At 46.6% G+C, this 57671-nt stretch carries 46 protein-coding genes and 1 tRNA gene (2 of these 47 running past the window's edge); 26 read left to right on the top strand and 21 right to left on the bottom strand.

Going from position 1 to position 57671, the window contains the following annotated elements:
* From ACO08K_RS03785 to ACO08K_RS03765, 5 genes are all read right to left on the bottom strand, one after another.
* On the bottom strand, positions 1-893 hold the 5' portion of the coding sequence (locus ACO08K_RS03785; RefSeq protein WP_421795067.1) for a GTP-binding protein. 163 nt of this gene lie to the left of the window's left edge; 893 of the gene's 1056 nt are visible here — the first part of the coding sequence; it begins with the start codon at positions 891-893; its stop codon lies beyond the left edge, outside the window.
* A gap of 197 nt (positions 894-1090) precedes the next feature.
* Positions 1091-1273, bottom strand: a complete 183-nt coding sequence (locus tag ACO08K_RS03780; protein WP_421795066.1) for a hypothetical protein — start codon at positions 1271-1273, stop codon at positions 1091-1093.
* A 4-nt stretch (positions 1274-1277) separates the two neighbouring features.
* Positions 1278-1604, bottom strand: coding sequence for a hypothetical protein (locus tag ACO08K_RS03775; RefSeq protein WP_421795065.1), 327 nt, complete (start codon positions 1602-1604; stop codon positions 1278-1280).
* Positions 1604-4231: a GH116 family glycosyl hydrolase gene (locus ACO08K_RS03770; protein ID WP_421795064.1), complete on the bottom strand. Its 2628-nt coding sequence runs from the start codon at positions 4229-4231 to the stop codon at positions 1604-1606. Before ACO08K_RS03770 ends, ACO08K_RS03775 begins: the two co-directional genes overlap by 1 nt.
* Before the next feature lie 220 nt (positions 4232-4451).
* Positions 4452-5630 (bottom strand): acetyl-CoA C-acyltransferase, encoded by a 1179-nt coding sequence (locus tag ACO08K_RS03765; protein WP_421795063.1) that lies wholly within the window; start codon positions 5628-5630, stop codon positions 4452-4454.
* A gap of 288 nt (positions 5631-5918) precedes the next feature.
* On the opposite strand from ACO08K_RS03765, the gene ACO08K_RS03760 reads away from it, so the two are divergent.
* Positions 5919-5991, top strand: a tRNA-Met gene (locus tag ACO08K_RS03760).
* Positions 5992-6039: 48 nt separating this feature from the next.
* On the opposite strand, the gene ACO08K_RS03755 is transcribed toward ACO08K_RS03760, so the two are convergent.
* Entirely contained in the window at positions 6040-8997 is a 2958-nt protein-coding gene (locus ACO08K_RS03755) for a WG repeat-containing protein (RefSeq protein ID WP_421795062.1), read from the bottom strand.
* Here ACO08K_RS03755 and ACO08K_RS03750 point away from each other — a divergent pair.
* From ACO08K_RS03750 to ACO08K_RS03740, 3 genes are all read left to right on the top strand, one after another.
* Complete coding sequence (locus tag ACO08K_RS03750; RefSeq protein WP_421795061.1) at positions 8990-9481, top strand: MOSC domain-containing protein; 492 nt, start codon at positions 8990-8992, stop codon at positions 9479-9481. The two genes, ACO08K_RS03755 and ACO08K_RS03750, sit on opposite strands and share 8 nt — an antisense overlap.
* 97 nt (positions 9482-9578) lie before the next feature.
* The gene (locus ACO08K_RS03745; RefSeq protein ID WP_421795060.1) at positions 9579-9908 is read left to right on the top strand and encodes a 2Fe-2S iron-sulfur cluster-binding protein; all 330 of its coding nucleotides are present in this window, start codon (positions 9579-9581) and stop codon (positions 9906-9908) included.
* Positions 9909-9913: 5 nt separating this feature from the next.
* Complete coding sequence (locus ACO08K_RS03740) at positions 9914-10234, top strand: ArsR/SmtB family transcription factor (RefSeq protein WP_421795059.1); 321 nt, start codon at positions 9914-9916, stop codon at positions 10232-10234.
* Positions 10235-10338: 104 nt separating this feature from the next.
* On the opposite strand, the gene ACO08K_RS03735 is transcribed toward ACO08K_RS03740, so the two are convergent.
* The 6 genes from ACO08K_RS03735 to ACO08K_RS03710 form a co-directional block, all read right to left on the bottom strand.
* Complete coding sequence (locus tag ACO08K_RS03735) at positions 10339-12093, bottom strand: M14 family metallopeptidase (protein WP_421795058.1); 1755 nt, start codon at positions 12091-12093, stop codon at positions 10339-10341.
* A 24-nt stretch (positions 12094-12117) separates the two neighbouring features.
* Positions 12118-13746 carry a M14 family metallopeptidase gene (locus tag ACO08K_RS03730; RefSeq protein WP_421795057.1) on the bottom strand — a complete coding sequence of 543 codons (1629 nt, stop codon included), beginning with the start codon at positions 13744-13746 and terminating at the stop codon, positions 12118-12120.
* Between the two features lie 226 nt (positions 13747-13972).
* Complete coding sequence (locus ACO08K_RS03725; RefSeq protein ID WP_421795055.1) at positions 13973-16081, bottom strand: glycan-binding surface protein; 2109 nt, start codon at positions 16079-16081, stop codon at positions 13973-13975.
* 18 nt (positions 16082-16099) lie between these two features.
* The gene (locus ACO08K_RS03720) at positions 16100-17290 is read right to left on the bottom strand and encodes a glycan-binding surface protein (RefSeq protein ID WP_421795054.1); all 1191 of its coding nucleotides are present in this window, start codon (positions 17288-17290) and stop codon (positions 16100-16102) included.
* A 27-nt stretch (positions 17291-17317) separates the two neighbouring features.
* Positions 17318-18976, bottom strand: coding sequence for a RagB/SusD family nutrient uptake outer membrane protein (locus tag ACO08K_RS03715; protein WP_421795053.1), 1659 nt, complete (start codon positions 18974-18976; stop codon positions 17318-17320).
* Between the two features lie 91 nt (positions 18977-19067).
* Positions 19068-22271: a SusC/RagA family TonB-linked outer membrane protein gene (locus ACO08K_RS03710; protein ID WP_421795052.1), complete on the bottom strand. Its 3204-nt coding sequence runs from the start codon at positions 22269-22271 to the stop codon at positions 19068-19070.
* Between the two features lie 236 nt (positions 22272-22507).
* On the opposite strand from ACO08K_RS03710, the gene ACO08K_RS03705 reads away from it, so the two are divergent.
* The 3 genes from ACO08K_RS03705 to ACO08K_RS03695 all read left to right on the top strand — a co-directional run bounded on the left by ACO08K_RS03705 (position 22508) and on the right by ACO08K_RS03695 (position 24639).
* Positions 22508-23059: a hypothetical protein gene (locus ACO08K_RS03705; protein ID WP_421795051.1), complete on the top strand. Its 552-nt coding sequence runs from the start codon at positions 22508-22510 to the stop codon at positions 23057-23059.
* Positions 23060-23323: 264 nt separating this feature from the next.
* A complete protein-coding gene (locus tag ACO08K_RS03700) occupies positions 23324-23800 on the top strand; it encodes a hypothetical protein (RefSeq protein WP_421795050.1) in 477 nt (158 codons plus the stop codon).
* Positions 23801-23811: 11 nt separating this feature from the next.
* Positions 23812-24639: a DUF6544 family protein gene (locus ACO08K_RS03695; protein ID WP_421795049.1), complete on the top strand. Its 828-nt coding sequence runs from the start codon at positions 23812-23814 to the stop codon at positions 24637-24639.
* An 89-nt stretch (positions 24640-24728) separates the two neighbouring features.
* Here the strand turns inward: ACO08K_RS03695 and ACO08K_RS03690 are convergent, their stop codons facing one another.
* The 5 genes from ACO08K_RS03690 to ACO08K_RS03670 form a co-directional block, all read right to left on the bottom strand.
* Complete coding sequence (locus ACO08K_RS03690; protein ID WP_421795048.1) at positions 24729-25283, bottom strand: hypothetical protein; 555 nt, start codon at positions 25281-25283, stop codon at positions 24729-24731.
* Positions 25284-25665: 382 nt separating this feature from the next.
* On the bottom strand, positions 25666-27012 hold the full coding sequence (locus tag ACO08K_RS03685; RefSeq protein ID WP_421795047.1) for an ammonium transporter: 1347 nt from the start codon (positions 27010-27012) through the stop codon (positions 25666-25668).
* Between the two features lie 231 nt (positions 27013-27243).
* On the bottom strand, positions 27244-29589 hold the full coding sequence (locus tag ACO08K_RS03680) for a mechanosensitive ion channel family protein (RefSeq protein WP_421795046.1): 2346 nt from the start codon (positions 29587-29589) through the stop codon (positions 27244-27246).
* 97 nt (positions 29590-29686) lie between these two features.
* A complete protein-coding gene (locus ACO08K_RS03675) occupies positions 29687-30322 on the bottom strand; it encodes a response regulator (protein ID WP_421795045.1) in 636 nt (211 codons plus the stop codon).
* Between the two features lie 52 nt (positions 30323-30374).
* On the bottom strand, positions 30375-32357 hold the full coding sequence (locus tag ACO08K_RS03670; protein WP_421795044.1) for a tetratricopeptide repeat-containing sensor histidine kinase: 1983 nt from the start codon (positions 32355-32357) through the stop codon (positions 30375-30377).
* A 166-nt stretch (positions 32358-32523) separates the two neighbouring features.
* Here ACO08K_RS03670 and ACO08K_RS03665 point away from each other — a divergent pair, with 166 nt between their 5' ends.
* The 9 genes from ACO08K_RS03665 (at position 32524) to ACO08K_RS03625 (ending at position 45529) form a co-directional block, all read left to right on the top strand.
* Positions 32524-33114: a hypothetical protein gene (locus ACO08K_RS03665; protein WP_421795043.1), complete on the top strand. Its 591-nt coding sequence runs from the start codon at positions 32524-32526 to the stop codon at positions 33112-33114.
* Positions 33115-33228: 114 nt separating this feature from the next.
* Complete coding sequence (locus tag ACO08K_RS03660) at positions 33229-34026, top strand: hypothetical protein (protein WP_421795042.1); 798 nt, start codon at positions 33229-33231, stop codon at positions 34024-34026.
* A gap of 350 nt (positions 34027-34376) precedes the next feature.
* Entirely contained in the window at positions 34377-38603 is a 4227-nt protein-coding gene (locus ACO08K_RS03655) for a hypothetical protein (protein ID WP_421795041.1), read from the top strand.
* Positions 38604-38754: 151 nt separating this feature from the next.
* Positions 38755-40050 carry an ABC transporter permease gene (locus ACO08K_RS03650; RefSeq protein ID WP_421795040.1) on the top strand — a complete coding sequence of 432 codons (1296 nt, stop codon included), beginning with the start codon at positions 38755-38757 and terminating at the stop codon, positions 40048-40050.
* Positions 40051-40090: 40 nt separating this feature from the next.
* Positions 40091-40717 carry a hypothetical protein gene (locus ACO08K_RS03645; protein ID WP_421795039.1) on the top strand — a complete coding sequence of 209 codons (627 nt, stop codon included), beginning with the start codon at positions 40091-40093 and terminating at the stop codon, positions 40715-40717.
* Between the two features lie 100 nt (positions 40718-40817).
* Positions 40818-41765 carry a magnesium transporter CorA family protein gene (locus ACO08K_RS03640; protein ID WP_421795038.1) on the top strand — a complete coding sequence of 316 codons (948 nt, stop codon included), beginning with the start codon at positions 40818-40820 and terminating at the stop codon, positions 41763-41765.
* A 446-nt stretch (positions 41766-42211) separates the two neighbouring features.
* Complete coding sequence (locus ACO08K_RS03635; protein WP_421795037.1) at positions 42212-44026, top strand: DUF6089 family protein; 1815 nt, start codon at positions 42212-42214, stop codon at positions 44024-44026.
* A gap of 30 nt (positions 44027-44056) precedes the next feature.
* Positions 44057-44776, top strand: coding sequence for a DUF6089 family protein (locus ACO08K_RS03630; protein WP_421795036.1), 720 nt, complete (start codon positions 44057-44059; stop codon positions 44774-44776).
* Positions 44777-44809: 33 nt separating this feature from the next.
* On the top strand, positions 44810-45529 hold the full coding sequence (locus ACO08K_RS03625; RefSeq protein WP_421795035.1) for a porin family protein: 720 nt from the start codon (positions 44810-44812) through the stop codon (positions 45527-45529).
* A 5-nt stretch (positions 45530-45534) separates the two neighbouring features.
* On the opposite strand, the gene ACO08K_RS03620 is transcribed toward ACO08K_RS03625, so the two are convergent.
* A complete protein-coding gene (locus ACO08K_RS03620; RefSeq protein ID WP_421795034.1) occupies positions 45535-47403 on the bottom strand; it encodes an SUMF1/EgtB/PvdO family nonheme iron enzyme in 1869 nt (622 codons plus the stop codon).
* A gap of 150 nt (positions 47404-47553) precedes the next feature.
* Here ACO08K_RS03620 and ACO08K_RS03615 point away from each other — a divergent pair, with 150 nt between their 5' ends.
* The 10 genes from ACO08K_RS03615 (at position 47554) to ACO08K_RS03570 (ending at position 54423) form a co-directional block, all read left to right on the top strand.
* Positions 47554-48123 (top strand): Crp/Fnr family transcriptional regulator, encoded by a 570-nt coding sequence (locus tag ACO08K_RS03615; RefSeq protein ID WP_421795033.1) that lies wholly within the window; start codon positions 47554-47556, stop codon positions 48121-48123.
* Between the two features lie 151 nt (positions 48124-48274).
* Positions 48275-48691, top strand: coding sequence for a hypothetical protein (locus ACO08K_RS03610; RefSeq protein WP_421795032.1), 417 nt, complete (start codon positions 48275-48277; stop codon positions 48689-48691).
* Positions 48692-48795: 104 nt separating this feature from the next.
* Positions 48796-49341: a Crp/Fnr family transcriptional regulator gene (locus tag ACO08K_RS03605; protein WP_421795031.1), complete on the top strand. Its 546-nt coding sequence runs from the start codon at positions 48796-48798 to the stop codon at positions 49339-49341.
* 76 nt (positions 49342-49417) lie between these two features.
* Positions 49418-50224 (top strand): SDR family NAD(P)-dependent oxidoreductase, encoded by an 807-nt coding sequence (locus ACO08K_RS03600; protein ID WP_421795030.1) that lies wholly within the window; start codon positions 49418-49420, stop codon positions 50222-50224.
* Between the two features lie 88 nt (positions 50225-50312).
* The gene (locus ACO08K_RS03595; RefSeq protein ID WP_421795029.1) at positions 50313-51182 is read left to right on the top strand and encodes an NmrA family NAD(P)-binding protein; all 870 of its coding nucleotides are present in this window, start codon (positions 50313-50315) and stop codon (positions 51180-51182) included.
* A 3-nt stretch (positions 51183-51185) separates the two neighbouring features.
* Positions 51186-52070: an AraC family transcriptional regulator gene (locus ACO08K_RS03590; protein ID WP_421795028.1), complete on the top strand. Its 885-nt coding sequence runs from the start codon at positions 51186-51188 to the stop codon at positions 52068-52070.
* 82 nt (positions 52071-52152) lie between these two features.
* Positions 52153-52506: a SnoaL-like domain-containing protein gene (locus ACO08K_RS03585; protein ID WP_421795027.1), complete on the top strand. Its 354-nt coding sequence runs from the start codon at positions 52153-52155 to the stop codon at positions 52504-52506.
* 11 nt (positions 52507-52517) lie between these two features.
* Complete coding sequence (locus ACO08K_RS03580) at positions 52518-53348, top strand: oxidoreductase (protein ID WP_421795026.1); 831 nt, start codon at positions 52518-52520, stop codon at positions 53346-53348.
* Between the two features lie 13 nt (positions 53349-53361).
* Positions 53362-53895: a TetR/AcrR family transcriptional regulator gene (locus ACO08K_RS03575; RefSeq protein ID WP_421795025.1), complete on the top strand. Its 534-nt coding sequence runs from the start codon at positions 53362-53364 to the stop codon at positions 53893-53895.
* Positions 53896-53991: 96 nt separating this feature from the next.
* Positions 53992-54423, top strand: a complete 432-nt coding sequence (locus ACO08K_RS03570) for a hypothetical protein (protein ID WP_421795024.1) — start codon at positions 53992-53994, stop codon at positions 54421-54423.
* Between the two features lie 27 nt (positions 54424-54450).
* On the opposite strand, the gene ACO08K_RS03565 is transcribed toward ACO08K_RS03570, so the two are convergent.
* The 3 genes from ACO08K_RS03565 to ACO08K_RS03555 form a co-directional block, all read right to left on the bottom strand.
* A complete protein-coding gene (locus ACO08K_RS03565; protein WP_421795023.1) occupies positions 54451-54627 on the bottom strand; it encodes a hypothetical protein in 177 nt (58 codons plus the stop codon).
* A 60-nt stretch (positions 54628-54687) separates the two neighbouring features.
* Entirely contained in the window at positions 54688-55653 is a 966-nt protein-coding gene (locus ACO08K_RS03560) for a sodium-dependent bicarbonate transport family permease (protein ID WP_421795022.1), read from the bottom strand.
* Between the two features lie 236 nt (positions 55654-55889).
* Positions 55890-57671: the 3' portion of a T9SS type A sorting domain-containing protein gene (locus ACO08K_RS03555; protein WP_421795021.1), read on the bottom strand. 459 nt of this gene lie beyond the right edge of the window; only the last 1782 of its 2241 coding nucleotides appear in the window; its start codon lies beyond the right edge, outside the window; it ends in the stop codon at positions 55890-55892.

The raw sequence follows: 57671 nt of genomic DNA, 5'->3' as shown, positions 1-57671 counted from the left end.
TTGACGGAGGATTTGGGGAAAATATTGAGTTGGGCCGCAGCTTGAAAGTTATTGGTAAAACTGACCTTGGTTTCGCCGTCAATTAAAAACTTGAGGTGCCCGATGTTGTAGCCCTGAGCCACGGTTTTGTGGTAAATTTCATTGATCAGGTATTCAGTGCCTTGCAGCGCATTTTCGCCAGATACTTCCATAGATTGATCCAGCCAGGCCAACCTGGCCTCACCTTGAGCGTAGGTGTCGTAGTCAATTTGCAGGGATTTAAGCTGGGAGGTCTGGGTGTTGGCATCAATGGTGTCCAACCAGGTTTTCAGACTATCTTGGTCAAAAGTATTTTGGTACAACAAGATTTTTTCGCCAAACTTTTCCTGCATCAATTCCTGGATTTCATCCAAAGCTTCAGCAGAAATCAGGTCGATTTTGGTCACCACAATTATCCCCGCTTCTTCGAGTTGCTTTTTAAAAATGTACAAAATCGATTCATCAAAACTGGAGGCATTCTCCCCAAGGATCAATTGGAGCAGGCGAACGTCAGCAAAGGTGGAAAGACTTACTTGTGCAATGGGCCGATATTGGAGTAGGGGTTTTAATACCGTGGCAACGATGTCGGTACAAGAACCCACCGATTCTGCAAAAATCACTTCCACCTGGTGCTCTTCCAGCAAAGCCTGAATGTTGTCGTCCAGATCCTGGTAATTGCAGCAAAAACAGCCATTGATCACTTGTTTGCTGGGAATGTTTTGGTTTTTAAACAGTCCATGATCCACCAGAATCATCCCCTGGTCGTTGGTGATGACGCCAATTTTTTGACCAGCCTGGATCAATTGGACGGCGGCCTGATGGATGGCGGTGGTTTTTCCACTGCCCAAAAAACCGCTTAAAAGGTGAATTTTCATGGTTTTTTATTTTGAACAAACGCTTGATGCAGGCTCCTGGACATTTTGCTCGGAGGACATCAATTGCCACGTGCTTTAGCGCGTGGATCTGGCTTCCCCTTTTGACCGGGCTTTAGCCCAATGCTTAATTTTCAAACCAGGGCTAAAGCCCAAATCCGAGGGTATTCCTCTAACCCCAGGCTAAAGCCAGGGGCTATTCAATCATTATTCAGGCTAAAGCCTGGAGGTTTTCGATTATCTTTCAGGCTGATGAAGTTTTTAAAAGAAAGCGTTCCTAAATGAGTCAGAAATTGAGAAAAGCGGGCAGTTACAAAAGATCGTTTATTTCCAAAAATTTCATCAGCCTGGGGTAATTGATGTCCTCCGAGCAGAATTTCCAATAATTTATACCTCATAACAATCACAATCCTCCTCACATTTCGGCGGCACCTGCAAAGGATACCCCAGCATAATTTCCGCCTCGGTAGCCTCACGCACCGCATCGATGATGACTTCAAAAACAAAGTCTTCATGTGCGGAGAGGGTTAAAGATACGCGAGGTTTATCGCCAACTTTGAACCCATTCAGTTGCTTTTGCAAATCGGGGTGAATGGCCGCTGAGCCTTGTAAAAACCCGATTGGGTCACGACTCAGCGTATCTTCCAGGATATCTCCGGCCTGATTTTTCATCAAATAGCGGATAAAAACCACCCGATTATTCTCGATTTGCATCAGCTGGTTTTTGCTTTAACTACGGTTTTTTGAACGTCGATTTTGCCATAAACCGCCTGTACCGTTACCTTTCCTGCTTTCAAGCTAACTGTGCCAAATCCAGTTTCCGTTGACAGGAAGGAAGTGAAATCCCCAATTTTGGAATCGACATACAAGGTTTTGTCCACTGCATCGTAACGTACTCCGGTAAGCGCCTGCAAGTAGCCATAACTGGACAAAGCCCGGCCGTACCAGTGGCCACATTCGTATTCGTTAAAGGGGTTGCGGATACGCCCATCGTAACGGTTGCGGCTGACTTGCAGGATTTCTAGACCCTCAGCTACATTGCCGACCAACATCAAGTGGGATGCAACCTGGTGTTCAATGCCCGTCCATACTTCATCGCTGTATACAAATGGTAGAGAGAGCTTGCCGCCCTTGGGCCAGGAACAAAGTAACAAACCGCCGTCGTCACCAAACGCAAAGGAGGGGCGTTGGGGATTGGCATGTTCGCTCAGGTTTTGTTTCAAGTTGTATTTGTGCACGGCTTTGAGGTGGCTTTTGATTTTGACTTGATCCACCACATCGTTCAAGCCGCACATCAGCGCGATCCAGGAACCCAGTACACCATCGGAAAGACAACCTTTGCCGTATTGGTATTTTGGGCCTTCTTTTACCAATAACTCCTTGGCCTCTTTGGAGTATTCACCACCAAAACTCTGGGCTTTGGTTGGGTCTTCGGCGGCCAAACCTTTAAACTGAATGTCCTGGATGAAAAACTCTCCATCGTAGAGGCGGGTTTCCATTTCTTTTTTGCCTTTTTCCAGAATGGACTTGTAGCGGGCCATGTCCTTTTTGAGGTAGCTACCCATGGCAATGAGTGCATTCAAGGCCCCGAGATAAAAGCTGCTGTGCATGCCATCCGCGCCCCAAAATTCAATGTCGTAGGTATTGTGGTGGGGTTCTTCGAGTACTCCTTTTTCTTTCGGATCCCAGGTACTGATGCAATAATCCAGGCTCTTTTTCACCATGGGGTAAATCTTTTTGAGCCAGGTATCGTCGCCACTGATGCGCCACTCGCGGTGCACTTTCATGATGCCACCCAATTGGCCATCGGCAGCAGCATGGAATTCGTGGGTGTTGGGCGTAATCGGCAAACGGGTGCGGAAGTTTTGGTGCCCCTTGTCGTCCTGGCTTTCACAAAATTCCGTATTGCGTAAGCTGCGTTCCAGAGCCGGGAATAAGTGGGCCATGGCTTGAGCGTAGTTCCACACGTGGGTACATGAGCCGTGACAACAACCCCAGGAATCCCCACAACCTTCAAAATTCCACAAACGGCCATCGTATTGCCGCATCACGGTGGGGGATTTGAGGATGGTCAGGTTGGCTGCTACTGCTTCGATGACTTCGAGCGGCAGGGTGCTTTTGTAAAACGCATCAGTAAAAAGCAAGGTGTTTTTGCGCAGCTCGGGGTATTGATTTTGCCAAAAAGCAGCTACTTCTTCAATGTTTTTGAACTGACTGCTGTACCAGGGTTTGAAATATTGTCCAGCAAAATCCTGGTCGTATTTGTCCAAACCAATATCACCAGGAGAGTTGCAACAGCCGGATTCAGGATCGCAGTTTTCCTTGCGAATGCCCAATGCGCCGTGGGTTTGTTTGGAGTCGGGTGTATACCAGGCCACGAACACCTTGATGGTTTTTTCCTGACCTTTTGCCAAGCTGAAGGGTACGTAAAGTGAAGCACCTGGTGCGGCTTTTTCTACGGGAGCCACTGCCTTGGTTTCCGCATTTTTGACTGTATTCCAGGCCATCGTGAGGGGATCCCACCAGCCGCCGCGAAACCAGCAATGGTCAACGATGGTGTTGTCTTCTTCGGTGAAAAAGGCAAAATCACTGCGCAAGGGATCCTCTTTAGTGCCTTCTTCGCTTAGGATAAATCCATTTTTCAGCGGGCGGATCAGGTTGTTTCCTCCATTGACTTTTAAAAAATTGGGGGAATTGATGGAAAAAATGGCCTCAAGGGTTTTTTCACCCAGATTTTTAAAACTGTATTCCAGTGCACCAATGGGCAGGCTGGAGTTGTTTTCGTCGGTGGGAATAAAGGGGCTCCAACCGGTGAGGCGTACTTTCAGCGGTAGGTCTTTGTCGGCGAGGTCAATGTGTGAAAAGGGAAAGCGAATGCTGCAAGTGGCCTGGCGAAAATGGGGCAAACCCGTAGTCGCTCCGGTCGCGCCATTGCCAGCATCGCGTTGCCCAAATTTTTTCCAATTGGGTGGAGGGCCTTCGAGCACTTTGGCGCCATTGGGCAATCCTTTGACGGAAATAGCTGCAAAAATATTGGGTACGCTAAAAATATCGGGTTTGTTTTTGATCGACATGTGGGAAATCGCCCCGGTTCCTTCCAAACAAAACATACCGGCCCCGATGCCCCCAATTGGAAAGGCGACTTGATTCAAGTATTCACCAGTGTAAGGGGAATTGTAGGGGCGGAGGCGTTTGGATGGTTGTTCAACCTCAACGTTGGTTTGTTCATTTTCTCGCAACCTGATTTCCTCCGCTTTGCTTACGTTGAGTGGGAGGGTAGCACCCAGGGTGCCGATACCAATGTTGCGGATGAATGCGCGGCGATCTGATGTTTTTTTCATTGGCAAAAGTTAAAGGTGTTGTGGTTTACTGCCAATGAAAAGTAATAAGAATCAATGAATTTTGAGGTTTTTTATCCCTGAAAAAGCATAAAACGGCTGAGGTAATATCTTAGATGCGCTTAGGTGTCTAAGGTGGTAAGAAAAATAGCCTCTTCACGCTTGCGCGCAAGAGTTTTTATTGAAACACCTTAGACACCTAAGCGCACCTTGGGAAGTAACCTTAGACCCGTTCAATAACCATGGCCGAAGCACCACCACCACCATTACAGATGGCCGCCAAACCAATTTTGGCTTCTTTTTGGTTCAATACATTGGTCAGCGTTGTAACGATACGGGCACCAGAGGCTCCGAGTGGATGCCCCAAAGCACAAGCACCACCAAATATATTGACCTTCGCCTCCTCGATGCCCAAAACCTGATTGAAGGCCATCGGCACCACGGCGAACGCCTCGTTGACCTCAAAAAAATCGACATCGCTGGTGCTGATGCCAGCCCGTTTCATTGCCAAAGGAGCAGCAATGGTTGGGGTAGTGGTGAACCATTGTGGCTCCTGCTCAGCGTCGGCAAAAGCAAGGATTTTGGCAATGGGCGTAAGTCCCAGTTTTTCCACCATTTCTTTGCTGGCCAAAATCAGTGCAGCTGCGCCATCATTCAGGGTACTAGCGTTGGCTGCGGTGACGGTTCCGGTTTTGCTGAAGGCCGGGCGGAGGGTGGGTATTTTGCTGAAATCTACTTTTTTGTATTCTTCGTCTTCTACCAGGTCGATGGCGTCGCCCATGCGTTGAGGGATGCTCACTGGCACTATTTCGTTTTTGAACCAACCGTTTTGGGTTGCTTCTGCGGCCAGGGTATAGGAGCGGATGGCAAATTCGTCTTGAGCTTCCCGAGAAATGTTGAACTTGGCTGCAGTAGCGTCACCACAAGTGCCCATGGCCTGGTGGTCGTAGGCATCGGTGAGGCCGTCTTTGGCAAGTCCGTCTACGAGTTCCATGTTGCCGTATTTACTGCCCCAACGTGCGGAAGGCACGTAGTAGGGGATGTTGCTCATGCTTTCCATTCCGCCCGCTACCACCAGGTCGGTGTAACCCAGCATGATGGATTGGGCCCCGTACATGATGGATTTCATGCCGGAAGCGCATACTTTATTGATGGTGGTACAAGGTACATTGTCGGGGATGCCGGCACCTCTGGACGCCTGGCGGGCAGGGGCTTGGCCCAGATTGGCGGAGCAGACGTTGCCCATCAGCACTTCTTGGACTTGACCGGGGGCAACTCCGGCTTTGGCGAGTGCACCTTTGATGGCGATGCTACCCAATTGGGTGGCGCTAAAACCAGCGAGTACGCCGCCAAAACTACCCATTGGGGTACGAACGGCCGAAACGATGAATACTTCTTTCATATTAATGGTTTGGAAAGGACTAATCTGGTTGAGAAGCTTGAGGAAGTTGAGAAGGTTGAGACCGTCTAAACTTGCACACAAAATTAAACCTGTTTTCCAGTCCAGTATTCAACAGCAGGGGAATTATTCCGGTTGACTTAAAGCCTGAAAGTTTTTTTCAAAAACCAAAGCCCTGTTGTTCAGCTTTTTGAAGCAAAAAATAGCAGGTAGACGCAAAGAAAATAGTTTTTATTTGCAAAAAGGGTTGTTTAATCCAAAAGCCTGCTTTATATTTGCAGTCCTAAACAGCGCGGCGTGGAGCAGTTGGTAGCTCGTCGGGCTCATAACCCGAAGGTCGTAGGTTCAAGTCCTGCCGCCGCTACGAAGTAAAGCCGGATGATGTAATGTCGTCCGGCTTTTTTATTTTACCTCACTTCGTTGCTATCTTTTTCCCTTCTCGATTGATGTAGTAGCGTTCGGTGCCTTTTTGGACGAGGGCTTTGTTTTCGAAGTCGAAGGGTTCCATCGAATCATAGATTAATGGAATCATTACCTGGCCGCTTTTATCTACACATCCCCATTTTCCTTCTTTTTTGACCAATACCCATTTGTCTTTAAATTGTCGGATTTCTTCAAAATCGCAATTGAGCAGACTCCCTTCTTTAGTAAAATACATACCTCTTCTACCTTTGAGTATAGTCAGGATATTGTTTTCACCACTCCAATTGACTATGTCATAAACCAGAGGCAGAACCAGCTTCCCATCAAGCTTAATACAACCTGATTTCCCATTTTTTTGAACAATGGCAATGCCATTTGAAAATCCAAAGTCTTTTTCAAATTGAGGCTCAATAATTATCGAACCTTTTTGATGAATGGCACCCCATTTTCCATTCAGGAGGACACTCGAAATACTGTCGCTGAACCTCATGCGCCGATCAAATTGAGGAGGGATGGTGAATTCTCCATTTTTGTTGATGCGACCCCACTTACCGTCCTTTTTGACATTGGCTTCGGTTTGGGTGTACGTAAACATGTCAACTTCTTCAAATTGAGGAGGGATAATGAATTCCTCTTTTTTATTAATGAAACCCCATTTCCCGTCTTTTTGCGCTGCTGCTATTCCCAATACAAAGTCGCTAACTTTTTCAAACTTAGATTCATCCAGAAATTTGCCACTTTGGTCAACTTTGATCCATTTACCATCTTTTTTAGCCCGGGTAATCCCTGAAAAGTCAAATGGTTCAACCTCTTCAAACTGAGGCGGGAATAGGTATTCTCCAGATTCTTTTAGATAGCCCCATTTTCCGTTTAGTTTAACCTCAGTAATTCCAGTGAGAAAAAAGGATTTTGCTTCTTCAAATTGAGGAGGCGTTATTATTTTTCCGGTTTTGTGGATAAAACCAAATTTCCCGCTGGCTTTTACAAGAATTAATTTCTCGTAAAGATTGCCCATTTCGTCGAATTGAGGCGCAATAAGGAATTTTCCATAGGTGTCAAGCAAGCCCCATTTTCCGTTTTGTTTTATTTTAGCAACTCCCTCTTCGAAGTTTTTAACATCCTCAAAAATTGGGTTGATTAAAAATTCGCCTTGTTGGTTGATTAGCCCCCATTTACTGGCTTTGCGTACCAAAGCTGAACCTGATTCAAAATTATAGACGGATTCGAATTGAGGTTGGATTCTCACCTGGCCTTCAAGGTCAAGAAATCCTACTTTGCCATTTTGTCTGAAATCGATCATTCCTTCGGAGAAGTGGCCGACTGCATCAAATTGAGGCTGGAACAGGAATCGTCCGGATTTGTTGATCACCCCCCATTTGTCTGCTTTTTTGACCAAGCAGATATTCCCCAAAAATGGTACTGCTTCCGTAAATTGGGCCTCATGCAAAAACTGACCAGCTAAGTTGATTAAACCCCATTGGTTATCTCTTTTGACTAAGGCAACTTCATTTGTAAAAAAAGGTGGTTCATCAAATTGAGCTGCTAAAATAATGCGCCCAGATAGATGGATCAAACCACAAAGTTCATTGACTTGAAATAAGAGAACACTGTCATTTACTGCACCAATCGCATCAAATTCTGGTTTGAAAAGGATTTTCCCGTTCGAGGTGATTAAACCCCATTTATCTTTTGATTTAAAAACCAAATGCTCATCATAAAATTGTTGAATGCTTTCAAACTGTGGTTGAATTAAAATTTGCCCCGTGGTATCCACTACTCCACACAATTTGTTCATTGAAATAATGGCTAAATTGTGGTTAAGCATACCAATTGAATCATAGATAGTTGAAAGCACAAATTTCCCTCGCTTGTCGATTAAGCCCCATTTTTTTTCTTGTTGGACACGTAAGAATTGATTGGAAAAATCAAAAAGCCTGTCAAATTGTGGTGGTACAATAAACTGCCCGGATAGATTGATCACTCCCCATTGTTTGTCAGGTTTTACAAAAGCAAAGCCATTTTCAAATTTTCGAACATCATTGTATTGAGCACCAATGACTAATTTACCTGTTTTATTTATATAGCCCCATTTCCCGTTTACTTCAACTCTCGCCAAATCACCTTCAAATGAAGTCGCTGAAATGAATTGGGGTTCAATGACATAACGACCAGTTCGGTTAATAAAACCATGAAGACCACCTTTTCTAACTAGAGCCAGTTCTCCCTGAAAGGAGTTTGCATGGTCAAATTCAAAAGGAATGATCACTTTTCCAGCGGAGTCAATGTAACCATATTTCCCGCTTTTTTGCACGCAAGCCAATCCTTCTTGAAATGGTTTGGCATCATCATACTCGGGCTGAATGACGAACTTTCCAGATGTATTCATAAATCCAAATCTATCCTGACGAACCAATGCAAGCCCTTTTGAGAAATTATGAATTAACCGAAATTGAAAAGGATGAATGTATTGTCCCTTTGTATTGATTAAAGCCCAAGTCCGTTGATCTTTACTTACCCACGCAACTCCTTGATGAAAAGGCAATGCTTCCCGGAACTGTGGCGGAATTATGAATTCCCCACGCTTATTGATGTAGCCGAGGTAGGAATCTTTTCTGACTACTGCAATATTCTGTGTAAATGGAGTTGCTGATTCAAATTGTGGATTGATGATTGTTTTGCCTTTAAAATCGGTATAGCCCCAAACGTTATATTTCTGGAAAGGGATCAAGGTATCGGATGAAGTAGCTACTGTAAAATTACTGGGAACACTGGTATTAGCAGTTAGTGCAACAGGAACCGCCCTAAACCAATTCATTAAAAAAAAGAAAAGAAGCATTGGATAAGGTTTTATGCCTTCAAACTTACTCACAAGTTCTCCTATTACAAAATCCCACAGCTTTTGTATTTTGCAGCGTTTTTCACCCAAACCCAATTTCCCAATGATCATCCAGGAACTCATTCACTCTCTACCACAAATTGGCAAAGTGGAATGGATTGGCTTGCGGCCTGCCTCGCGCGCGACCCTCGTGCCAGTAGAATCCGTAGAAGCCCAAACCGAAAATGGGTTGACTGGTGATCGTTATGCAGGCCAAAATGGCAAACGCCAGGTGACCTTGATTCAGGCGGAGCATCTGGTCGCCGCAGGCGCGATTTTGGGGCGAGAACCCATCGATCCTCAATTGACTCGGCGGAACATTGTGGTGTCAGGAATTAATTTGCTGGCCTTAAAAGACCAACAATTTCGCATCGGTGAAGCCGTATTGGAAATGACAGGCAAGTGTTTTCCCTGTCAAAGGATGGAAGAAAACCTGGGACCAGGCGGCTACAACGCGATGCGCGGGCATGGCGGCATTACGGCCAGGGTGATCAAAGGCGGAAGCATCAAGCTTGGGGATGAAGTCGCGTTGATTCTGCCTGAAAAACCGGTGTAACTTTTTTAAGACTTAAACTGTTTTTGAGTGTGTATTTGGAATTCTGGTTTGCACTACAAATACACACTTATCAACCCAAACAGCACGAATTGCTACTATGGACAACATGATCAACATTACCCTGCTCGATCGGGACGGGGTAAAACACGAACTGGAAGGCCCAACAGACATGAACATGAACCTCATGGAACTGTGTAAAGCCTATGAATTACCAGTAAAAGGAACTTGTGGAGGGATGGCCTTGTGCTCAACTTGCCACGTATATGTACTGAGCGATCACGACTTGCCTGAGATGAGTGAAGATGAAGAAAACATCCTGGATCAGGCCTTTTTTGTGAAAGACAATTCCCGCTTGGGTTGCCAATTGCATTTGAACGATGAGCTGGAAGGGCTTACCGTCCAATTGGCTCCTGAGTCAGAAAATTAAAACATATGGGCTTAACCAAAGCTGATCTTTTTACTGCTGAACAAAACCGCCTGGCCGACTTGTTTCGGGCCGTAGCACATCCAGCCAGGATCGCCATTCTGGAGTATTTGTTGCAGGTGCAGGGCTGCGTGTGTGGCGATATTGTACACGCCATCCCACTTTCGCAGTCTACTGTGTCCCAACACCTGAACGAACTGAAAAAAGTTGGCCTGATTAAAGGTGAGGTAGAAGGGGTGCGGGTTTGTTATTGCATTGATCAGAAAGTTTGGACGGAGGTGAAAACCATGCTGGATGGCTTCATGGCCAAAGCGAAATGCTTTTGCTGATGCTTTCTTAGGTGTGTCTTAGGTGCCTTAAGTTTCTTAGGTGGTGAATAAGCAATTTTTTACCACCTAAGAAACTTAAGGCACCTAAGAGTCACTTCAGGTCGTTATTCGGTTTTAGTGATCAAGCCACCTTTGCGGCTATCCACCTCCACCGTTACCTTATCTGCTTTCCCACTCACAATCCAGCGCACTTTTACAAATCCCATCCCCGGGATATTGGGCACTTCGATCGTTTGAGGGGTGTATTTCTGTTCTTTGGTCTGGTTGAAATCTTCGTTTTCAACGATCATCCCCGCTACCACCGTCGCATTTTTCAAAGTGATGTAATCTGGCCGTTCAATTTTGTACTTCAGGTCATGCGCCGAGTGGGTAGGCATGATGCGACTGTTGTACACTGTGGCGGTGATCTCGGTCAGGTTGTTGCCAAGTGGCTTCTTCTTGATGCTGAATACCTCCAGTTGGGGCATTTGGTAGGCATGCAAGAGGGTAAAAGACATGTTGCGGTGAGCGTCTTCTTCCAGCAAAAAGCCCGGGTGGTTGCGCAGGTAGTTCTTTTTAGGGCCACCAATTTCAACATCACCAAACTGTGGGTGTTTGAACGGTTTCCATTGAACATAACCATCACCCATCAATAGGTATTTGTCAAACTCTTCGTAATCCTGGTTTTGGAAGCGGTTTTGTTGCGCATTGGGCTGTTGGTTGAACAATTTGAAGGAAGTCATCAATTCGTTGCTGAAGGTAAACACCCCACGAGTCAGCGCAAACCAGTCGATCTCGCCACCATATACCGTGTACAAGTCCTTGTGGATGATGAAATACTTGTACCCAGGGACAATTTTTTCCCCAATTTTACCAATCACATCGTATACCGCAATATCACTTTGGCTGTAAAAAGGATCGTCCTCGGCAGCTCCGGGGCCACGTAGAAACATCCCCCCATTGTTGTGGTAACTTTGGGCACCGGCAATATTGGGGTGAGCCAGGACAAAACTTTTGATGTTGCGGGTTTCTGGCAAGGTGCCGGGGTAAAACAAGGCGCCACCTTGTACGTAATTGGGTTGCCAGTTCCAGGCCCAGTCGCGGTTAGGGTCGTAGGTACCCCAGTTGTCTTCGTTCACTTGTCCGTCGCCATCGTTGTCGAGGCCTTCAGATCCCAATAAATCGTATTCACCCGCTTCGTCAGTGCGTGCAGGTACCATACGGGTAGGGTAGGTGGGGTCCACTTTCCAACGGCCGAGCGGGTTTTTGCGGCGCATGGTCACGATGTTGCCGTCGCCATCCAGGTCGTCGAGTTTGTCTTCATCGATCACGCCATCGTCGTCGTCGTCCAGGGGCATCATTCCGGAACGGGAGCTGCTGGCAGTGTTGGGGTTGTGGATGAAGTTTTCACGGCCATCCAGGTTGATGGAAGGGATGATGTAAAAAACCCGGTCGCGCAGCAACTCGCGGATGAAAGGCATGGTGTAAAAATTCTCGGCCAGGTACCAAGCGGTGTACATGGCGATTTCGCCCCCCTGGATCTCGTTGCCGTGAATATTGCCGTCGATGTAAAAACCTGGCTTGCGATCGGGGATGCCGGATTTGAAATCGGTGATGGTCATCAACCACATCTCACGGCCTTGAAAGGACTTGCCAATGGATTGCAATTTGACCAAATCGGGGTGGGCCTTAACCATGCGCTGGCAAAAATCGGAGATTTGAGCGTAGTCGTGGTACTTCCGCCATTCCTCCTTGACCTTGGGATCGGCGGGTGAACCGACTGCGCGCATGCCATTGAGGTCGGCAGGGCTGATGTTGGGTTGGGTTTGCGCGAAAGCAGTAACACCCAACAAACAGAAGAAAAACAATAATTTATTCATAGTGTGAAACTTCTAAGAGGATGATTAATTGAGGGTGAATTCTACAGTTTTGCTGCCTGCGGTAGGACAGGTGACGGTGACGGAGATTTTACCCGTACCATTTACCAACCAGGTGTATTCCACAAATTCGCCAGCGCCCATTGAAGCTTGCAGGTTCATTTTTTTGCCCGAAAGGATGGTTTGGGTAGCACTATTATTCAAGGTAGTCCGCACTTTGGATACGTACTTGACCCGATTACCCAGGTCAGCAAAAGTGGGCAGAAATCCTTTGTTGATCACTTGCACCGTGATGCGGTTCACACCAGCGGATAGGGGCTCCACTTTGCTGTTGACAATATCCAGGCTGGGCATGGCTGCCGCCAAATCCAATACAAATTTATTGTGTTTTTGAGCAACATCATCGAGGTATGAAACCGGTGGGTTCCAACGTGCATAGGGCAACAAACCTCCAACTTCCACTTTTTTACCTGGGAAATCTGGGTGTTTGATTTCCTTCCAATCGGCAAAAACGGCTACTTTTTCGGCGTCAGCCCATTTGAAGAAAATTTCATCGGGGCTTAAGGCTCCTGCGGCTGGTGCTTTTTGTTTTTGTGAAGAATCCTGGGGCGGCATTTGTGGCCACCAGCCCGGGGTGCCAAAGCCGAAACGGCCGGCGTGGTAGTAAGCGGTTTGGACCAGACTTCCTTTGCCCAAGGGCATGGCTGGCGCATTTTTTAAACCTGTAGCGGTATTGTACATTTTGGAAACGTACTCGCCTACTGCGGCGTCTTTTTCCAGGGGCCCAGTTACGATGCGGTTGCGGGCTTTGGCTGCATCGTATTTGGTGGCGGTTGAAAGGTTGTTCTCAGGGCCAAATACGATTACGCCAAAGATGTTGAGGTTGCGGTACAACACTTCCAAAACGGCCTTGGTTTCTGCTTCCGAAGCGGCGTAAACGCCAGATTCTTTTTCAAAATAAGGATAGTTGAAGGTGAAGTTTTTATTGATATTGACGCCGCCTTCGCCGTCTTCATTCCAGTTGTTGTCCTTGTCATTGTCGGTACCTTCGCTGAGCAGCAGGTATTTGCCTACTTCACCTTTGGTGGGATCGGCTTTGAGCAAAATGCGTGGATCACTTTTGCCGGGAATCAAAGTGCCAGTGGGATCTTCCACCCGCATTTGGGTGATCAAGCCATCGGCATTGAGGTCTTCGGATGGGTCTTCGTTGATGCGGCCATCGCGGTCTTCGTCACTGGAAGTGGCATTCCCCGAGCGTTCAAATTTACTTTTGCCCTGATCCCAGGCATCGGGATTGGCACAGGCCATGATGTAAAGGGTCTTTTTGCTGAGCAAATCTTTGACCTGGTCACTAGAGTTGGTCAGCATTTTTTCAGCCATCAACAACAGCGTTTCGGTGCCAGCAGGATGACTGCCATCGAGGCCAGCTACCAGCAATAATGCTGGTTTACTGCTCGGATTGCCTTGTGAAAGGGTGAGTAGCCAAAGGTCTTTGCCCCCTGCACTTTTGCCCGCTGAACTGACCGAGGCCATGCTGGCATTTTTACTGGCCAGATCCTTAATGCGGGCAGTCAGTTGAGGGAAAGTGGAGTAGGTTTTTTGAGCAGATAAACTGCCCCAAAAGCCACAAAGAATGAGTAAAGCAATAAGCCTCATGTGTACGAGTTTAACTGATTTTTGGTTAGGACGAGGTCCATCAATTGGGTAAATATGGGGAAAGGGAATGGGATGTGCAAGGAGACTGGCATCAGAGAAGATAAACAACTAGATTCTAGAAGGATCAATGGGATAGAAATAGACCAATTGCGTTAACAATCAAAAAAGGCTGACCAGATTACCCCGGCCAGCCTCTCAACAATAGAACACTCTAAAATAGATATCTTTACTTCTTCTCGAAGCGTACATTGTCAATACATACATTCACCGCAGAGCTGCCCGCGTTGAACGCCACACCGAAATCCTCCGTAATGGAAGCCAGGTTCACAATCCCTTTGCTGCCATCAGAGAAGGCGGTAATTGGAACCGTCACCGTAATCCAACCGTCGGTTTTGTAGGAGCCTGTGGCTTCCCAAGGCTTCCAGCGGTACCAGAAATCCCCTTCGGAACCTTTCAAGCGCCAGGCAAATTCCCCACCCGTGATGGGAGCAAGCACATTAACGTCAAACTTCAACACATAGCCACTGATGTTCGTTCCAATGGTGCTACCGGGGAAATTATTGGCCCCATTGCGCCAGAAAAAGCCCGTCCAGCCATTGCAGCTTTGGTTGACGCGGAAATATTTGCTACCGTCCACACTGAGGTTGGGGTCATTTTCATTCACTCCGGCGTCGCCCCACCAGCGATCCAGGCCGTCAAAGTTGAAAAACACCAAACTCAAATCGGCCACCGGATCGATACCCTGGAAGTTGATTTCGGGAGACTCGATGGTTTCGCCTTTGGTGGTGATGAATTTGATTTTACCAATCCCGTTTTTGGTCTTGATGGGCACAACAACTTCAATAATGGTATTGGATTTGGCCCCAAACATCGTTGCTGCTATTTCACCAGGGAAAATCACCTCGCTGATTTCATCCAGGTTTTCTCCCTCAATGCGGATTTTTTGGCCAGGTTTGGCGGTAGTTGGCATTTTGGTGATCACCGAAGAAGTAGAAGCCAGGATGTTGAGTTCTTGAGTAGAAGCCACTTCATCGCCATTGTTGGCGACCAGGGTAATGGCACCAGAAGCAGTTCCCACGGGTACAATCACTTTGATTTGACTAGCCGTAGCATTTTTTACGTCCACTTCTTTGCCGCCACTGAATTTCACCTTAGCCACAATATCAAGGTCACTGCCACTGATGGTCAATTCCTTGCTGACCTGAATATCCCCAGGTGTAATGGACGAAATGCTGGGTTTAACCAGGTTCAGGGCCTCAGTCGAAGTCACTGATTTGTTGGAGGCGGCACCGAAGCTGATTGTGCCTACCCTTGCATCCGCAGGTACACGCACCTGGATTTCGCTCTCGCTGCGCTCCGATTGGATGGTACCCGTTTTGTTGCCACCAAAAGTGACGGACGTCACCAAATCCAGGTCTTTTCCTTTCACGGTGATGAGTCCACCAGTTTTGGCTGGATTGGGCGCAATGCTGCTGACGGTCGGCGACAACATGGTCACTGTTGGGGTACTGCTCACTTCGACCAGGGAGGCCATGCCGAGTTTAATGGCACCATCCTGGCTATTGGCGGGCACTTTTACCACAATTTTCCCAGCCTCTTTGCTTTCAAAAGTACTGACTTTGGTGCCACCAGGGAAAGTGATCTCCTTGGTCAAATCCAGATCGGTTCCTGTGATGGTCATGCTTGCCCCCGCTTTTACTGGGCTAGGTGCAATGCCGCTCACCACCGGAGTAGTAACTTCCAGAGCAGTAGCCGATTCAATCAAAATTGGGTCAGCCATGCCATTGGAAATGACAAACAAGCCGCTTTGGGCATCGGCAGGGACCACCACTTCCAGCTTGGTTTCGCTTTGGCTTTTAAAAACTGTAACCGATTTTTTATTGCTAAAAATGACTTCCTTGATCAGGTTCAGGTAAGTCCCTTCGATGGTCACTGTTGCGCCTGGCCGCAATTTAGCGGGGCTAAAGCTGGTGATGGCGATCGGCTCGGAAATGGTCAACAAGGATTTGGAGGTAATGTCCCCACTTGGCGTTTTGAGGGTGACCTTACCAGCCACAGCTGCCTTGGGCACATCGATCACAATCGATTCCGAAGTTTTCGTTTTGAAGGTCGTTACCTCTACATTATTGGGCAGCACAATGGCGCTGACCTTATCCAGGTTTACGCCAATGAAGTGCAATTCACCACCACGCAATGCGGGCGAAGGCCCAAAACTGTTGAGTTGTACCAGTCCACTGGCGATGTCATCGTCCTTTTTGCAGTTGTTGAGCACAAAAAGCACCGCCAACAACAAGCTGGTCAAGAGGACGGGTTTTATGGATAGCTTGCGAAACATAGCATCTTAGGTTTAACATTAATTTTGAACGATCCGAATGTTGTCTACCGCGATTTTCACCGGGTTGGTGCCATTGGCTGGGCCAAAAAGCATAAAAACCACATTCGTTAAATTGGACAGGTTCTCAATTTTACGGGTGCCCGTTTCATCAGAATCGGAATCGTCCTTGCCGTATTTGAATTCAGTCAGCGGAATGGAAATTGTCACCCAGCCATTGGTTTTGAAAGGGCCATTTTTCCAAGGCTTCCAGCGGGCGATGGCTGTCCCCGCAGCATCGCGGCCATGATCATCCGCATAGGGGCCGAAGAACATTTCCATCCGCACGTCCTTCCATTCCTGAGGCACGTTGCATTCAAACTTGAGGGTCAGGTCGTTGATGGAACCTGTGGCAACGGGTACACGGCCACGGCCACGGGTTGCCCAGTATTGCATGGTCAATTCATTGGTCCATTGCCAGGCACCATTGGCGTTGTGCTTGAACAACACGTAACTGCCATCGCAGCCGGGCATGGTTGGATCGGCATTGGCAGCGGTGATGGGTGCAGTCCAAGTTTCGTGGTTTTTACCATCGTAATTCAGGATGATGTTGCGGTTGTCGCGAAACAAGAAGCGCGATTTTACTTTACCAAAGTTGGTTTGAATGGAAATTGGCCCAGGTTTTGCGCCGGCAGGTACTTTAACCTTCAAACTGGTTTTGGTAAGGGCTACAATTTCAGCCGCCAGATTGTCGGTAAAAAAAACTTTAGGCTCAAAAAAGAAGTCGCCTTCTAATTCAACTATGCCGCCATCGGGCACGTATTCACACTTGATGGAGCTGAGCACTGGCGCAGGTACATTGACTTTGAAGTCGTAAGACATTTCGCTGCCATCTTTAAAGACGAAGCGCATTTTGTCCGACACTTTGCTGGGTACGGTGCTGGGCACGCTCACCAGAATGGTTTTGTTGGTGATGTAAGTAGGGTTCAAAGTGGCCTTTTGGTCATTGAACCACAGCTCCCGGGTGTTTTGCAGGTTTTCACCCACAATGGCCACGAGGCTGCCCATAAAAGCGCCCACTACCAATGAATCGGCTGCCTTCGGATCGGTGATCCGCACGTATTTGACTACTGGTGTGCCCGTACTGACGTCGTCATTGTCCTCCTTTTTACAAGAAAAAATGCTGACAGCCAAAACGATAAATAAGGCAGTATATGAAAAAAAAGATTTCATGTTGTCTGATTTGGTCGTTTAACAATACTACTTGAATTGATATTCTTCCGCAGCCACGCCCGGTGCCAATTTGGAATTGGCTACTACTTCGGCCGCAGGAATGGGCAAATTCATCTTCGAGCCATCCACTTTGATCAAACTCGGTGGAGGATTGATTTGATAACCTGCCATAGTGTTTTCGTCGGGTGCATTCGGCGTGTTGATGCGGAAAAAAGTGGTTTCTTTTTCCTGCGCACTCAAATAGGCCAACGCCGCTTGAGGATTCCGGTAGTAAAAGCGTTTGATGTCGAACCAGTTGATGCTCTCCAATCCAAATTCAATCCGACGCTCTTTCAACAGGTCGTTGAAGGTAATGCTTGACTTGGTAGCCAGGCCAGCCCGGGTACGGATCGCGTTGAAATACTGGAGTGCCTTGGCATCGGCAGTAGAAGGTGCGGCACCCAAAGTCGCTTCTGCATAAATCAGGTAAACATCGGCCAAACGCAATATGTATTGATTCAAGGCCACCGCTTGTCCGGTTGATACCTTCCCTGCGTTGTCCTGAGCACTGCCCACGATGTACTTTTTCAAGCTGTTGAGTACCGGAGGCGCGTTTTCCAGGGCAATGTTGGGATCTTTGGGATCGCGGTTGACCAGTTTGAAGGTATAACCTCCATTGTCCTTGTTGATTTCTGGATAAAAATCTCCCGGCTTCATGTAAATCGAGGGTTGACGCTTGTCTCCCGGCTCAACATCCTGCATAAAGTCGTAGGTCACACCTTTGCCACCACCCCAGGCTTCACTGTTGCCTGTGATGACGCTGCTGCGTGCCCAGTTGGCCTGGCGGCTATTGCCCAAACCATACGAACCTTCCATCCACTGCATGGCAAACAGGGACTCGGGGTTGTTGTTGTTTTCGATTTTGAACAAATCAGCATAATTGCTCATCAAGGACAAGCCGCTGGTTTCGATCACTTCAGCAGCCAGGGCTTTGGCTTTGGCAAAGTTTTCAGCTGACTTGGCATCACTCAGGTTTTGAGCCATGGTGAGGTGCAGTTTGGCCAACATGCCCTTGGCCGACCATTGGGTTACCCGACCTGGGCTATCCGAAGTGGGCAGGTTTTCGGCGGCAAAAGCCAAATCGCGGCGGATGAATTCGTAGATGCTGGCCTTGGTATTTTTGGGTAAAATCAGGTTGTTGGCGGCCACCAGTTCGGTCGAGTTTTCTACGATGGGTACTTCGCCCCAAAATTCGGCCAACATGTAATAGGCAGTGCCGCGAATGAAACGAGCTTCACCCAGTGCCCGGTTGATCACCTGCTCACTCACCTTCCCCGCAGCTGCGGGAGGCATGTCGTTGATGATGGAGTTGGCGTAGGAAATTACGCGGAACAAACCCTTCCAACCAGAAGAAATGTGGGCATTACCTTCGGTGAAAGAGAAATAGAAGAACTGCCCCTCCTGATCCCAGGTGTGGTACAGGTTGCCTGCCATTTCGTCGCCCGCGCACCAGAAAAACTTGTCGTTGAAGTCAAACCAGGGGAAACCGTACAGGGAAGCGGTCGACGCCTTGATTTCGGTTTCGTTGCGGTAAAAATTGTCCGCAGTCAGGCGATCTACTGGGGTGATGTCCAGAAAATCCTTGCCACAAGAGCTGGCCAGCAGGACTGCGCAAAAAGAAATGATGTATTTGAAATGATGTTTCATGTCTTGATTTTTATGTTGTTGTGCCGTGTGTAGAGACGCAACATGTTGCGTCTTGCTAGGGGAGACGTAACATGTTACGTCTCTCCACGGGTTAAAAATCCACATCCAAACCAAAGGTGATCACCCGGGGCGTTGGGTACCGGCCCATGTCCACGTTTTGCAGCAAGGGATCCTGGTTGAAAGCACCAATCTCCGGATCGTAACCAGAGTAGTTGGTAATGGTGTAGATGTTTTGGGCATTCACATACAATCTCAATTTTTGCACCCGGATTTTCTGCAAAATTCCCTGTGGGAAAGTATAGCCAAAGCGGATGTTTTGGATGCGGGTATAAGAACCATCTTCGATGAAACGGTCCGACATCCGGGTATTCCGGTTGTTGTCCGTAGTGGTTGGTCGGGGTAGGGTAGCGCCTGGGTTGGCAATCACTACGTTGGTCGGATCGAGGCTGGAACCAGTTGGGTTTTTCAAGGCGTAACGCACCCGATTGTCCACCGTCCGGGCCTGGTTGCCAAAAATGGTAACCTGACCTTCCGTCAATACGCGGGAGTAATTCAGTACTTCGGCACCGTAAGACCCGGTGAGGTAAACGGTAAGGTCAAAGTTCTTGTAGGTGAAACTGTTGTTCAAACCCATGGTGAAATCCGGGTTGGGATTCCCAATGATGGTTTGATCCTGGGTGTTCACCACACCATCGCCATTCAGGTCTTTGAACTTGATGTCGCCAATCCATACCCCGGTTCTTTTGTCCACCAGGTTTTTGCCTTCATTGGATGGATCAGGAATCTGTACCGCATGGCCCAAAATGTCCTCCTGACTGGTAAACAAACCCTCGGTTACATAGCCATAAAACTGCCCCAGGGGCAAACCAACTCCGGTCCGGGTTGCGGTCTGGAATTCGCTGTACCAATACAAGTTCCGCCAGTAAATCCGGGCATCGTTGTCCAAAGCCACTACTTTATTGCGGTTCAAAGACATGGTGAAGTCGGTATTCCAGCTGAAATTGTCGGTTTTGATGTTGCGGGTATTCAGACCAATGTCAATCCCCTTGTTTTCCATCTGGCCTACGTTGGCGTAAGGCGCGCGGATGTCGTTGTAACCCGAACCACCCAGGTAGCTAGGCACGGAGAGTTGCAGCAACATGTCGTTGGTGCGTTTTTGGTACACGTCAACAGTCAGGTCGGCACGGCCTTTGAACAAGGACAAGTCTACCCCTACGTTCCATTGCTGGGTAGCTTCCCACTTCAGTTTTGGATTGGCAATTTGTTGCAAACGATAAGCTGTTCCAAAAGGAGTGGTGATGGTTTGCAGCGCGGAACCAAAAAGGTAGTTGCCAATGGCCTGGTTGCCCACTTCGCCATAACCTATGCGTAGTTTGATGTCGGTATTCAAACCTTTCATAAACTCTTCTTCACCCAATCTCCAGGCAAAAGAGCCAGAGGGGAAGTAACCCCAGCGGTTTTCAGGGCCAAATTTGGAAGAACCATCCGCCCGCATGGTGAAGGTAAAGAGGTAGCGCTCGCCAAAATTGTAATTGAAGCGGCCAAAGTAAGACTCAATAGATGCGCCATCTTTCCAGCCCGAGGTGCGTGAAGTCACGTCTTCACCCTCGCTGAGTACCTGAATGTCGTTGGAAGCAAAGTTTTTCTTGGTCACTACTGAACCTTCCCAGTTTGATTTTTGGGCTTCCTGGCCCAACATGGCGGTCAACTTATGTTTGGTGCCCAGGGTGAAATTGTAAGTCAGGTAGTTTTTCAAAATCCAGAAGAAACTACTCTCTTCCCGCTGGCGCAACTGGTTTTCGCGGTTGACCAACACACCCCACTTGTAGGTAGGCTGGAAGGCTTTGTTCAGGGAGTTGTTGTCGTCAAAGCTCAATTCAGAGCGGAAGGTCAGGCCTTTCATCAAAGTCAGGTCTCCGTATACATTGGCCATGATGCGCTGGCGTTGCAGGGTATTATTGCGTTGCAGGGCCGCAGCTACGGGGTTGAAGGAAGAGGCACCAGCCTGAGCTTCTGGCCCGGCGTAATCACCATTGATGTCCTTGACAGGTACATCGGGTGCCATGACCAGGGATTGAATAATGACCCCATCACCACCATCGTTGAGGGTGATTTTTTCGTTGGTATTGGCGTAGGCAAAACTACCACCAATTTTGAGCCAACTTTTTACTTGATTGTCTAAGTTTATGCGGGTGGTGTAGCGGTTAAAATCCGAACCAATAATGATGCCATCCTGTTGGAACAAGCCGCCAGAAATAGCATAAGTCATCTTGTCGCTGCCGCCAGATACCGAAAGTTGGTGGCTGTGCATGCCAGCCTGGCGGAAAACTTCATCCTGCCAATCTGTGCCAGGGCCCAGGAGGCTGGGGTCGAGGTAATGTTGGTTCAGCGGCAAGCCCAAATCAGCAGTTACCTGGGCCTGATAATCGGCAAATTGCGGCAGATTCATCATTTCAATACGCCGTGGCAGTTCTTGCTGAGCATAATAAGCGTTGTAGGATACTTTTGATTCGCCTTTTTTGCCCCGCTTGGTGGTCACCAGGATCACCCCGTTGGCCGCACGAGCGCCGTAAATGGCCGAAGCGGAAGCATCTTTCAATACTTCGATGCTGACAATGTCGTTGGGGTTGATGGCGGCAAGAGGGTTAACCCGGTTTTGGCCATTGGCCCCACCGGCCCAGTCAAAGCCCGATACGCCTGAACCATCGCCCTGGAAAGGAATTCCGTCGATGACGTACAAGGGCTCACTAGAACCCGTAATGGAGTTGGCTCCCCGAATGCGGATCGATGCTGCCCCACCCGGTGCACCCGAGTTTTGGGTCACCTGTACCCCCGCGACCCGGCCTTGCAAGGCCTGGTCAAAGTTGGTGAACACCGAACTTTTGATCTGTTCGCCAGTTACCGAGCCGACTGCCCCAGTGAGATCACTTCTTTTGGCGGTACCATACCCTACCACTACTGTTTCTTCCAAGAGGGTAGCGTCGGGTTCCAGTTCAACATTCAAAACGGTTTCATTCCCTACAGTCAGGGTTTTGGGACTGAGCCCGAGGTACGAAAATACCAGTACTTCGCCTTTGGCAGCTTGAATGGCGTAATTGCCGCTGGCATCCGTCACCGTTCCGCGCTCGGCGGCCGATTGTACTTGTACGGTTGCCCCAATCAGCGCTTCTCCTGCCGAGGAACTAAGTTTCCCGGTGATTGTCCGCATCTGCGCACTCAGTAGGGTGGCGAATAGGAGCCCCAGAGGGACCATCATCCACCGCATCATTCTTGGAAAAGATGTAGAAAATTGCATAAGTGAGTGAATTAGCATTTTGGTAAGTACAGTTCCCAAAAGTCCGATCTCAGCAGCAGAATAATAGGGGGAAAATTGTTCAAAAACAGGGGGGATTTATTACAGCGCCGTGACTTGGGCGTAATAATCTTTGGAAATGCGCGTACTTAATGATTGAGCCTGAGTTCCCTGGGAACCTTTTGGTGGATTGCCGACGTTTTCTCCCTACTTTTGCTTGAAGTGTATATTTTTATAACATGAACGATGACACCTTCAATATTCCAAGCCCCATTCTTTTCCACCCTTTGAAACACCACCTTGGGTATCTCCGCCATTTTATTCACAACAGTACTGATGAGGCATTTTATGCAGCGATGCCCCGGATCGGCGCTTCTCAAATGGATTTGTATTGTGGTGAACTCAGCTTGCGCAACATTGGACAAGAAATTTTGGGGCAATTAGCCGCCAGAGGAATTGTAGCGGAGGCTGACTTTATTTCCTTTTTGACTCAAGGCGAGGGGTATCAAAATGTAAGCATTTCGGATGGTTCAACCTGGACACTGTTGCGTGGAGATGACTATGAACGTTATGTGCACATTCATCCGGCGCGTTACGCTCAGCACTGCATCCGGGTCAAAGCGGGGGCGCTCAAAACAGCGATTATAATACAGCGGCAGGGTTTGACCCCAAAGAGTGATACGGCTCAGGTCAATGCCTTGCGGATGAGTATTGGCCTTTCGGCGATTAAAGATTTGCAGGAGAGTGAAGGGATTGGGCGAATTTGGGAGATTTTGACCAACACAATTTAGCATTGATCGACGCTAAATTTTTTAAAATCCCACCATCCCTAAGGTGTTCTAAGGTGTCTAAGGTGGTTCAAATAAAACATGCTAATTTTGTTTAATTTATTTAAACCACCTTAGACACCTTAGAACACCTTAGGGATGGTCTGTGCCTTCAAATTTTTACTACATAGCTTAGATATTTAAACTGTTTAAACTTCACACCCAGCTCTGACTTTCATCATTTTCCGACGCTTCAATGCTCAGCAGATTTGCACAAATGTGGAAATCATGAAAAAGGCTGTTTCTCCCAAACCGCTTGGCGTGTATTTATTACTCTTCCTGCTCCTGTTCTTGGCCATTGGCGGGATTTATGGCGGAATGATGCTGATCACAGACCCTTCGGGCGAAAAAATCCAATTCCCACCCGAAGTCATCGAGCGTTTGCCTTTTCCAGATTATTTCATCCCAGGCATCATCTTAATCCTGGGGATGAGTGTTTTACCCTTATTGACCACTTATGCCCTCTTGTTTCGGCCAAATTGGAAATGGCCGCAATTCCTGAACATCTACCCTGAGCAATATTGGGCCTGGACATTTGCACTATACACAGGCATCATTTTGGCCATTTGGATCAATGTCCAAATCCTGATCACCGGAGCGATTGGGCAAATTCAACCTTTTTATGGCTTGTACGCAGTGGCCCTCATCATTTGTAGCCTGTTGCCGAAAGTTATGCGCTACTATCGGCTACCTGAAACAATCTAAATCGTTTAACTATGTTACGGTTAATGCTTATTTTGGTTTTATTGGTCATAATAGTGGTAGGACTAATTTTTATCCATTTTGAACAAGAATTTCATCGCGATGTACACTTGGCTTTGCAGCAAAACAAAGCTCAAACAGGTGATTTGTTGCTTGAAAAAGACCTGGAGCATTTGCCTCCCCCCGTGCAGCGCTACCTGCGTTTTGTGGGCGTTGTAAACCAACCCAAAGTCAAAAATATCCGCATTGTGTTCAAGGGGCAGATGCGGGATAAAGGGAAGGATTGGTTCCCTTTCACCAGTGAACAGTACAATGGCTTTGAAAAATACACCCGCCTGTTTTTTATGAAGGGGAAAATGTTTGGGCTAACTGTGCCGGGCTACCATGCTTACCAAAATAAAAATGCGTCGATGCGCATCAAGCTATTTGGTTTATTCCCAATCGTATCTGTCCAGGGAAATGAACTGTTTAAAGCGGAAACGGTTACCATTTTTAACGACATGTGTTTGTTGGCGCCAGCTACTTTGATCGATTCCCGCATCAGATGGGAAACCATTGATGATACTACCGCAAGAGCGAGCTTTACCAATGAAGGAGTTAGCATCCAGGCAACTTTGTACTTTAATGCCAGGGGGCAATTGGTCAATTTTGTTTCTGATGATCGCTATGCAGTCAGTGATATGAAACGCTATCGCTTTTCTACGCCAATTACCGATTACAAAAACTTCAATGGTATTAACGTAATCTCCTTTGGAGAAGCGGTGTGGCATTACCCGGATGGGGAATTTGTGTATGGAAAATTTGAATTGCAGGAGATTGTGTACAATGTTGAACCCTTTTGAGGGTATTTGGGTCAACGCATTGTAGAGACGCAGGATCCTGCGTCTCTACAATGGGGAACTAGACGCACGGCCGTGCGTCTCTACCGTATTTAATTTTTCAAAATCTTTCCAGGGATTTGTTGGCTTTTTTGCCCGTAGGTCACTTTGAAGTTATAGATCTCGCCATCTTCCTCCATCGGAATCAGCATCACCATGCGGGAAGCATTAACAGACTTCAAAATCATTTTGGCTTCAATGGTGCCGTCGATGATGGTGAAGGTGCCATCTTTGGCCAATTTCCACTTGTACGTTTCAATGGGGCGTTCGGAAGACACACAACGTTGGTGGCGCTCAAAGCTGACGGTATGATCGGGATTAATTTTCATCACGTCGTCGAGGGCGCAGGTAGGCGTTTCGGCCATGATGTTGGTAGTTTCGTAACCATCACCATTGACGTCGCAAGGTTTGTCGGCGGTGATGGTGAGAATTTTCCAACTGCCTTTCATCAGGTATTCGGAGTCAATATCCAGCATTTGGGTGGATTCCTTTGGCTCGGCCACAGTAGTAGCAGGGGTAGTATGTTCGGTTTTGGACTCTTTGTCTACCAATCCATTGGGTGAAAAAGTAGATGCCAAAAGGGTGGAAAGCAAGATCAGGATACGCATGGGACAATGTTTATGGGTTTAAGTAGCTCACCACATTAAATCAATCATTTTGAAGGGCTATTTTTTCCTCATCCTTCGTTAAAAAGCCTCGCCGATGCGCTGCATCGCCTGCGTTTTTTGCCTCGGCTGTAGAAAAAATAGCCACTGCAAAAGTGATCATTTAATGGGCAGCTACTTTATGTGTATTTATACGTAAAAACGTCACACTGGTAACACCAAAAAATGCATTCCTATTCCAAAAAAATACGGTTTTGTGGATTTTTGGTCGAAAATGTGGAGGGAGTGGGAAACAATACCCCATTTTGTGGAAAATGGACAATAAAAAAGCGGGTTTGATGCACTGCACCAAACCCGCTTTTTATTTATTATTTAGAATAGCCAATTACATAGCCAATTCAATCACAGTTTCTTCGTGTTGGCTGATGTCCAAACCTTCTTCTTCCTGATCTTCAGATACCCGAAGAGGAGTAATCAGATTCGTTAATTTGTATACCAACCAAGAACCAACACCGGTGAAAGCTACTACAGCTACCAGTGCGATCAAGTGATTGATCAACAGTTTAGGGCTGCCTGTAGCAAAAACGCCACCAAATGCATCTGTTGCGAAAAGTGCAGTCATCAACATACCCACGATACCACCAATACCGTGGCATGGGAATACGTCCAGGGTGTCATCCAAGCTGGTACGAGACTTGCGAACAACTGCGTAGTTTGAAACGGTTGCAGCTACTGCACCAATCAGCAAACTTGGGCCATAATTGATGTAACCACAAGCAGGGGTGATGGCAACCAAACCAACCACAGCACCGATACAGGCACCCAAAGCAGAGGGCTTGCGGCCACGCATGGTGTCAACCAAAATCCAGACGATAGCAGCAGATGCAGAAGCCAGGTTAGTGTTCACAAATGCAGTTACTGCCTGACCATTTGCAGCCAATGCCGAACCACCGTTGAAACCGAACCAGCCGAACCACAACAAACCTGTACCCAGGATTACATATGGTGTGTAAAGAACAGCATGAGCTTGTCCTTCGATGTGGGTTTTTCTTCTGCCCAATACCATTGCACCTACCAGGGCGGCAATACCTGCAGAAATGTGTACAACAGTACCACCTGCAAAGTCAAGTACGCCCAATTTGAACAACCAGCCTTCTGGGTGCCATGCCCAGTGTGCCAGCGGAGCATAAATCAGCAAGCTCCACAGTACGATGAAAACAATGTAGCTCCAGAAGCGGACGCGTTCAGCAAACGAACCCGTAATCAGGGCTGGAGTGATGATGGCAAACTTCAACTGGAAGGCTGCAAACAATACAAAAGGAATACCTTGGTTGATACCAGGGTTGGCTGCTGGTGCCGTACCAACTCCATTGAACATGAAGTGGGTCATTGGGTTGCCAACAAAACCACCGATGGAATCACCGAAGGCCAAGCTGAAACCTACCACGTACCAAATCACACTGATGATACCCAATGCAATGAAGCTTTGGAGCATGGTAGAGATAATGTTCTTAGGGCTAACCATCCCGCCATAAAAGAACGAGAGGCCAGGCGTCATCAGCAACACCATACTTGAAGCTACCAAAAGCCAAGCTATGTTGCCTGAATCAAATGTTACGCCTTCTGCAGGTGCTGGAAAAGTTGCCGGATAAAAGGAGGCAACAATAGAGATGATGAGGAGCAGCACAAAGCTGAACGTAGCCATCGGCTTGTTCGTAATCAATTGTGTCATACCGTTTCCGATTTAAAGCTTTAGTTGATCTTAAAGCAGTTAAAAAAAAGGGTTAAAAAAAATTTTTTGCTTTAGTTGTATGGCAAAAGTACAAGTAATTCTTTGAAATATTCTCAACTTCAGGTCGAGAATTTTACAAAAATGCTCAAAAGAAAATAAAAAAGAAAAATTGAGGGGATCGGAAAAATTAATTTTAGCTAAGTTCCCTCCTGGCATAAATATCTTTGGTGTTTACAATAAGCCTTCATTTTTTAAAGTCGAATAAATCCGTGATGAAAGGCGGCTTTTCGCTTGATGTGCCGCTTGAGTGACCCAAAACTGGATGTGGAAAACCTGCTGTCCACTAGCTTCAATGCCCTCAAAGCTTACCAGTGGTTCGGGTTGCGTCAGGATGGCTTCTTCCCGAATAGAACAGGCTTTGATCATTTCCATCACCCGTTTGGGGTCGGAGTTTGCTTGGGTCCGAATGGCCAATTCGTACATTCTGGGCCCAGCCGACCAACTGTGACTTACCACTTGTTTGTACACCAAATCGGTATTGGGCACCACGAGTAGGCCCCCATCTATTTTTCGGATTTTACTGCTGCGCAACTTGATTTCCAAAATTTCTCCTTCTTCTCCATTGACGATCACCTGATCGCCAACCCGAAATGGTCGTTCAAAAATCAATACCAAACCTGCCAGTATATTGGCTACAAAACTTTGTAAGCCAAACCCCAGGCCAATGGCCAGTGCGCCAATGATCAGGCTCAATTTTTGAACGTCAAAACCAAGGTAGGCAATTGCCAGCAGCACACCTACAAAGACCAATAAGTATTGCACCAAATGCCCAACCGCCATTGGGACGCCGTATTCAAACTGGAATCGCTCCAGAATTTCTTCTTCCAAAAGGTACCTAAACAGTTTCCCGATCAGCCAGGCAACGATGATAATGGCACAAAAACCCAGTACCCCGCCTACAGTGAGCCGTACCGTCCCAAAACTATAACCTGCATCCCAGAATTGCCCGAAAGTATATTCCAAAGGCCCCAACAGACGCAATGCATTGAGTATAAATCCAAACCAAACCAATACACCACTGATGCGCAGCAATTTACTCGTACCATTTAAAAAAGCGTTGCGGTCTTTTGCCAAAGTTTGTCCTTCCTCCGCTGGGCGCAAATTGAGCACAAAACGAAGTAGCCCTTCAATGACCATTGTTGCGCTAAAGATGATCAGCCCGGTAAGGATTATTTTTTCGAGCGAGAGGTTAAATACCTCGGCCAGGGTGTCATAACCTGCAATGTTCCCCAGCGCCGCCATACTGGCCACCACCAGAAAAATGGGTGCTGCAAATTGCATAATTCGTGCAAATACCGCACTGGTCAAAGGTTCGCGGAACCACTGTCGGTCGCGGAAGCCGACCGAAAAAACAAACAGCCCCAGGGATACACTTTCCAGCACCATGAACCAGCGAAAAATGACTTGATTGGCAATGGCTGATTTAAGCATCAAGTGCACAAAAAACAGCGCACCAACCAGGTAAATGCTCCAGCGGATATTGGGAATGACAAACCTTGGTACAATAACGACAAAAGGCACCACCAGGGCCATCACAATCATTTCACTAAAAACGGAAGGCCGATTGGGATACAGTAGGGGAGTCATCAACAAAGTAATCAGAAAGGCAGTGGTCAGTGGTTTGGAAAAAACAATCTCCGTAGCGAGGTTAAATTCGTTCTGTTTGTTGTATTTGCGGTCTTTTTTGAAAAAGGAGTTGCCCAACATAAAAAACAGGCCAATGCCCAGGAAGAGCATCAGGTGCAGGAACATGCGGTCGCGATTGCTTTGTAAAAACTCGTTGAACTCCTTTTTGAAATAATCCAGGGCTACCCGGCGGTAACTTTGTTCGGCGGTGGATTGGCTAAAAATGGGGATTTCAAAGATGTTTTGTCGGCGTTTGGTCAACATGCTTTGCAGCTCCAGGTTTTCCAGACCCTCCATGTTGGAAAGGTGGTATTGGCAAAAAAGTTTTTGATCCAATACCGTACTTTGTAGGCGCAGCACCGCATTGCGTTGAGCCAAAAGTCCGGTATTCGCCTGGTTGAGGTCGTATTGTAGTGAATCAATGCGCTGTTTGACCTCGACTGGAATGTCTTTGAACGCCGTGGTGGTGAAGCGCCACTTTTCCTGCATGGTTCCCAGCTGTTCGAGCAGGGATTGGAGGCTGCTGGAGTAGTTTTGTAAACGTTTCCCTTCTTCCTGCAATTGCCGCAGGTAACGCCGCCAACGTCCCGCCAAGCTACCACTGATGCGGCTGGCTACTTGCTGCTCCCACACGTAATTGGAGGTTTTTTGTAAACTATCTGCCGCCCGACGCAGGGAATCTACCGACTCTTGCACGCTACTCAACACAGAGTTGCTTTCCAGCACAGGCCGCAATTGATTGCGGAGAAACAACTCGGAATTGCCCAGTTCTTCAGCCAGTTGTAAAATGGGAATGGCCACCACGGTGTCCGCTTGGGCAGCAACAGGAGCTTGGGAAAAAACGGGCAGGGTGGACAGGGTCAATAAAAACAATAGGATATAGCCTCTCATGGATGTGCACATATTTGCAACGAATGATGGGAGCAAGGTAGGGAGGAATGACGAATTTTTCGAATGACGACTGACGAATTTGGCCAGTGGCCCTCATTTAATCAATCAGGTGATTTTGCCGGGCCAATTTCAACAACATCTGCAAACTATTCGCTTCAAACTTCTGCATCAAGTTTTTCCGGTGTGTTTCTACGGTGAGCGGGCTCAAAAAAAGCTGTTTGGCGATTTGCGGTCCGGTCAGCCCCTCATTCAGCCAATGTAGAATTTCTTTTTCCCGGCGAGTCAGGATTGGGGCTTGTTGGGTGGCACTTTCCACATTGCGGTACTGTTCCAGGATTTTGGCGTTGGAACTTTTGCAGAGGTAAATTTTTCCCATTTGCACTTGTTCAATGGCATCAATCAATTCCTGCCGTTCCATGTTTTTGAGCAAATAGCCGTTGCCGCCGCGTTGGAGGAATTGAGTGATTAGACCTGTTTCGTTGCTGGAAGTTAAGGCAATGATTTTGCTAGTGGGGTAAAGCTGGTGGATTTCACGGCACAAATCCAGGCCATCCCGATCCGGCAGGTTTAAATCGAGCAAAATGACCTCAAAATGCTGATCCTTAAGCATATCGAGCGCTTTTTGAGCCGTTTTGGCAAAAGCGCTGACCAGGAGCCCTTCCACACTCGCCAGCATGGTTTTTACCCCATCTACCACTAAAGGGTGATCATCGATAAGCAGAATCTGTGTCATTTTACGAAGGTAAGGAATGGAAATAAAATAAAGTAAAGCCAAACTGTGTACTTTATTCTATTTCCATTCCTAATAAAAACTCCATCATCACGGTAGTACCCAAGCCCTGTGCAGAATCGATGTTGAGTTCGCCATTGAGGTAACTCACCCGGCTTTGGATGGTTTTTAAACCTGCGCCAGCGTTCTCTTCGCTTACATTAAAGCCTTGACCGTCGTCCTCAATGGTGATGCTCAATTTTTCCTGGTGCCGATTGAATTGGATGATCACTTGAGTGGCCCGAGCGTGTTTGAGAATGTTGTTGAGCAACTCCTGCACAATCCGGTAAAGCATGATTTCCGTTTGTGGGTTAAGGCGATTTTCCATACCGTATGCTTGCAGGCTGATCTTGAGCAGTCGGCTGCCTTGGATGTTGTTGCACAGATCTTGGATGGCATTGATCAGGCCGAGTTTAAGCAGCACTTCGGGCATGAGGTTGTGGGCAATCCGCCGCAGTTCTTCGGCGGCAGAATGGATCAATTCCATGCTTTTTTGGAAAAGTGGAAGCGCACCAAAAGTAGGTTGCTCGTGTTGCAAGGTACTGAAATACATTTTTACGGTGGAAAACAAGCCACCCAGGCCATCGTGCAAATCCCGGGCGATGCGGTTGCGTTCTGATTCCTGCCCGGTGATCATCGATTGTAGGGAAACCACTTGCTGTTCTTTTTCAAGCGAGATGATTTTTTCATCCTGAAGTTTTTTGTCCTGCTCCAAGAGTTGACGGCGCTGGCGGTCATTTTTGCTTTTAAATCCAAAATAAAAACCTCCCAGGATTAAAAATCCCAGGCTAAAGAAAAGATAAGTATTGCGTTGTTTGAGGATCAGGCTTTGTTCCAGTTTTTCGTTTTTTAAGTGTAGAATCTCACTTTCCTTGCGCTCGCTTTCAAAAGCTGCTTCGAGGTAAGCACTGTACTGCCGGGTTTCGGCCCGGAGAATGCTATCATTGAGTTGGGTATATTGCTGAATGTAGCGATAAGCCTGAGCCGACTGACCAATTTTGGCGTAATACTCACCCAAGTCTCGACAGACTAGATAGTACGTATCCTGGCTCTGGGCTTCCAGGGCCTCTTTTTCAGCACGATGCAAGTAGGTATAGGCTTGTGGTAAATCCCCAAGTTTCAAATAAGTTCGGCCAATGGCATGATGGTATTGTGCCACCTGATAATTGCCCCGCAAAGCTTTTTCCAAGGCATTCTGATAAAAGGACAATGCTTGTGGATACTGGGCGCGTTTGTAGTGGTACAAACCGATGAGGTTGAAGGCATCGGCGGCCAGCCCATAGTCGAGGCTACGTTGAATAAAGGTTTGTAAACTGGGGAGGTAAACCTGGGCGGAATCCAGCTTGTTCAGGGCTACATAATTGTTGATCAGGTAGTAATGACAATAGGCCATTTGCAAGCTATCGCCGTGTTTTTGGGCAATGGCCAACAGACTTTTGCTGCGGGCAATGGCCTGTTCGTGGTTTTTGGTTTCGCCCAAAATGGCAATCAGGTTTTGATAAGGAATGATTTCCAGCAGGGTGTCTTTCAATTGGTGAAAAACTTCAATTGCCGCTGCAAATTCCTGGGTAGCGTTCCAGAGTTTACTTTGGATGTAATACCAGTTGCCTCGGGCATTGTGAATTTTCCCCAGCATATCGAGGCGTTTCATAGCGCTAAAAAGCTTTTCGGCGGTGTCCAGATGCCCTTTTGATTGGGCGTAATTTCCCAAATCCAGGTAGGTGTTACCCAACAAATAGTGCGCCCGAGCCGCGCCTAGTTTGTATCCGATTTTTTTGCTCAAATCAAGACTGCGCTGGGCGTAATCGAGGGCGGCCTTGGCATCGTAATAACCGACGTTGTTGCCCAGTTCCATCCATAGTTTGACCCGTTGGGTATCGGCTTTGGTCTTTCGCAGTGCATTTTTTAAACTATCGATCAAATGGGCATCAGGTTGTGCTGTACTCACCAGGCAGCAACCCAAAATACCCAGCAGGATCATCCAGTAATTTATCTTCATCGGCATTGTACTATGTAATAGGGCAAAAATAAGGCTTTTAACTTCCCCAAACCCGGCAATCTACTACCTGGATTCCGGTAATTTTTGCCCTGCTAAAACCCTGCCTTCCAGGGATTGTGCTCCCTCCAAACCAGCCCTAGCTTTGTGGAGTCAAAAACACCAAACCATGAAATGGATAACTCTATTTTTCACCCTGGCAGTAGGTATAGCCACAAATGCCCAAAACAAAATGAAAGAACTCGTCATCAACGATGTAGTGGTACCCGCCCAAACAGTGGCCCAAATGGAAGCGGCTTACCAAGTTAAATTTGTTCCCGGTAGCTATTGGTACGATCGCATGACTGGGGCTTTCGGCATCAAAGGTGGGCCTTGCACCGGAATCGGAGTGGCTGGGCTCAACGTTGGCGGGCCGCTCAAATCCAATGCCTCCGGAGGGGGAACCAACGTGTTCATCAATGGCCGCGACCTGCATCCACAAGATGTGCTGGCGTTTCAGACCTTCATGCAAGTGATACCAGGCCGTTACTGGATGGATGCCTACGGCAATTTTGGGTATGAAAACATGCCTTATGCGCTGGGCAATGTGTACCAGTTGTACCGCGCCAAATTTGGCCGCAGCAATGGCGGCGCTACTTCCTATTATAAAAACAACCCCTGGAGTGGGGAAAGCACCAGCTTTGGGGGCGATGGCTCCTTTATGTATTATTCCTCCAAAAAGTCGGATGGAACTACCTATGAGTATTTTTCTGACCATTAAAATAAATCGAAACAACATCCTCTAGATCCTCAACCTCACAAACCGTTCCTTATTCTTTATTTGTCCAAAAAATGATTGCATTCACCATTTCTTTTATTCAAAAACACCATTACCATGAAAATGCATTCGTTTTTTAGTCTTCTGATTGTATTGGCCATGAACAGCCCGATTTGGGCCCAGTGGCAAAGTGTAAACAACAACGCTGCCATCATCACCACCGCCAATGTGGGGGTGGGGGTTAACAACCCGGATGCCAAATTCCATGTAGGAAGCGGCGGTGCCCGCTTCAATGATTGGGTGCGCATTGGTGGCAATACCGATGGCTACTCCTGGAAACTAGGCATCTCCGGCAACATCATCACCCGTAGTGGGCACGTGATTCTGGGAGCCGACAACAACGACCGCATCGGCATTGGCCTTACCAATCCCGACGCCAAACTACACGTCAACGGCAGCATGCGCGTCAACGACTGGATGCGCATTGGCGGCAATACGGATGGTTTTGCCTGGAAACTGGGCGTAACCGGGAACATCATCACCCGTGGTGGCAATGTGATCCTGGCTGCAAATGCCAATGATCTGGTGGGGATTGGATCTACACGTATTCCGGCGGGATTTAAACTTGCAGTGCAAGGCAAAATTATTGCCGAGGATGTCAAGGTGTTGCCTGCGGCCAACTGGCCCGACTACGTTTTTCTACCGGACTACGAGCTACTGCCTTTGCAAAAACTGGAGCAACACATTCGCGAAAAAGGGCATTTGCCAGGGATTCCTTCGGCACAGGAGGTGGCGGCACAAGCTGGCTTTGAGGTAGGTGAAATGCAACGAAAACTTCTGGAAAAGGTCGAAGAATTGTCTTTGTATGTCATCGCGCTGAATCGGAAAGTGGAGGCCTTGGAGCAAAAGAAATGATTTGAATGACGAATTTTTCGAATGACGAATGACGAATTTGGGGCATTGCCCTCTAGGTTTGTTGGCAGGTTTAAATAAATGGAACCCAAATCTAGCGTTTCCAAAAAACTTTGATGCGACCACCCAATTCGTCATTCGTCATTCGAAAAACTCGTCATTTCCATTCCTTCAATCCGTCATTCCTCTCTCAAATCATTCGTCATCCACTATTTGTACCCCCTCAGACTAAACTTTTTCCCTCCAAACACCTTATATTAGCTAAATGCGCGTTATTTTTGAGCGAACGGTACAGCTTTTTGTTTAAAAGGAAAGCCCCGTTGATTTTGTAAGGCGATCTATCAAACCGAACTATGCGATTATTTTCTACTGCCGCATGGTTGTACTATCTTTTTGTGGGGGCGTTTACGGCGACCCTTCCACAACAGGTAAAGGTTTGGAAATCCCAATCGTCCCTTTCTAGTTTTGCGGCACTTAGCTGTCGTCAGGATGTCATTTTTACCCTCGATGCAAATTGCCAAGTTAGCCTGAGTCCACAACAAGTTTTACTAGGTGGCGACGATGCCACCGACTGGGCGCGTTTGCAGGTATTGGTCAACGACTCCAATCCCTTTAACCGCAACATTGCGGATGGAGCTGGTAGATTTGCTTATTTGGTACGAGACATCATTTCAGGAAGTATCATTTGTCAGAGTACCTTGATTACTGAGGACAAACGGCCCCCGGCTGTACAGGCTATTGATTGGGCGCGTGATACCCTGGATTGGTTGTGTTTTGACATCGACAGCATTTACAATATTCCCGCGTCCTGGCAAAAACCGCAATACAATTACTACACGGGTAGGGTGGTATTTACCGACAATTGCAACGGTGTCCTCGCCAATCTTAAGGTCAGCGACCGCCTGGTGCTGGGGGATTGTGATAGTACTTTTTACGCCAAAATATACCGCAATTTTTCTGCGGAGGATGCCTTAGGCAACCGCGAAGACACTACACAGGTGATTGTTTTTTGGCGGCCTGATTGGAAAAAACTACATTTTCCCAAGGATACTGCCATACACTCCTGCATTCCGGAGGTCATCCGCACGCCTAGGTTGTATCCATTCTGGGTCAATGCAGTAGGGGATACCACGGTTTTTGACCGCGAGTTTTGTGGTTTGTCCATTGAGCGGCAGGTTACTGAAACGCTGATTTGTCGCCGGGGTCGTAAGGTGATTCAATCTTTAAAGTTATTTGATTGGTGTGCCGGAGGCATTGTGTATACCGACACCACCTTGATGAAAATTGGGGATTTGCAAGCTCCTGTCATCACCAAGCCAAGCAAACCCATTGAGGTGTCAACCCAGCCAATGAGTTGTACGGCTACCTTGCCAGTCACTCCGGATCAGTTGCAACGACTTTACCAGATTGGTTTCAGCGATTGTGATGCGGTGCAATTGAGCGTGAAGGTCAAATCATACGTAGCGCGGCCAAGCGTAGGGGACTCGGTTTGGTTGGAAAAAGTATACCCCATCAGCAATGGCGTAATGAACAATTTGCCAGTAGGCAAACATCGCGTATTGTTGTACGCATATGACCCCTGTTTGAATAATAGACTTGATTCCGTTGAGCTACGGGTTAAAGATAAAATAGCGCCACAGGTACGTTGTGACAATGCCATCAATGTAAGTGTAAGCAATGGTTATGGTCGGCTTACCGTCGCAGATGTAGACGAAGGCTCCAGCGACAACTGCCAATTGCAATCGCTCAAAGTGCGCCGGGTAGTATCTACTGCCTGTACCATGGCTTTTGATCAGAATGGAAATGGTAAATTGGATACAGCTGATGCCCTAACCTTGGAAAATGGCATTTTTTATACCCTGCCTGCTGATCGGGTCGACTTTTTTTGTTGTGACATCGGTGCCAAAGTACGGGTGGAGTTGATTGCCCGTGATGCCGTAGGCAACAGCAGCAAGTGTTGGTTGGATGTACCCGTAGAGGACAAAACACTGCTGCAATGCGTGGTACCTGCTGACACGAATATTTTGTGTACGGATAAAAACCTGGGAAATCTTAGCCTATTTGGGGTAGGCAAAGTGTTGAATGACCCCTGTGGTTTGTTGAGCATTGTGTCTCTACCCACCTTGGATAAACTGGACAATTGTGGAGTAGGAACCCTTACTCGGCGCTGGCAGGTGGTGCGCAATCTGGGCAAAGCCAATGAGCAACGTAGCCCGGAGTGCATTCAGGTGATCCGGGTTACTGCAATTCGGGATTATGCCATTCGTTTCCCCAAGGACACTTCGCTTACCTGCCAACAAATTCCACCAGGCAATAAACTCATTCATCAGGAAAACGGGTGCAACATTCTGGCTTTCAGTGTGAACGATGTGAAATTTACCTCTACGGGACAAGAGTGTTATAAAATCTTACGCACCTGGACGATCATCAATTGGTGTGAGTACAAGGAAGGTGCCCAGCCCGTTATCCTGGATCGGGACTACGATGGGGATGGCGAACGTGGCAATACCGCTTTCTGGTTGTTGGTTCAACCCAATGGGACAACCTACATAGACCAGGACCAAGTCATAAACAATACCATTCCCAATGCCAAAGGCTACTGGACCAACAGCATCGAGCGCCCCCTCCTGCAGTCGCGGGGCATCTGGGAGTACACGCAGTTGATCAAGGTTTACGACGATGAAGCCCCAAAGATTACTCTGCTGAGCAGTAGTTTTTTTGATGCCCGCAATAACGACTGCACCGGGGATGTCAATTACCAGTTTTCGATCGCTGAAAACTGCAATAGCCAGGACCTGAAAGTGGAAGCCCTTTATGATGAAAAAGCGGATGGTAAAATTGATCGTACGCTGAAACTGGTAGGCACCTATCCACGTTACCGCATTCAGGAGCGATTGCCCATTGGCATCCATAAAATTCAGATCAATGCTTCTGATGGCTGCGGAAATGTAGGCCGGGAAACCATCCAGATTGAAGTGCGCGATGTAAAAGGACCAGCCCCGATTTGTATCAACGGTCTGGTCGTTGAATTAATGCCATTGCCAGTACCGGAAGACATCGACCGCGACGGCGACCTGGACCCGGGAGCTGCCGTAGTTTGGGCCAAAGACTTTGTTGCCAGCAAAGTTGAGGATTGTTCAGGCATTGTAGGCTATTCGATTCACCGGGCGGATGACATTGAAAGTCGCAGTGAAAAACCCGACCCTAAACACACCAGTATAACCCTAACCTGTGATGATCGCCCCAGCGTTTTGGTGTATGTTTACGCCTGGGATACCAGAGGCAATTACGGCTATTGTGAAACCTATGTATTGGTCCAAGACAACCGCGGCTTATGCCCGAGGGTTGGTAGTTCCAGCATCAGTGGCACCATTAAAACCTTTTCAGGAAAGCCTATATATAACGCCAATGTGCAGTTGAGTGGAGTACAAAATGAAACAACACTTAGCAACCAGAATGGCCAATTCAGCTTCAAACAATTAAAAGAAAACAATGATTATACTGTTTCCCCTCATTTGAATACCAATCATTTGGACGGGGTCAGTACTTACGATATTGTGCTCATCACCCGGCATATTTTAGGGTCCATGCCATTTGACAACCCCTACAAATTCATTGCTGCGGATGTGGATTTGTCTGGTTTTGTGTCCACCTACGACATTATCCAAATCCGTAAAGTTGTGCTACGCCTGGATCTGGAATTTAAAAAATGCCCAAGCTGGCGCTTCGTAGATGCATCTTTTCGGTTTAAAGACCCACAAAATCCCCTGATAGAAACCATCCCGGAAGCACGCAATTACAACAACCTGAACAGCGAAATGTTGGGTGCTGATTTTGTTGCTGTAAAAATGGGAGATGTGAGTGGAAACGCCTCCAAAGAAAATATAAACGCCACACCTGAGCTGCGCAATGTTGCAGACAGAACCTTACAAACCGGGGCTCTGCCCGATGAAATTAAAGCAGGTGAATTGTATACTGTTCCACTGAATTTGGTAAATGCCAGCGAGTTGGCCGGTGCCCAGTTTAGTCTGCAATTCAACCCGGAGCTTTTGAGCTTCCTCAACATCGAATACCGCGATGCCGGTATGGAAAGTATTGGCTTAAGTGACCTTGAACGTGGGTTGATCCGGGTATCCTGGTTGAATACAGGCAAAAAAGCGGGCAAATTGGCTACCCTTGAGTTTAGGGCCAAAAAATCAGGTAGCTCAAATGAGCTGTTTCATTTAGTGGAACGAGATTTGGCACCAGAAGCCTATACCGATGGGGGAGAGCTTGAAAAAATTGTGCTTGAGGGTAATTTGGAGCGGGAAAGCCTAAAGCCTCAATTCCAGCTTTATCCCAATTCGCCTAATCCTTTTAGTCAGTCCACCACCATCGAATTTGATTTAGGCGAAGCAGGGCCTGCAAGCTTGCAGATCAGTGACTTATCGGGCCGTGTACTCAAGTCCATCCGGCAGGATTACCCAGCAGGTCATCAAAAAATTGTTATTGATAAAACGGACTTGAACCAGGTTGGCGTACTGCTGTATACCCTGCAAGCCGGGGCTTATCGCAAGACGATGAAGATGGTGGTGTATTAGGGGAGTTGAGGAGTTTAAGAGTTGAGAAGTTGAGGCTACCGCAGTGATTTTGACAAAAATCTCGTCCAAGACGCTGCGGTAGCCTCAACTTCTCAACCCCTCAACTTCTCAACCCCTCAACTTCTCAACTAATACCCTTATCTTCGCCTCCATGAATTACTCCTTTTTTATCGCCAAAAAAGTAGCTGCCGAGGGAGAACAATCCTTTGCGCGGGTGATCATTCGGATCGCGGTTATTGCCATTGCGCTGAGTATCAGTGTGATGATTTGCGCTACTGCCCTGGTTTCGGGCTTTAAACGGGAAATCAGCAGTAAAATTTTTGGCTTTTGGGGGCATATCCACATTACCAATGCCAGTGTTTACGAGAATTTACTGGAGGAATCCTATGTGGATAAAAACCAGAATTTTTATCCTTCTTTGGATACCATTCGCCGGGTTGCCTTTCTCGAAAAACGCAATATCCTGGGGCGGGAGGTCAAAAGAAAACGCTACACCAACGGAGGAGTAAGACACATTCAAGTGTATGCTTTTAAAGGAGGCATCATCAAGGCCAAAGACGAAATCGAGGGGATATTTTTAAAAGGAGTAGGACAGGATTTTGATTGGCATTTTTTGAGCCAATACCTCGTGGCCGGTAAACCCATCAACACCAAGGATAGCACGGCTTCCAATGAAATCCTCATCTCCCGCACTACGGCTAATCGCCTCAAGGTTGGGGTAGGGGATGGCTTTCGGGTTCATTTTGTGCAAAATGGTGAACAACTCAAACGCAGCTTTAAAATTTGTGGCATTTACAAAACGGGTTTGGAGGAATACGACCGCCAATTCGCCCTGGTAGACATTCGCAAAATCCAGCAATTGCTCGGTTGGACTGAAGATCAAGTAGCAGGGTTCGAGGTCTTTCTTGACGACATCAACGACTTAAAGCCCCTTTCCGAAGACATTTATTACAACCATATCCCCAACGAACTTTATGCAGAAACCATCCGCCAAAAATTCCCGGGTATTTTTAACTGGCTGGATTTGCAAAACATCAACGAGGTGGTGATTCTTAGCTTGATGGTCATTGTAGCCATCATCAATATGATTACTGCCTTGATGATCCTTATTTTTGAGCGCACCAACATGATCGGGGTACTCAAAAGTATGGGCGCACGCAATTGGGGTATTCGTCGCATCTTCCTGTACTATGCTTCCTACATCATCCTCAATGGGTTGTTTTGGGGGAATTTGTTGGGGATTGCCTTGTGCCTCTTGCAAAAATATTTCAAATTCATTCGCCTGGATGAGGAAAACTACTACCTCTCTTATGCCCCGGTCCACTTCAACGTCTGGAGCATTATATTGCTGAATGTCGGCACATTGGTAATTACCTTGCTATTTTTGGTCATTCCTTCCTATTTGGTGAGTCGGATTAGTCCGGTCAAAGCGATTCGTTTTGATTAATGCCCCAATGCTCATGCACCCAAAAAACAAACCTTATGGCTTGCTTAGACTAAACTTGTGGTTTGGAACTTACCCACAACGGTTAGGCCGCTTATTCAAGCGTTCAAGCTTTCGACATCCAGCCGATTTTGCCTTTGTTTTGCTCGATTTGTTAGGTGTACTCGATTGCTTTGAGTTGATCAATGCAATGCTTTTAAAACGAAATACGCGTGGCTTGAGCGATGCAGAAAAATTTTCAGCCCGGATGGTCTTTGGCAATGCCATTCCTCTGGATCTCGTGCGCATTGATGAAAACGCCAGAATTGGAACGCGTAGCACGGGCATAGTATACGTTTCCGGCTTTACCATCAACAGTTGGGGAACTTTCTCCGAAGCTATCCTGATTCACGAGTTGGTGCATGTATGGCAGTATTGGCAGCAAGGTGCCGCTTACATCCCACGCGCACTGCGGGCACAACGCAGCGCCATGGGGTATAACTACGGCGGGCTTCCTGCTTTGCAAAAAGCTAAATACCTATCTGAATTCAACCTGGAGCAACAGGGGGATTTGGTCATGGATTATTTCCTGCTTTTGCAAGACCGTCCGGCTTCCTGGGCGCCCGAAGCTGGTGCCATCGACCTCCCTTTGTACGAAACCTTCGTAGACCAGATACGAAATGCAACATAATACCGTTTTTGAGGCGGATTTAGGAACAGATTTGTTAAGTTTGCGGGCGAATTGAGGAGTCGGGAAATAACCAGATTCTGGAACCCAAACGCCAAACGTTATGGTCAGATATTACCTCAAAGTGGATGGTCGATTGAAGGAGCTGGAGCAACCTGAAGCAGGCTGTTGGGTCAATATTACCCCCCCCTTCAACCAGGAAGAATTGGAAGAAGTGGCGCAAACCTTCGATTCCCCGCTCGAATTTTTTACCGACTCTCTGGACATCGACGAACGTTCGCGTTACGAAATCGAAGATGAGGTGCGACTCATTTTGGTCAATACCCCCGTTCTCAACCCAACGGAAGAAGAAAACGATGCCATCTACATCACAGTTCCCATTGGTATCATTTTGGCCGATGAGCACGTGATCACCATCACTTCCATCGAAAATCCGGTTTTGCAACGGTTTTTAGATGACAAGGTGAAAAATTTCGACCCCTCAGATTCCATTCAGTTTATTCTCCAAATTCTGGAGCAAAACGTATATCGTTTTTTGACTTGCCTCAAAAAGTTAGACCTCAAGCGCAACCTCATCGAACAGGAATTGTACCACTCCAGCCGGAACCGGGAGTTGAGACAATTGTTGAGCATCGAAAAAAGCCTGGTCTATTTTGTAAACTCGCTCAGTGCCAATGACTTGCTCAATATGAAGATGAAGCGCACTGATTTTTTGGCGATCCGGGATGATGAAGAAAAATTCGATCTTTTTGAAGGCATCATCATTGACAATGGCCAGGCCTTGGAAATGTCCAATGTATACAGCAATATCCTTAGTGGAACGATGGATACCTATGCGTCGATTATTTCAAATAACATGAACGTTACTATACACCGTCTGACACTCGTTACCATCTTTTTGGCCGTACCTACGCTGATAGCCAGTTTTTTCGGGATGAACGTACCCCTTCCGTTTCAAACCAGCCGTTTCGCGGTATATTTGATCATTGTCCTGGCCTTGGTCATCAGTTTGTTACTCGCCTTGTATTTTCAACGAAAACGCCTGTTTTAAAGCCAATTCTCTCCTGAGTTTTCCACATTTTATTTGAGTTATCCACATGTGGAAAAATAATTCAACCTTACAAATAATTGATTTTTAGTTAATTGAAAAAGTTTTCCACTTTGTGTGGATAACTATTTCTTACAAGTTTTTTTTGATGATGTTAATTTTACATAAAATCGAAAGGAAATAATTTTTCATTTTAAGATACAGGGATGCTGAAAAGAATCCCTCTTTGTTGCTTACTGGTACTGGGGTGAACCGTTAGATTAAGGTTCACCCTTTTTTTTTCTTGAATGTTATTTTTATCTTGCCACTATACCATAAATCTTAAAAAATCGTTAAAAAAAGCATACTTTTCCAGCTGACTCCATAATCTAATTGTCGTCGTCCAGGTTTACTTCAGTTATTATTAATTTCGAGGGCTCCTACACGAAGCTGCGAAAATGAGAGAAGGAATGAGAAACTACACCATTGCTTTACTGTGTTGCTTTTTGCCTTTTTGGCTCGCGGCACAGGTAAGGTGGGAAACTGGATTGTTACTGGGAGGCGCTGGATATCAAGGTGATCTTAACCCTGAGAATTATCCGCTGTTGAATGAGTTGAATCCAGCATATGGTGGGTTTTTTCGTTATTATTTGACTCCTTCATTTTCAACCAGATTGTGGGGCATGAGTACGCAGCTGAGTGGCAGTGACCGAAATTTTCCACTGGAAGCTCCTCATCGTTTGCGCGATTTTTCCTTTCGAAGCAAATTCACTGAATTCAGTTTCACCTTTGAATGGGACCCTTTTGGCAAGTCTCATTATCCTGAAAGCAAATACCGGTATCATCCCAAGGTTACGCCTTACTTTTTTGCAGGAATTGGTGTGGCCAGGTTCAAACCAGAAACCGATTATCAAGTCGACTTCAAAATCGATGAAAACATTGCTCCACCCATTTTGGCTGACGAAGCCAAAAGCCGAACTGTTCAGTTGCCGGTAGTGCCCTTTGGTGGCGGATTGCGTTTTGATTTGAGTAAATCCACAACTATTGCATTAGAAGGAGCATTTCGTTTTGCAGACAGTGATTACCTCGATGGGGTAAGTGCTACAGGAAACCCTAAAAGGAGGGATTGGTATGCGGCTGCTGGAATAAATTTGATTGTAAGGATGGGGGTACGCGACAGCGACGGAGATGGTTTTTTGGATAAAATTGACGCCTGCCCCAGGCTGAAAGGGGTAGAATCGGCCAAAGGTTGCCCGGATAGCGATGGTGATGGAGTAGAAGATGCAGAAGATGCTTGCCCGGAAGCCAAAGGCAACCCGATGAGTGGTGGGTGTCCGGATACAGATGGTGACGGCTTTATGGATTCGGCTGATCTTTGCCCCCGTGATTCTGGTATTGTCGAAACGGAGGGCTGCCCCGATCGAGACAACGACTGCATTGCGGACATCGACGATGCCTGCCCCGATTTGCCAGGGATGCCCGCATTTGGAGGTTGTCCTGATACCGATTGGGATGGGGTATCCGATAAGGACGATCCCTGCCCGGATGAGAAAGGCCTGCCCGGATCGAATGGTTGCCCAGAACCAGATACCGACTGTGATGGTTTGATTGATAAATTCGACCGCTGCCCCGAAGTAGCCGATACGACCAATCAATATGGTTGCCCGGACACGGACAAAGATGGGTTAATTGATCTGGATGACCGCTGTCCCGAGAAAGCGGGTCCTTTGACTTTTAAAGGTTGTCCTGATACGGACGGCGACGGGTTTCCCGATCCTGATGATCGTTGCCCTGAAATAGCCGATACCATTGCCACCCATTTTGGCTGCCCGGACACGGACAAAGATGGTATAATTGATTTGGATGACCGTTGCCCTGAGGTAGCTGGATTGTTAAAAAAATTGGGTTGCCCGGAACTGCGCAAAGAGGACCAGGCCGTACTTATACGAGCCCGCAACGAGGTAAGATTCAAGACCGGAAGTGCGATACTATTGCCCAGTTCCAAAAAAATCCTGGACAAGGTAGCTGCCTTGATGATGCGTTATCCTGCGTATCAATTGAACATTCAAGGACATACAGATAGCCAAGGAAAAGATGAATTTAATTTGAATTTGTCAAAAAAACGGGCCCAATCATGCTATGACTACTTGCTTTTACGTTCTATCGACGCTAAACGAATAGAGCATGAAGGATTCGGCGAAACAAAACCAATTGCGAGCAATAAAACTGCCCAAGGACGGGTGCTCAATCGCCGGGTTGAATTTTTATTGGATGTCAAGCAGTAGCAACCTGTTTTTTCCAAAAACTATTTAAGTATGAAAGAATCAGTACTTTTTCTGTGCTTGATCATGACTATGACCATGATCAAAGCGCAAACCGTGTGGGAAGGTGGCGTTTTTGCCGGGATGGCGGTTTACTCAGGAGATATTAACCCAACGCTTACTCCCCGCTTCAAGGATTTTACCCCAAGTTTGGGACTTATTGCCCGGACGAATGTGTCTAACCGCATTGGCTTTAGGGGCGGAATTACTTACCTTAAATTGCAGGGAGACGATGATAATTATGTAGGTCGTGAATCCCGGGATTTTGATTTCACCACCGATTTAGTGGAATTAAGTGTATTGGGCGAATGGGAGCCTTTTGGTTCCAATCGTTATTATACCGATGCAGCCGGGAATGTAAACATGGATAAACTGATCTCCCCTTACTTGTATGCAGGGGTTGGCTTGTTAGGCGGGGTGCTCAATACCAATTTCTCCAATTATACGGGAAATAGTGAAGACATAAAAGCGGGAATCCAGAAAGATCGAGCTTATGGCAATTCATTGCTCGGGGTAAGTATTCCCGTTGGTTTGGGGATGAAATTTGATATTTCGGAGGGCTTTACCGTGGCATTAGAGGGCTGCGTTCGAGCTAGTTTTTCAGATTACCTGGATGGGATCAGTTTCGCCGCCAGCCCTGATGCTAAAGATATTTACATGAATTTGGGGATCGTTGTATATCGCCGCTTTGGAAATCCTCGCCGCTGGAGATAATTTTTTCATAATTTGAAGCCAAATACCTTCAATATGAACACCACAAGAACTTATCTCCTGTTAGCCTTACTTAATTTAATGACAGTTTACGCATTCTCCCAAAAAGTCCGCATGGGCTTTTTGGGAGGAGCGAATTTCACCCTGGCGAACTACGATTTTCCAAAGGACATAACCATTGATAATGCGTACGTCAGCAGTTGGCAGGCCAATCCCGGCCCTGGTTTGTCTCTGGGTTTTGACATTGAATACGATTTAAGTGATAAATTATTTGCCTCTACCGGAATTGTGCTCAATCAATACAGCTTTAAAGCCATCAAAACAAATGATTACCTCAATCAAGAAACCATCCTAGAAAACAAGTACCAATTTGGCGTTTTTGAGCTTCAATTGCCATTGCTACTCCATTATCGAGTGGGCAAATTCAGTGCTGGTGTGGGCACCTTTGCTGCACTAGGGGTAGCTGGCAAGTTCACCTTCAAAAATGTGGAGAATGGCGATTTGGAAAACGATTACCACCAAGCATTGGTGTTCAATAAGGATGAAATGGAATACGCGGATTTTAGGCCAGTAAATGCAGGCTTGAGTGGAGAAATAGGGTACGGTGTCAAAAGATGGCGTCTTGCGGCCCACCTTGATCTGGGCCTGGTCAATCTTGCGCCCAAAGCCCCGTCCAACGACGTGGAGGTGCAAAAATATCCCTTGAAACGCTCCAGCCTGGGGATGACTTTTTTGTATCAGCCCTGGCCACGGTAAGTCATTTACTCTTCAATCAAACGCAATCCACTTTGTTCATCGCGGGCGTTGAGCTTTGCATCTACACGCGCAGTTACCTTGATCTTGTTTTTGGGGCTCACCCAGGAGCCACCGCGCAAGGGCTTTTTAGCCTCATTTTCAACTTTACAATTAAGCTGCGCAGGAAAACTCCCCTGGCACCATTCGCGTACATTGCCCCCCAAGTCATAAATATCCAGGTTATTGGGCTTCTTTAGCCCTACTTTATGGGTATGCTCCTTGATGGTGCTGAACCAGGCTACCTCACTGGCTTGTTTGCTGCCTGGATACTGGAATCCATGTGGATTTTTGCCGCCACGCGCAGCATATTCCCATTCTACCTCGTAGGGCAGGCGGTATCTTTTGCCTCTGGCTTTACTGGCCTTTTGCAGGAATTCCTGCACATCATTCCAGGAAACATTTTCAACCGGGCAATCTGCACAGCCTTTTTTAAAGGCGGGGTTTTTGCCCATAATTTCCAACCAATCGGTTTGGGTGATTTCGTATTTGCCCAGACGGAAGCTGTTGATTTGGATGGTATCAGTGGGACAGACCTTGTTGCCATAATGTTTTTCCAAGGGGAGTTTTCCTCCTTCCACCCTCACCATTGTGAAACCTGATTTGCGCACTTTGGTCGGATCACCTGGTTTGATCGGCCCCGGATCCAAAGGTTTGTTTTCCAAGGGTTTTACTGGCTTTTGACCGGCGTTTTTTATTTTAGGGACGGCCTTACTCTTATTTGCAGCGCCACTAGTTTTATTTTTTGCTGGATCGCTTGGTTTGACATTAATTGCTTTGTTGTTCAGCGCTGTTGCTGGAGTATCTTTTGGTGCAACAGGGGTATCGAGGACAACGTCGATGGTAGATTGATTGCTATCCCTCTTAGCTTGGTTGCTTTTTAGGGATGGATCTGTTTTTTCCTGTTTGGGTTCTTCAATGATTTTGGGCTTCCGATCAAACCAACCTAGCCGTGTACCCAAAGCCCAAATTCCCGCCGCAAACATAAAGAGGAGCAAGATAGAAGCGACCATGCTGTATTTGCCATTGACCACGGTAGCAATAAGCCCCCCTGTACGGCTTTCGGGCTCGGAAGAATACAAAAAAGTGTAGCCCGCACTCTGGAAACCTGCCGTGGCTTCTACATTTTCAAGGGGTTCAGCTACTACTTCGATGATTTCTTCCAGTACTATTTCCCGTTTGACGGGGCGATTGTGCAGGTATTCCTTGACGGCTACTACTAATAAAAGGGGCAAGGCACCAGTACGGATTGGTTTGACCTTGAATTGCCACTCGGTATAAGCGTGTTCTTCTAAAAATTGCTCCGCCGAATTGATGAGCTGGATGTTGAAAGCTGGGGCATCGTTGGGGTCTTTTAACTCCACCTCCATGATTTCAGATACCCGCACTGGTTTTAAAACCGTGTCCTTATTGAGGTCCAGGTTTTCAACAATTACTTCTTCGTTAAAGGCCAGGCGCACAATACAACGGTAGGCTTTTTCTGGGTCCAATTCCATCTTGCGTGGAATTTGGTAGAGTAGTGCTCCGGTTTTTCGTCCTCCCGCAGCGGCAGTAGTGTTGGGTACTTCAAAATCTTCGGTAGTAAGGTTGGTAACCAGGTTGAGGATGTCATCACTCAAGCGGTTGTAGGCAATTTCTAGCTGTTCCTGACTGAGAATCCCCTTGATGCGGTCTTTATTGATGCGGTTGAGCCGGGTTTCCAATTGAAAAACCAGGTTGTACTTTTCTGTTTGTTCGGGTAAGGCCTTTTTGAGCATAGTGATGGCCGAACTGAGTCCATCTTTGGCCAGACTTTCACGTAAGGTAGCTTGGAAGGTATCTAAGGCTTCGGGTTGCATTTAATACGGGTTGAATAGCAATAACGCCTAAAAAATGGGGTATTGCACCTTCAAAGATAAAAAAGTCGTGAAAGAAAACCGAAGGAGAAGGTTTAATCAAGTGTTTATTATCTTCACTATCTCGAATCTCCTTCATTCAAACCAATTCCTATGCTTGAGGTACTTCAGGAACACATTATCAAACGTTTGGGCAAAATCCCCGAACGCTTTGAAGAAGTAGCCAATGCGTTTGAACCTCTACACCCCAAACGAGGAACTTACCTGCTTCGAGAAGCTGAGGTTTGCAAGCATGTCTACTTCATTGTAGAAGGTTGTGTGCAGGTATTTGTCATCGATAAAAATGGCAATGAAGCCACCCGCGAGCTGTACACCGAAGAGCAGTGGGTGACGGATATTTTTGGATTCAAAAATCAACAAGCTTCCGAAGAATACATCAAATGTGTTGAACCCTGCCAATTACTTCGCATACATTATGATGCATTTCAACGCTTTTCGGTAGAGATTCCGGCCTTCGCACAGATTTATCAGCAGATTCTGGAGCTCTCCTACAGCAATACGGTGTACCGAGTAAATACCCTGACTTCTCTGGATGCACTCGATCGGATTAAATGGTTGATGGAAAACAAGCCCAAACTCATGACCCGCCTGTCCAGCAAACTAATCGCCTCTTATCTGGGCATCAGCCCCGAAACCATGACCCGCCTCAAAGGAAAGTTGTAAGGCCCAAAATCATTGACATTTATCAAGAGTCTTTGGAGTTCAATGCCGGAATTTTGTGTCATTGAATCACTAAATTGACACGGGATGAAAGAATTCGCAATGCGAATTACACCGAAATCCGTCCTATGTCACCCTTCGAAATTTAATCATCATGGATAAGTTATTGAGCATTGGCCGCTATTTATTCCCACTGTCGTTTTTGATGTACGTGGGCTTACACCTGGGTAAACCTGAAGTGGGTGCAAGTTTTGTACCCGACTATCTTCCTTTCCCACTGTTCTGGAATTATTTTACGATGGTTTGCATCGTCTTGTTCATCACTAGTGCCGTGATCGGCAAGTACGATAAACTGGCCTATACCCTCATGGCGCTTTATGTCATTTTAATGGCTGTTCTGGTGCACTTGCCACGGGCTAGTGGCCAGGAACTGGGTGCGGAAATGATGGCAGCTGATCTGGCCCGCGAAATGGAATTGGAAATGGTAAATTTTTTCCGCAACATCATGGTTACTGGAGCATTGCTGGGCTTTGCGCGGTATGTAGCCAAAGACAAGCGCATCATCGGTTGAGGAATTTTATTATTCTGTTGAAAGGGATCAAACCTTTTTGCCAAATTGCCATTTGATAAAAAAGGTTTGATCCAATGCTTCAATTGAAGAAAATACTGAAACAAATGATCCGCATTTCAGATGAAGAGCTTGAGGCGTTCTCAGGTTTGTGCTACAAAAAAGCATTCAAACGAAAAGCGCTGTTGAGTCAGGAAGCAAAATTCATCACGGAGGTGTATTTTATTGAAAAAGGCATCATTCGGGTTAAATTGGATGACCTTGGTGGTACTGAACACACCATTCATTTTGCCATCGAAAACCAGTTTATCGCCGATTACCGTGCTTTTTTGACCCAACAAAAATCAGCGTATCAGCTACAAGCCCTGGAGGATACCGAAACCATCGTAATACCCAAATCGGCCATTGATTGGGGTTATTCCAATCTGGAGCAAGGTGAAAAATTGGGCAGATTGATTGCCGAATACTACTTTGTTTATTTGGATTCCCGCATTCAATACCTTTATACTTTAAGCCCCAAAGAGCGTTATGATTTGATGAATGAAATTTTTCCTAACATTCACAATCGCGTTCCTCAACACATGATTGCCTCTTACCTGGGGATCACTCCCGTTCACTTGAGCAGGCTCAAAAGTCAAAGTTTGATTCCATAAAAAGCCTTAACATTTGTTATCGTTTTGTTTTTCTCCTACGGTTCATCTTTGCCATGAATTAAAATGGATACCCAAAATGGATCTTTCCAATACAGAAAAACAAAGGATTAAAACCCAATTCGGCGAATGGGCGATCGTAACGGGTGCATCTTCGGGAATTGGGTTGGAACTGGCAACACAGTTGGCCTCAGCTGGCTTCAACCTCATTCTCAATGCCAGAAATGAAGAGCGTTTGCTTAAGGTTGCACAGCAACTACAAAGCCACAAGATTGAGATTAAATCGGTGGTTGCCGATCTGTCGGACAAAGATGGCGTGGAAAAAATCATTCAGTCTACCCAAGGATTGAAGGTCGGCTTACTCATCAACAATGCAGGCTATGGAACTTCCGGCTTGTTTGTGGATGCTTCACTGGATTCGGAAATCAACATGCTGCGAGTAAACTGTGAGGCGGTGCTTGCCCTTACCCATTATTTTGCGCAACAGTTTAAGGAACAGGGGAGGGGAGGAATCATTTTCTTGAGCTCTTTGGTCGCCTTTCAGGGAGTGCCCTATGCTGCCAATTACGCCGCATCCAAGGCTTACATTCAATCATTTTCGGAAGCCCTGGCCGTGGAGTTGAAGGCATTTGGCGTGGATGTGTTGGCTGCTGCGCCTGGACCTGTTCAGAGTGGATTTGGGCAAAGGGCCAATATGAAAATGGACAATGCCATGGCCGCAGATCGACTGGGCGTTCCTATACTCAGGGCCCTGGGTAAACAAAGCAAGGTGGTTCCAGGGTTGCTTTCAAAAGTATTGACTTATGCCTTGCGCACAGTGCCGCGTTTTATAAAGGTGAAAATTATGGAAAAGGTCATGAGCGGGTTTACGCAACACCAAAGGTAGGGAACGGTGTAGCTGATATTTTCCACCATTTTTTTAGTAGCTTGTGGCAATGCTAAATGACAACCCAAACGAAAATACCTCCATAAAAATGACAAAAGTTTTAATTACAGGGGCTACCGGAAATGTAGGAACCGTGGTAATCGATGCTTTAAGCAAACTGCAGCACAACCTTGACCTATATGCTGGAGTAAGGGATATAAATGAAGACAAAAATAAATTTGCCAACTACACCATTCAATTTTCACAGTTTGACTTTACCGATTTCAAATCATACCAACAGGCTCTAGCGGGTTTCGACATCTTATTTTTACTTAGACCACCCCAAATTTCAGAAGTAGAAAAATATTTTAAACCAATCGTGGATACTTGCAAAAATGAAGGGGTAAAGCACATTGTTTTTTTATCCGTTCAGGGCGTAGAGCACAGTAAAATTATCCCGCATCACAAAATTGAAAAGCTTTTGGTGGAAAGTAAAATACCGTACACCTTTTTGCGACCTGCGTATTTCATGCAAAACTTTACCACCACTTTGCGTAATGACTTAATACAGCACCAACAAATTTGTTTACCTGCTGGTCGTGCCAAGTTTACACTCATTGATGTGCGGGATATCGGTGAGGTTGCCGCTAAAATTTTGATCAATATTTCCGCGCACATCAATCAATCCTATGATTTAACTTGTAAAGAAAGTTTGACTTTTTCGGAAATGGCTGAAGCCTTAAGTCGTAAATTAGAGATTAATATTCGGTTTAAATCTCCCAATCTCATTAGTTTCTTCTTGACAAAAAGAAAAGAAAAAATGCCGACGATGTTGATTCTGGTAATGATCATGCTACACTACTTTCCACGGTTTCAGAAAGAACCTTCCATAACAGATTGGGTGGAGAAAATCACCGGTAGAGCTCCGACAAGTTTTGAGCAATTTATCCATGATCACAAAAAATCATTGACTGTGTGAATCATGAAAGACATTTTTCAAATGTACAACATTGGCCATTTTATCAACCAGCCGCATAACCCGACTGAGTTTGAAATCCTGCGCTTTGACGAAATGGCTGAACCCAACGTGGACGACTTTCACAAACACAGCTTCTATGAAATACTCTGGACGGAAAAAGGCAAAAGCAAACAAATCATTGACTATAACGAATACGAAGTAAAACCCAATAGCTTGTTTTTTATTTCACCCAACCAGGTGCATCATTTTGAAGAATGGAAACCACTTTCCGGTGGAACCATCTTGTTTACAGAAGATTTTTATCTCCTCAACCGAAGCAACCAAGACACCTTATTCGAACTGAGTTTTTTAGACAACCTGTATGCAAATCCTTGTATTGCTTTTACCAAAAAATCGTTTGCTGAGGTATCCAAGCTCATTTATCAAATTGAAGCTGAACAAAAACGCAAAGACCGCAATACAAGCATCATTCAGGCCTACTTGCATATCTTACTTGCCCAAGTTCAGCGACACATCGACACCACCAATCCTAACATAGTTTCCAAAAAATACCTGATCCAGTTTAAGCAATTCAAACAAGTACTAGAAGATCACTTTTGGGAAAACAAAACCGCAAATTATTATGCCGAACAGTTGCACATTACTCAGCACCACCTCAACCTGATTTGCAAAGCAATCACCAACAACACCGCGACCGATATCATCAGGTCCAGAAGCATTCTTGAAGCCAAACGGCTATTGACTTTTACCGACAAAACCATCGCTGAAATTGCTTTTGAATTGAATTTTACTGACAGTTCATACTTTGCTAAAACCTTCAAATCTTTTACAAACCATACGCCACAGGAATTTAAAACCAAAATGTCCGAAAAATACCGAACAAGGTAGTTTCTGTCATAACCCTCAAGCTTCACATCGCCGCACCTTTGCCCTGTCAATAATGACAAACTAATTTTAAACCATTCTGGCAATGACAGAGGCACAAATTCAAAGTTCAGTAGAAGAAATTGTAGCCCTTGCCCTTTCGGGTCAGGGGCTGGAAGCTTGGCAAAAGTTTTACCACCAGGACGTAGAAAAAATTGATTTAGATGGCATCAGCATTCAGGGCAAAGAGAAGGTCATCGCAGCCAATCAAACCTTGCTGGGTAACATTACCGAAGTAAGAACTTTTACCAATGCTGGTACGGTGGTAAAAGGAAATCGTAGCTTTATTGTTTGGGATGTGGATTTTGATGTAAAAGACCTGGGTACCATCAGCACAGTCGAAATTTGTATTCAAGATTGGCAAGATGGTCAGATCATTAAAGAACGTTTCTTTGCCTAAATCTAAGGGACATGACACAGAAAACTTGGTTGATCACCGGTGTTTCCAGTGGTTTGGGTCAGGCTTTGGCCCAAACCGTTATTGAACGTGGCGATAGGGTCATTGGCACCTTTCGACAGCAGGCACAAATTGATGCTTTTAATGATTTGTATCCAAATAAGGCCATTGGAATCAAACTTGACTTGACCAATCCAGGGAGCATTCAGCATGCTTTTGAATTTGTAAACTCAACATTTGGCGCACTCGATGTATTGGTGAACAATGCCGGACTGGGATTTGCGGGGGCAATCGAAGAAACGAGCAACGAAGAAACAAGAGCGGTTTTTGAAGCAAATTTCTTTGGAGTAATAAATCTCACCAAGACTTTTCTCCCCCTGTTTCGCCAACAAAAAAGTGGGCACATCATTCAAATCTCTTCGCACGGAGGTTTTAAAGCATTTGCAGGATTTGGAATTTACAACGCCAGCAAGTTTGCCCTGGAAGGATTTAGCGAGGCCCTGGCTCAGGAAATTGAACCGCTTGGCATCAAACTGACCATTGTTGAGCCCGGGCCTTTCCGGACTAATTTTGCTGGCAGTAGTCTCAAATTTGCGGAACAAACCATCGATGATTATCTTGCAACCGCAGGGGCGTTTAAAGAGAAGTTGAAAAGTGTCAACGGCCTGCAGGAAGGCGATCCAAACAAAGCAGCTACAGCCATTTACAACATGACTACGATGGAAAAACCGCCTTTGCGGCTGCCCCTTGGGAAGGTTGCGTTGCACTCCTTGACAAGCAAATTAGCAAGTGTACAAACGGACCTCGATAATTATCGCAGTGTTGCCGAAAGTGTAGTGTATTAGCAAACAAAAGCCTATGACCGAAAACAAAGACACCTGGATCAAAACAGGGTACGAAATTTTTGCCTTATCTGGTGAAAATGGACTAAAAGTGGAAGCACTTGCTAAAAAAGTAGGCATTAGCAAGTCTTCCTTTTACCACCATTTTGCTGACCTGGAAATTTTTGTAGAATATCTTTTGAAATTTCATTTGCAGCAGTCCGAAGTAATGGCGGCCAAAGAAAAAAATGCCAAAAACATCGACCCTGAATTGATCACTATTTTGGTAGAGCACAAGATGGACTTATTGTTTAACCGTCAGTTGCGGATCAATCAACAACAGCAACACTACAAAGAAACACTGCACAAATCCAATCAGATCATTGGAAACGAATTTGTCAAACTTTGGGCAAAAGACTTGAACCTCAACCTCAGTCAAGGGCAGTTAGAAAGTTTATTTGAATTGGCTTTGGAGAATTTTTACCTGCAAATCAACGCTGAAAACCTCAATCCTCTATGGCTATCCGCCTATTTCAGCAACCTGAAACGGATTGCCCGAAATTTCGTTTAGTATGACGCAAAATTTTCAGCGTTACTTAGCCCATTGTACGGTAGCGTCTACAATTGCCCGGCAGCGGCCATTACTTTTGCTCAAAATCACCATTAAATGAGCAATCTAATGACCCAACAAGCGCACAAATCGTATCTGAAAATCACCGCTTTTGTGATCGCTTCATTTGGCCCCATCTTCTTTTTAGGCACTATGTTGGCCACTTCGGAGCCAGCCAGATGGACGCTTGATTTTTTAAGTTTTCCGGTAGATGGCGTACAAAATTACGAAGCAGCCACCACCCGGTTTCTTTCTGCACTTACGGGTGGTTTCCTACTCGGCTGGGGGGTATGCGTTTGGTGTTTGCAAAAATGGGTGTACGACCTCGCCCCCGAAGGCGTGAGGAAAGCGGTACTAAGTGGGCTTTTGGCCTGGTTTATTTTGGACAGTTCCGGGTCAATCGCTTCGGGCAATGCCTCCAATGCTGTTTTTAACGTGATTGTGCTCTTTCTTGCAGTTGGTCCACTTTGGAGACCTGCCAAAGCCTAAATTGTCTTCCAACAAAAGAGGATGGCACTATTTACGTTGATCGGTTATCCCTGACTTCTGCAAAAAGCCAAAAATACCCATCCCTATGAGTAAGGCCATTGCTTTAAAAAACTCGGCGGCAATCAGATTGGAGGTACCTAGTGCAAGAGCAATGCTGTACAATGCCAGCAAAATACCACTCAATGAAATCAGATACATGTTCATAATAATTGTGTTTAAAATTTGGCAGGGTAAAGCCTGAAATTATTTTTTAAGGCTCTTGATTCAGGCTTGTACAACCATAAAATACAAGGGCATACCAATGGTAATGTTGAAAGGAAAAGTTACGCCCAGTGCCATGGGTACATATAGCCCAGGATCAGCCTTGGGTGCAGCCAATTGCATGGCAGCAGGAACGGCTATGTACGAGGCACTGGCCGCCAGGATGGCAAAGATGAAACGGTTACCCGGATCATGGGTCATCCATTGACTCAGGTAGGCCACCACACAACCGTTTATGGCAGGGATGATAATGGCAAAAAGGGTAACAAACCAACCATATCGCCAGAAGGTAGCAAAACGTTTGGCGGTTACAATCCCCATTTCTAAAAGAAACAAGGCCAGAAATCCTTTAAAAATATCGGTGGTGAATGGTTTGATGCCTTCGGCTTGTTTGGTGTCGGCGATGAGCCCAATGATCAAACTTCCCAGTATCATCAGCACACTGCCATTGGTAAAGGAATGTTTGAGCAATTTGCCCAAACTTATCTTCTCCGAGCCTTCACTTGTTTTATCAAATTGCATCATCAAAATGACCCCCACGATGATGGCAGGCGACTCCATGAGTGCCATCACTGCTACCATATGTCCCCCCGAGGTGAGTTTTTCCATTTCCAAAAAAGAGACTGCTGCTACAAAGGTGACTGCACTTACCGAGCCGTAGGACGCCGCGACAGCACCAGCATCGCTGACACTGAGTTTCCTCTTCAGGATAAAAAAGGTGTACAGGGGAATGATAGCGGCCAAGGCCAACCCAAATAAGAGGGAGTAAACAATCTCGGCATTAAATCCACTGTGCGCCAGCTCCTGACCTCCCTTGAAGCCAATGGAAAAAAGCAAGTAAAGGGAGATGAATCGGCTCGAAGAGGCGGGTATTTCCAGGTCGCTCTTTAAGCATGCGGAAATGATGCCCAGTACAAAAAATAGCAAAGTTGGATTGGTGAGATTGCTGATTAAAATTTGAAATTCCATGCTGTTTTGTGTTTATACCCAGGGTGAAATATGCTTACCCTGATGGGTTAAAATTTGGCAGCGCAAAAATGAAAGGCTTATTTCATTTGTTTTTATTTATGTTTTAAATGGAAATTATAAGATTTTTTTATAAATATGGTTTCCCATTTCCCTCAAAACAAGAGTGTCCTGTTCTCAATGCAAATTGAAAACAGGACACTTCTTTTTACTACCGCTTGAATTTATTCTATGGGCTCTTATTGCTTACTGAATTTCAGCATCTCACCCGCCTGTCCCTCGGTAGAAACCCGCAGATAATACATTCCGGCCGGAAGGGTATGGATGTCTAATTCGGCTTGTGTACTGCCAGCCTCCAGATTTTGACGCTGGGTGATTTTGCCATTCAAATCCAACACCTCAAGGGTGATTTTACCGGTGCCCAGCTTATCGCCCAATTGAACATTCAGTAAATCCTGGGTTGGATTGGGGAAGATCGTCGAGCTTTGCAAAGTACCCACCGCATTGCTACCACAACGTCTTACGGTAAAGGCGGCTCCAGCTACGTCCAGCCCAGCACAGATGCTACCTCCACCTTGTACCAATAGGCTGTTTACATCAAACCCGGTCGTTTGACCCGGTTTCACGATGCTCAAATCCAGTGTAGCTGGATTGTACACCAGGGTGTGGATGCGGTATTTCCCTTCGCGGTTTACAAAAAACTCTGGGTTGTTGGTATTTACCGCCCGAATGATCAGACTATCTCCTTCGGTCAATACCCACAAGGAACGGTAGCCGCTAGGGCCGCTGGGCTGGTGCAGAATACTCGCCTTGAGCCTTACAGGGCGAATGCCACTCAGACAAGTATTTGGTTGAGGTATAATACGACCGATGTTGACCTGACATGGGCAATTTTTTACATTGAAGCTCGCTCCCGCTACATCCAGCGCTGCACAAATGCTGCCTCCACCTTGGATCAGCAAACCGTTGACATCTACCCCAGTAGTCTGACCAAATTTGACGATGCCCAAATCCAGGGTTGAGGTGTTGTACACCAGGGTATGAATGGTGAATCGCCCCGTATCCCGTACCGTAAACAGCGGCAGGTTGTTTGCCTGCTGAATCACCAGGTTGTTGCCCGAAGTCAACACGTACAACAAGCGGTAACCCGTGGGTACCGTTGGCAACTGTCGAATGCTGGCCGCAAGTACTGCCTGTCCGCCTTGCAAGCAAGCTGAGCTGCTGAGGGCACGCAAACTACCCGCCTCGGCTTTGCAGCAAACTGCAGTGGATACCTCAAATTTCGCACCTGCTACATCGAGTGAAGCACAAATTTTGCCACCGCCCTGACGCAACAGTGAATTAACATCGAATCCGGTGGTTACCCCGGGGCGTACAATCCCCAAATTGAGGGTAGCTGGATTGTATACCAACGTATGAATGGTGTACTTGCCAGCAGCATTTACGGTGAAATTGGGGCTAGCTCCTGCTCCGACGATCACCAAACTGTCACTCCGCGTAAGCACATAGGCTACTTGATAGCCTGCTGGTACAACCGGACGAGCTCCCTGTACCGCTCTAAGGTTGGCCGAACCGGATTGCAAGCAACCATCGGTCAATGGGCGTAAGGTTCCAGCATTGGCAGTGCATGGACAAATTTCAACGTTAAATTTCGCTCCAGCTACGTCCAGGGCAGCACAAATGCTACCTCCTCCTTGCCGCAACAAACCGTTGACTGTAACACCTGTAGTGACACCAAGCTGCACAATTCCCAGGTTCAAGGTGGCTGGATTATATACCAAGGTATGGATGGTGTATTTCCCCGGAGCAGTGACTTTGAACTCTGGTTTTGCACCAGCATTGATGATGACCAGGCTGTCTCCACGCGTCAGCACATAAACTACCTGGAAGCTATCGGGTACTACGGGGGCAGTGGCTACAGTCGCCCGCAAAGTAAGGGTATCCCCATCCAGGCAGGCGCGGGTTTCTGGGCGTAAGGTTCCAGCACTGGCAAAACAGGGTGCCTCGCAAGCGCTAAAGCT

Source organism: Haliscomenobacter sp. (assembly GCF_965225875.1).
Lineage (GTDB): Bacteria > Bacteroidota > Bacteroidia > Chitinophagales > Saprospiraceae > Haliscomenobacter.
This window is presented reverse-complemented; position numbering and strand designations above follow the sequence as displayed.

What these genes read in the sequence shown, in the direction of transcription:
- ACO08K_RS03605 (WP_421795031.1), top strand. Translation starts at nt 48,796, where the DNA reads ATGATCCGCATTTCAGATGAAGAGCTTGAGGCGTTCTCAGGTTTGTGC.
- ACO08K_RS03660 (WP_421795042.1), top strand. Translation starts at nt 33,229, where the DNA reads ATGAAAATGCATTCGTTTTTTAGTCTTCTGATTGTATTGGCCATGAAC.
- ACO08K_RS03670 (WP_421795044.1), bottom strand. Translation starts at nt 32,357, where the DNA reads ATGAAGATAAATTACTGGATGATCCTGCTGGGTATTTTGGGTTGCTGC.
- ACO08K_RS03700 (WP_421795050.1), top strand. Translation starts at nt 23,324, where the DNA reads ATGAAAAAGGCTGTTTCTCCCAAACCGCTTGGCGTGTATTTATTACTC.
- ACO08K_RS03585 (WP_421795027.1), top strand. Translation starts at nt 52,153, where the DNA reads ATGACAGAGGCACAAATTCAAAGTTCAGTAGAAGAAATTGTAGCCCTT.
- ACO08K_RS03745 (WP_421795060.1), top strand. Translation starts at nt 9,579, where the DNA reads ATGGACAACATGATCAACATTACCCTGCTCGATCGGGACGGGGTAAAA.
- ACO08K_RS03570 (WP_421795024.1), top strand. Translation starts at nt 53,992, where the DNA reads ATGAGCAATCTAATGACCCAACAAGCGCACAAATCGTATCTGAAAATC.
- ACO08K_RS03710 (WP_421795052.1), bottom strand. Translation starts at nt 22,271, where the DNA reads ATGCAATTTTCTACATCTTTTCCAAGAATGATGCGGTGGATGATGGTC.
- ACO08K_RS03630 (WP_421795036.1), top strand. Translation starts at nt 44,057, where the DNA reads ATGAAAGAATCAGTACTTTTTCTGTGCTTGATCATGACTATGACCATG.
- ACO08K_RS03600 (WP_421795030.1), top strand. Translation starts at nt 49,418, where the DNA reads ATGGATCTTTCCAATACAGAAAAACAAAGGATTAAAACCCAATTCGGC.
- ACO08K_RS03650 (WP_421795040.1), top strand. Translation starts at nt 38,755, where the DNA reads ATGAATTACTCCTTTTTTATCGCCAAAAAAGTAGCTGCCGAGGGAGAA.
- ACO08K_RS03695 (WP_421795049.1), top strand. Translation starts at nt 23,812, where the DNA reads ATGTTACGGTTAATGCTTATTTTGGTTTTATTGGTCATAATAGTGGTA.
- ACO08K_RS03705 (WP_421795051.1), top strand. Translation starts at nt 22,508, where the DNA reads ATGAACGATGACACCTTCAATATTCCAAGCCCCATTCTTTTCCACCCT.
- ACO08K_RS03595 (WP_421795029.1), top strand. Translation starts at nt 50,313, where the DNA reads ATGACAAAAGTTTTAATTACAGGGGCTACCGGAAATGTAGGAACCGTG.
- ACO08K_RS03690 (WP_421795048.1), bottom strand. Translation starts at nt 25,283, where the DNA reads ATGCGTATCCTGATCTTGCTTTCCACCCTTTTGGCATCTACTTTTTCA.
- ACO08K_RS03610 (WP_421795032.1), top strand. Translation starts at nt 48,275, where the DNA reads ATGGATAAGTTATTGAGCATTGGCCGCTATTTATTCCCACTGTCGTTT.
- ACO08K_RS03685 (WP_421795047.1), bottom strand. Translation starts at nt 27,012, where the DNA reads ATGACACAATTGATTACGAACAAGCCGATGGCTACGTTCAGCTTTGTG.
- ACO08K_RS03590 (WP_421795028.1), top strand. Translation starts at nt 51,186, where the DNA reads ATGAAAGACATTTTTCAAATGTACAACATTGGCCATTTTATCAACCAG.
- ACO08K_RS03620 (WP_421795034.1), bottom strand. Translation starts at nt 47,403, where the DNA reads ATGCAACCCGAAGCCTTAGATACCTTCCAAGCTACCTTACGTGAAAGT.
- ACO08K_RS03580 (WP_421795026.1), top strand. Translation starts at nt 52,518, where the DNA reads ATGACACAGAAAACTTGGTTGATCACCGGTGTTTCCAGTGGTTTGGGT.
- ACO08K_RS03635 (WP_421795037.1), top strand. Translation starts at nt 42,212, where the DNA reads ATGAGAAACTACACCATTGCTTTACTGTGTTGCTTTTTGCCTTTTTGG.
- ACO08K_RS03640 (WP_421795038.1), top strand. Translation starts at nt 40,818, where the DNA reads ATGGTCAGATATTACCTCAAAGTGGATGGTCGATTGAAGGAGCTGGAG.
- ACO08K_RS03730 (WP_421795057.1), bottom strand. Translation starts at nt 13,746, where the DNA reads ATGAGGCTTATTGCTTTACTCATTCTTTGTGGCTTTTGGGGCAGTTTA.
- ACO08K_RS03735 (WP_421795058.1), bottom strand. Translation starts at nt 12,093, where the DNA reads ATGAATAAATTATTGTTTTTCTTCTGTTTGTTGGGTGTTACTGCTTTC.
- ACO08K_RS03665 (WP_421795043.1), top strand. Translation starts at nt 32,524, where the DNA reads ATGAAATGGATAACTCTATTTTTCACCCTGGCAGTAGGTATAGCCACA.
- ACO08K_RS03560 (WP_421795022.1), bottom strand. Translation starts at nt 55,653, where the DNA reads ATGGAATTTCAAATTTTAATCAGCAATCTCACCAATCCAACTTTGCTA.
- ACO08K_RS03655 (WP_421795041.1), top strand. Translation starts at nt 34,377, where the DNA reads ATGCGATTATTTTCTACTGCCGCATGGTTGTACTATCTTTTTGTGGGG.
- ACO08K_RS03565 (WP_421795023.1), bottom strand. Translation starts at nt 54,627, where the DNA reads ATGAACATGTATCTGATTTCATTGAGTGGTATTTTGCTGGCATTGTAC.
- ACO08K_RS03750 (WP_421795061.1), top strand. Translation starts at nt 8,990, where the DNA reads ATGATCATCCAGGAACTCATTCACTCTCTACCACAAATTGGCAAAGTG.
- ACO08K_RS03770 (WP_421795064.1), bottom strand. Translation starts at nt 4,231, where the DNA reads ATGAAAAAAACATCAGATCGCCGCGCATTCATCCGCAACATTGGTATC.
- ACO08K_RS03740 (WP_421795059.1), top strand. Translation starts at nt 9,914, where the DNA reads ATGGGCTTAACCAAAGCTGATCTTTTTACTGCTGAACAAAACCGCCTG.
- ACO08K_RS03575 (WP_421795025.1), top strand. Translation starts at nt 53,362, where the DNA reads ATGACCGAAAACAAAGACACCTGGATCAAAACAGGGTACGAAATTTTT.
- ACO08K_RS03680 (WP_421795046.1), bottom strand. Translation starts at nt 29,589, where the DNA reads ATGAGAGGCTATATCCTATTGTTTTTATTGACCCTGTCCACCCTGCCC.
- ACO08K_RS03775 (WP_421795065.1), bottom strand. Translation starts at nt 1,604, where the DNA reads ATGCAAATCGAGAATAATCGGGTGGTTTTTATCCGCTATTTGATGAAA.
- ACO08K_RS03720 (WP_421795054.1), bottom strand. Translation starts at nt 17,290, where the DNA reads ATGAAATCTTTTTTTTCATATACTGCCTTATTTATCGTTTTGGCTGTC.
- ACO08K_RS03615 (WP_421795033.1), top strand. Translation starts at nt 47,554, where the DNA reads ATGCTTGAGGTACTTCAGGAACACATTATCAAACGTTTGGGCAAAATC.
- ACO08K_RS03725 (WP_421795055.1), bottom strand. Translation starts at nt 16,081, where the DNA reads ATGTTTCGCAAGCTATCCATAAAACCCGTCCTCTTGACCAGCTTGTTG.
- ACO08K_RS03625 (WP_421795035.1), top strand. Translation starts at nt 44,810, where the DNA reads ATGAACACCACAAGAACTTATCTCCTGTTAGCCTTACTTAATTTAATG.
- ACO08K_RS03755 (WP_421795062.1), bottom strand. Translation starts at nt 8,997, where the DNA reads ATGATCATTGGGAAATTGGGTTTGGGTGAAAAACGCTGCAAAATACAA.
- ACO08K_RS03715 (WP_421795053.1), bottom strand. Translation starts at nt 18,976, where the DNA reads ATGAAACATCATTTCAAATACATCATTTCTTTTTGCGCAGTCCTGCTG.
- ACO08K_RS03765 (WP_421795063.1), bottom strand. Translation starts at nt 5,630, where the DNA reads ATGAAAGAAGTATTCATCGTTTCGGCCGTTCGTACCCCAATGGGTAGT.
- ACO08K_RS03675 (WP_421795045.1), bottom strand. Translation starts at nt 30,322, where the DNA reads ATGACACAGATTCTGCTTATCGATGATCACCCTTTAGTGGTAGATGGG.